Here is a 57,671-nt window from a genome sequence, read left to right as displayed (position 1 = left end):
ACTTATACTAAAACAGAAAATATAGCCGTACACCACGGCGCATCAGCCAACATTAGCACCTATGAGCAGGCAGTGACCACTATACGGCAGTACTACCTGCTGCACCGTAACACAAACGGCTGGGGAGACATTGGCTATAATTACCTCATTGGCCCAGAAGGCTCTATCTTTCAAGGTAGAGAAGTAAAGCCTGGCACATCTTTTACCTCAGATTATATCATGGGCGCTCATTTGTGCGCTATGAACTCAAATAGCATGGGCATTTGCATCATGGGCGATTTCACAAACGTGTTACCCAGCGCCAAGGCTTTAGAATCTCTCTACAAGTTGATTAAGTGGAAGGCGAAAAAGGATAACATAGACATTAACGGCACAGATTTGCACCCAAACACTCCCACTGCCACAAAACCACAAAATCGTATTCCAACCATTATAGGCCACCGTGAAGGTCCTTGTGCCACCGCTTGCCCTGGCAATGCCCTCTATAACTACCTATTCACCAGCCCCACAAATCCTAACCGACTCATTAGAACAGAGGTAGGCAACATTTGTGAGGCACCGCTGGGCCTGACTGAGGAAGAAATGGATTACATCGTAATTGTATACCCTAACCCCACCAACGGCAACGAGCTTAAAGCTAATTTTGAATACAGAACCGTAGCGGTGCACGCTCTAGATGGAAAAGTAATTCGCCCTGCTGCTAAAAAAGCAGGTGAATCTATTTCTACCACTGGTTTAGCCCCAGGTATTTACTTCTTCCATTTCGAAACTCCTGACTACGGTAAGGTAGTACGCCGCGTAGTAGTTAACTAAGCTGCAATAACTCGTTTTAGGCTTCTTTTTCAAAAATATGCCTAAAACCAGAACAGCCCCAAAACGGAATCCGTTTTGGGGCTGTTTTATGAAAAGCAGTGCTAAAACGCTGTTTCTGTACCGGCCTAGTCTTGCTGCAAGAACGGGTAGCGGTAATCTACCGGCGGCACGAAGGTTTCTTTAATGGTACGGGCGGTAGTCCAACGGAGCAGGTTCAGCATAGACCCGGCTTTGTCATTGGTACCTGATGCACGGGAGCCGCCAAACGGCTGCTGCCCTACCACAGCTCCGGTAGGCTTGTCATTGATATAGAAGTTACCGGCTGCGTGAGAAAGCTTTTTAGTGGCTACCTCAATGGCGTAACGGTCATTAGAGAAAATAGCTCCGGTAAGTCCGTATGGCGAAGTTTCATCTACCATTTCCAGTGTCTCCTCAAATTTATCGGCGTCATACACATGCAGCGTTAGCACCGGTCCGAAAAGCTCTTCGCACATGGTCACATACTGCGGGTCCTGCGCCACAATAATGGTAGGCTCAATGAAATAACCCTTACTCTTGTCATAGTTGCCGCCGGCAATAATCTCTACTGAGTCATCCTTCTTGGCGGCATCAATGTAGCGGGCTAATTTATCAAATGATTTCTCGTCAATGACAGCGTTCACGAAGTTGCTGAAATCCTCTGGGTCACCCATTTTGAACGATTTCAAATCTTCCACCACGTAACCTTTCACCTCTTCCCAGATGTTGCTTGGAATGTAGGCTCTTGAGGCGGCAGAGCACTTCTGTCCCTGGTACTCAAAGGCACCACGGCTAATGGCTACGGCCACTTCTTTGGCATTTGCTGATTTATGCGCGACAATAAAGTCTTTACCACCGGTTTCGCCGACAATGCGTGGGTAGTTCCGGTAGGTGTTCAGGTGCTCGCCAATGGTTTTCCAGATGTGGTTGAACACGCCAGTGCTGCCGGTAAAATGAATGCCCGCAAAATGGCGGTTTTTGAAAACCACGTCTCCGGCAGTAGGGCCGTCTACATACACCAGATTGATGACACCATCAGGTAAACCAGCGGCTTTGAACAGCTCCATGATCACCTTGGCAGAATAGATCTGGGTGTTGGCTGGCTTCCAAACAACCACGTTACCCATTAAAGCTGGGGCGGCAGGCAGGTTAGCAGCAATAGATGTAAAGTTGAAAGGAGTAAGCGCAAACACAAACCCTTCCAGAGGGCGGTGCTCCAGGCGGTTCCACATTCCGGGCAATGACTCAGGCTGCATTTTGTAGATCTCGGTCATGTACTTCACATTGAACCGGAAAAAATCTATCATCTCACAGGCAGCGTCAATCTCAGCTTGAAAAGCGTTTTTAGACTGGCCCAGCATGGTGGCAGCATTCATTCTGGCTCTGAAAGGGCCAGCTAATAAATCGGCGGCTTTCAGGAAAATGGCGGCACGACTCTCCCATGGCATTGCTGCCCATTGTTCTCTTGCTGCCAAGGCCGCATCAATGGCTTGTTCCACGTGGGAGGCATCGCCGTAGTGGTAATGGGCAATTACACGCTGGTGATCATGTGGCGGAGTAAAAGGTTGTTTGTTATTGGTGCGCACCTCCTCGCTGCCAATGTACATGGGTATATCCAACTGCTGCTCGCGCAGTTCATGGTATGTTTTCTTCAGTTCTTCTCTCTCTTTGCTACCCGGAGCGTAGCTCTTCACGGGCTCGTTCACCGGAAGGGGAACATTAAAAAATGCGTTGGCCATATTTCTTTGGTAGGTTTAGATTCAAAAAGGCAATAGAACAAAGGTAGGGCTTTCAAATAAAAAAGCTAACAAGCGGTAGCCTGCATCTAAGCTAACGGAGAAGGTGTTTTGCACCTGTTTTCGGAAAAACAAGCCAAAAACGCTCCTTCTATTTCAACCTCTTAGGTTGCATTATTAGCCAACACAGGTTTATCAGCAGAGAATCTATAACTGGCTCAAGCAGAATTCTACGCTAGCGCAACTACCGCAATACAACACCAAACTGCCCCTCTCTTTTGAAACATTACACCTCAAAAATAAAAAACGGCAAGGCTAGGCCTGCCTTCTGCAGAATGGGTTTGGCTACATTGAAAACTTTAACTCCTTTAGAGGTAGCACCTTCCAGTGTTCCCACATGCGCATGACCATGAAAACAGGCCAGTACATTTTGTCTGTTCAACGGCTCCGCCAACCTTGAACAGCCCAAGAACGGATATATAGCCTCAGGCTCTCCCTCTACGGTGGCTTTCACGGGAGCATAGTGCATTATGGCGATTTTTTTTACCTCCGGGTGCTCGGTGTCTAAACGAGAAAGGGCGCTTTCTAACTTGAGAGCCTCGTCTACGGCGGTTTGTACAAAGGCTTTGTTTTCGGCCTCGCCAAACATAGAGAGCATGTGCTGGTCGAATCCTCCGCCATAACCTTTTACTCCGGCAAAACCCACGTTGCCAATCACCAGAGAATCGCCATCCAGAAAATGCACGTTGTCACTGACTAACGCTTTTCTGATGGCTTGATGCTCGTTTTTATCATGGTCATGGTTGCCCAACACACAAATCACCGGAATGGTACATGCTTTCATCTCCTCGCAGAGCACTTCGGCTTCTACTGCGTAACCATGGTCAGTGAGGTCTCCGCAAAGCAATAAAACATCTGCCTGCTGTGAGGCGGCCTTGAAAAACTCAACCCACTTGCCTTTGTCCGTTTCGCGTACGTGAATGTCACCCACAGCGGCAATTCTGAAGGGTTTTGCTGGCTCCTGTGGTTTTACCGGCTGATCAGAAAGCTGCTGTTGCTGTTGCGCAACCGGCTGTAAAGACGACAAAGGCTGCGGGTTGGCATAGGGCTGTTGTTGTTCCATTTTATAGTGTTAATTATTGATTGTTGATTATTTAGACGCCGTTTTCTTTACAAAAACGAGCAACTAATAACGACCAACTAATAACTAAATAGTCACGCTGGTTATAGCTTTGAACCCCCACTCGGTCACGGCTGGGGCATATTGGGTTTGGTCAAACAGCAAGCCGCGGCACACTTTCTCAGTAGGAGGTGGCATGTCGAACTGTTCTTTGGCACGTAGTAAGAGTTCATCAAAAATGTCTCTGGGAATAATGTTGCGTTCAGAAGGGTATACAAACTGGAACAGCAGGAACTGGGCTAGCAGCAGGTGCCAGTGGTGCTGCAAGGTCTCAAATACCCGTCGCCAGTTCATCTTGTCGCCGTAGCGTAAAATCAGGTGGTTCAGATCTGAGCCGTCATAGCGTTCACGGTTCTGCACATAGATTTTGCACTTAAACAGATCCTCGGCGGAAATATATTTAACCGGCACTCCAAACTCTACGCCCTCGGTGGCATGACGGTACCATTTTTCGTTTACAGGGGTAAAACTGCCGGGGTTGTTGAAGATAAAGTCTACATACTTGCCTTCTTTATAGGCTTTAGCCAGCCAGCGGGCATCTACTAATTCAGTCTCAAACCCTTCATCGGCAAACAATTTGAGCAGACGCGGGCAGTCTCCGGCGGTGCAGAATACATCCATATCTTTCATGGCACGTTGCATGCCGGTGTATTGGCGTAGCGCAAAGCCGCCGCCCATCATAAAGGGCAATCCGCTGTCATGCAGCATTCTCAGTGCCTGCGGATAAAATTCCTGGGCCACCTCAGGGGCCATATCGTCCAGTTCCATAGTAATTCTTGTTCGAAAATTTAAGAGAAAAGCCAATCAAAAGAATAGCCCCTACCCTCTCCCTTTTAAAAGATACCGCAGGGTCACCTAAAATGAAGAGACTGTAGGTATAGCATTTACTGAATCCTTAGAAAAATGTTATCTGCAGCAGTAAGGTTGTAAAAGAAGTGCAGGCAAAATATTGTTTCTGCCCTATTTTCAGGAAAACAAGCGTAAAATGCCCCAATCTTTACTACTGCGCTTTACCGCTACTTGTGTAAGTTTGGGGCTGCTAACAATTGACGACTTGATTATGTCTGGAAAAAAAATAAAATATGTGCTGGCGGCAGCTTTTGCCGGACTGGTTATCTGGTTTATCTCTGACTCACTCACCCAACCTGGCGTGCAAGATCTAACAGGAGACTTTGAGGAAGTGGCCATGTACCGCAACGAAAACAACACTGGCCCTATCAAGCGCATATACGCCGTTACTGTGGCAGACACGCTCTGGGACCAGATGCAGGCTTACGGTGATTACATGCCCCACACCAAGTATGGCAACACCAAGGTGTACTTTTTCCTGAAAGGAAAACCGGTGCCGGAAGAGGTGTATCCGGGAGAGCAGAATTTTGAACCCAAATTTCAGCAGCATGCGCTGGCGGTGTATGAGAAAGACGCCATGGGGCAGGTGAGTCTGGTAAAATGGCCGTTTAGGTAAGCAGGTCTTAAACCCTATTTTTACTACTTTTAAAAATGGCTCCCTATTATTACGTGAAAAATTTAATCCTGACACTTTTATTTTTCTATTCTGCAGGCACTTTCTGCTCAGCCCAATCAGAGCCGAACACGTTTCAAATTGGAGTGGTAGCAGGCCCAAGCCATGTTTTCATTCGGGATGATAGAAAGGGGAATGACATAAAAAGTGATTTTAGAGGAGCAGCCGGTATTTCACTGCGCTACAACTTCGGTCTGCTGTTTCTGAAGTCTGATTTGCTCTATGAAAACAAAGGGTACTCATTTGAGCCAAACGGCCTGGTGATCAATGACCCAGCCGTAGTTTCATCTCCGATTTACCACTTCCATTTCCATTACCTCACGCTTCCGGTACTGTTAGGTGTAGATATTCCCGAAACAGGATTTTTTCTAAACGCGGGTTCGTATGGTGGCTTGCTTCTGAACGAAACGGCTACTTCAGACGCCGGCAATTCAGATGGAGCTTCTAACAAGCATAAACACGATTTTGGCCTCTCCGGAGGCGTAGGCTATAGCAAAGCGTTAGCTCCTAAACTGGATGTTAGCGCAGAAGTGCGGCATAATTATGGGTTAAACAACATTCATCCGAGCGACTATCTTCACAAAAACAACTCCACTAGCTTGCTGCTTGGGGTGCATTATACCATCGGCAACTAATTACGTTTTCCTGTTTTGGGCCTGTTTTTGGAAAAACAGGCCCAAAACTCCACCGTCATTGCACAAATCAAAGAACCTTCAGGCAGCTCCTTTTTTCCGTTGCACATTCGAATCAGAATAGATTAACTTTGTAGAGCGATGGAGAATTTTGTTGTATCGGCCCGTAAATACCGCCCGACCACCTTTGACAGTGTGGTGGGGCAGCACCATATTACCACTACCTTAAAAAACGCAATCAGCAGCAACCATTTGGCGCAGGCCTTCTTGTTCTGCGGCCCTAGAGGGGTAGGTAAAACAACCTGCGCCCGTATTCTGGCCAAGACCATCAACTGCCAGAACATTACCCCTGAGGTAGAGGCCTGCAACGTGTGCGACAGCTGCAAGAGCTTCAACAACAACAGCTCATTCAACGTGCACGAGCTAGATGCGGCGTCTAACAACTCAGTGGAAGACATCCGGAATCTGGTGGAGCAGGTGCGTTATGCGCCGCAGACGGGCAAGTACAAAATCTACATCATAGATGAGGTGCACATGCTCTCCAACTCGGCCTTCAATGCCTTTCTAAAGACTCTGGAGGAGCCGCCGGCCTATGCCATTTTCATTCTGGCTACTACGGAGCGCCACAAGATCATCCCTACCATTCTATCGCGCTGCCAGATTTTCGACTTCAACCGTATCCGCATTGAAGACATGGTGCAGCACCTGGACCGCATTGCTACCAAAGAGGAAATTAAAGCCGATGCCGATGCCCTGCACCTGATTGCCCAGAAAGCCGACGGCGCCTTGCGTGATGCTTTGTCGATCTTTGATCAGATGGTGACCTTCTCCGGAAACCACCTCACCTACAAAGCCACGGTGCAGAACCTGCACATCCTGGACTATGACTATTACTTCCGCCTCACTGATTTTCTGCTCACCCAGAACCTGAGCGGCGCGTTGCTTTTATATGATGAAATCCTGAAAAACGGATTTGACTCCCATAACTTCATACTGGGCATTGGCGAACACTTCCGTAGCCTACTGGTGTGCAAAGACACTGTTACGGTGCAACTGCTACAGGTATCTGAGAATATCAAGGCGCAGTACGCGAAGCAGTCGCAGGAGGCAAGCCTTAGTTTTCTTTTGTCTGGTCTGAACCTGGTAGGCACCTGTGACCAGAACTTTAAGTCAGCGAAAAACCAGCGGCTCCATGTAGAACTTCTGCTCATGAAGCTGGCGCATCTGCCCCACGCTCTGCAACTGGCCTCAGACGTCTCTTTAAACGGAGACGTCAAAAAAAAAATTAATGGAAGTTCCGGCGTAGCCCATCAGGCATCAGCTGGTTCGACTCCTGCCCTGGGCACATCATCGGCTCCTGTTTCTGCACCAGAACCTGCCTCTTCGGGGCAGCCAGTTTCAGGTAGCTTTCAGAAAAACGGCGCAGAAACGCACCACAACACTGCCCCCGCCGACATGGATGCGGGCCAAGAGCCGGTATTTGACACCTATCCTGCTGAGGCACCATCTCCGGTTCCTTCCGTGGCGAAACAAGCCCCGGCACCAGCGGCGGCAACAGCTCCGGCTGCTCCTTCAAGGGCAGCAGCCTCTCCCCTGTCTGGTCGGAAGCTTTCAAAACTGCCTAGCCTGAAAAACATTGAAGAGCAAGTGGCGGCCAAGGCAGCACCGGCGGTGGAAGTACTGGAAGAGGAAACTGAAAATTACGTACCGGGCTCCTTGCCCACTATCAACGAGCAGCGGTTGCGGCAGCTGTGGCAAGCCTACGTAAATCAGGTAAGGAACACTGATCGCACATTGGAATACACAATCCTGAACCGCGAATGGACCTTTGACGCTGAAAAAGCAGAAGTTCACCTACACGTGGAAAACGACGTACAGGTGGCTGAGTTCAATAGCTTCAAACCAGAGTTTCTGATGTATCTGCGGCAAGGCTTAGGCCATAACCGTCTGCAAGTGCATATTGACGTGGTACAGCAGGAAAATGGCCGTAAGCTGTACACCACCCAAGATAAATACAATTACCTGTCGGAGATGTACCCTGTGTTGAAAGACTTGAAAACTAGGTTAGGCCTGGACACTGACTTTTAAACCGAAGCCCCTCAAAACCTGTACGCCCTATCTTCCCGTACAGGTTTTTTCATTTATACCACCCCATCATGAGCCACCTCTTCAACCGCAAAACCGATGCTTTTTTTGGCAGCCTCCGTTTCTTAGGCTACGTGCTTTTACCGGCAGGCATCATTCTGGGGGCCTCCCCTTTGTGGTCTGGGGCAGACAAAGTTCAAATGATCTCGGTTGGAGCGGTATTGTTCTTGCTGGGCATTCTCTTCCAAAGTACCTACCATGGTTTCCAGATTGACTTCAAGCGCCGCCGCGTGCGCGAGTACCTGAGTATGTTCGGAATAAAAACAGGCGAATGGGCTCCTTTGCCTGCCTTTGAGCGCGTGGTACTCACCTCCAACCTCGGTTCCGCCCATAACCATGACCATGGCCATGATCATGCACATCAACACGACCATAAGCCCGCCCCACTGGTAACCTGGTACACCATCAGCCTTTTCTCAGATTCAGAACACGCCGATTACGAGCTAAGAACCGACAACTCTGAAGATGCCCTATCTACCCTAAAGCTGCTAGCTGAGCGACTAGGAATTTCAGCAGTAGATAAAACTCGCCCATTGGATCCATTCTCTTAGTAAAACGCTACTGCCGCAGACACCTGCAGGTCTTGAAGACACTTCGAGATTATTGAGCGGGCCTCTTATAAATTCTGAGTCCTGAGTTCTGAGTCGCGAGTCTTGAGTCAAAAAGAAGTAACCTAAGACCAAACCCTCCTTAGCGTTTCCTGCGGGAGCGGGCAACGCAGTGCCAAGGGCACGTAGGCGCTTAGCGGGAGCACGAGGCACAGGTTCAACTCAGCAGTAGCCGCCGGTGCTATGAAACAGTGCACGCTGGCCAGGTGGTAAATTTAATGAAGCCCCTTTTGTCTGAGCGGCAGCGAGTCTGGGGCTTCTTGATTCTTTTGGTTACTTTTCTCATCAAGGAGAAAAGTGACAAACCCTAGCAAGGAGAGATGCAGCTTGAGATGAGGCAGAAGCGATTGTGGGTGCAAAAGCTTTTTAGGTTGTTGGTGAGAACACGCAACAACGGCGGGTGATAAGGTGGCGGTGGGTGCAAAAGTCTTCGTTAGATCCTTCGGCTAGCGCTCAGGACGACCGCGAAAGAGGGATGACCGCAAAAGAGAGGGATCAGGAATACGACAGTTTGAAAGTGTAAACATCCCCCTTCGCCCCCTTCAAAGGGGGAGTTCCTACAAAAATAGGTTGAAAGCATTGATACGTTTTAAAGCAGATTATTGAAAAACAGGCCGAAAACGCTTATTACTTCTAACACCACCACCTTTCACACAACAGTTAGAAAATCAACATCAAATACAATCATTCGCTATATTTGAATAGAACCCACAACCCAACAAAGCAGTGAAGAAAAGAATCCTTCTACTTTCCCTGATAGGCTCGGTGCTGTTTGCCCAGTGCAAAACCAGCACGCCATCCCAAACCGCGGCACCCACTGAGACAACGGCTACCGCACCTACTGCCAAAAAAGAATTCACCTACACCACCGTACCTAACGATCCGCTCAAAACCCGCATTTACACTCTAGATAACGGCCTGAAGGTATATCTTTCCCAGTATAAAACAGCTCCTAGAATTCAGACCTACATTGCGGTTCGCGCCGGCAGCAAGAATGACCCCGCCGATGCCACTGGTTTGGCACATTACCTGGAGCACATGGCTTTTAAAGGCTCTACCCGTTTGGGCACCACCAACTGGGAGAAAGAGCAGCAGGAATTAGCCAAGATTGAGGCGCTGTATGAGCTGTACCGCACCCAAAAAGACCCAGAACTGCGCAAGAAAACCTATCACCAGATAGATTCTATTTCGGGCGTGGCGGCCACTTATGCCGTACCGAATGAGTATGACAAACTAGTGGCAGCCATGGGCATGAAGGGCTCCAACGCCAGCACCTGGGTTGAGCAAACCATCTACTACGGCGATATCCCCAGCAACCAACTAGAGAAGTGGGCTATGTTAGAGGCCGAGCGCTTGGGCGTCATGATTCCGCGCTTGTTCCATACTGAGCTGGAGGCCGTGTATGAAGAGAAGAACCGGTCACTGGACTCTGACAACAACAAGGCCTTTGAGGCGGCTTTCGCGGCGCTGTGGCCTACGCACCAGTACGGTACCCAAACCACTATTGGCACCGTGGAGCATCTTAAAAACCCGTCTATCACAGAAATTAAGAAGTACTTTGAGAAGTACTACGTGCCCAACAACATGGCCATTGCCATGAGCGGCGACTTGGAATTTGACGAGACCATTCGATTGATTGATGAGCACTTCGGACGTTGGGAGAAAGGCCCGGAGCCGGAGTACAATGCCCCGCAGGAGAAACCTATCACCTCTCCGGTGGTGCGGGAAGTGTACGGGCCAGAGGCTGAAATGCTGTTGATGGCATACCGCTTTCCGGGGGTAAAATCAAAAGACGCGTTGGTACTGCGCATGATCAATGAAATTCTGAGCAACGGCCAGGCTGGATTAATTGACCTGAACATTAACCAGAAGCAGGCGGCGCTGGGAGCCGGTTCCTTCGCCGAAATCTACAACGACTACAGCGCACACTTCCTGAGTGGCAGTCCGCGCGAAGGTCAGACCCTGGACCAGGTAAAAAACCTACTGTTGCAGCAAATTGAGTTGGTGAAGAAGGGCAAGTTTGAAGATTGGTTGATTCCGGCTATCGTCAATAAGAATAAGATTGCCAAAATGCAGAGCTACGAAAGCAACGCCGCCCGCGCCACCGCATTTGTAGACGCTTTTATTGCCCAAATGGATTGGGCCGAGTACCTGAAACGCGAAGAAGCATTTGAGCAAATCACTAAGCAAGATGTGGTGGAAGTGGCGAACCGCTACTACGGCAACAATTACGCAATTGTATACAAACGTACTGGTCAAGACCCCACTGCCCAGAAAGTAGAAAAACCGACTATCACGCCGGTACCCGCCAACCGCGATGCCCAATCTGACTACTACAAATTAGTGGCTAGCGTACCGTCTACCGATCTGGAACCGCAGTTTGTTGATTACAAGAAAGACCTGCAGGAAGGCAGACTGAAATCTGGCATTCCAGTTTACTACACCCGCAACCAAGAGAATGGCCTGTTCAACCTGTACTACGTGGTGGAAATGGGCACGAACCATGACCCAAAAATTGGCTTGGCCGTTGACTACCTACAGTACCTGGGCACCGACAAGTACACCGCTGAAGAACTGCAAAAAGAGTTTTTTAAGATTGGCTGCAACTTTGGCGTGAGTTCAGGTCAGGAGCAAGTATATGTGTACCTCAGCGGACTTGATACCAACCTAGAACAAGGCTTACAGCTGTTTGAAAGCCTGCTGCAAAACCCTAAAGCAGACAAAAAGGCGCTGGAAGATTTAGTAGACGGCATTTTAAAAGACCGCGAAAATGCGAAGCAAGACAAGAACATTATTCATGGGGTGGCCATGGTCAATTACGCCAAGTACGGACCTAAGAACCCTTTCACGAATATTCTATCGGCGAAGGAGCTCAAGAAAGTAAAGCCACAGGAACTGCTGACTATCATCAAAGACATACCATCTTACCAGCACCATGTGCTGTACTATGGGCCAAGACCGCTACAGGCTATTACCACTACCCTGAACACGGGTCATCAAGTACCAGCCTTGTTAAAACCAGTGCCTGATCAAAAAGCGTTTAATGAGCTCTCCATCAAGAAGCCAATGGTGTACTGGACCGACTATGACATGGTACAGGCGGAGCTGATTTTCCTGTCTAAATCTGTCAATTATGACCCCAAGCTGGTGCCGGTTGCCCGCTTGTACAATGAGTATTTTGACGGCGGTATGGGCGCTATCGTTTTCCAGGAGCTACGCGAATCAAGGGCGCTGGCTTACTCCGCCAGTTCGCGCTACAGCATTGCCAATAAGCAAGGCCGTGCAAATTATGTGGTTTCCTATATTGGCACACAAGCCGACAAACTACCCGAGGCAATGGCCGGCATGCAAGGTCTTCTGAATGATTTACCAACTGCCCAAGCCAACTTTGAAAATGCCAAAGCATCAGTCCGCAACAGCATTGCTACGGAACGCATTAACAAGTCAGGTATACTAATGAGCTATGAGAGCGCCCGCAAACTGGGCATTGACCACGACATCCGCCGTGATATCTATGAAAGTTTAGGCGCCCTTACCTTTGAGCAGATTCAAGCTTTCCATAAACAGCATATAAAAGAGCAGAATCAGGCAATTCTGGTGATAGGCTCAAAAGATAGGCTCAACTTCAAAGAATTAGCCAATTACGGCACTGTAAAAAAGCTGACGTTGAAGGAGCTGTTTGGGTATTGATATAGTTGTTTGTGATTAGTAATCAGAGTTTAGGGAAAGGAGCAGCTGTAACGTTGCTCCTTTTTTGTTTTTAAGCTGTTTTGTTAAAAAGAAGCCAAAAACAGAATCTGTGAAATAATAAATAATTGAGTAAATGCTTGAGACGGTTAAACGAATGTTTTCTACCACAGCATTGATCTTGCCACTTCATTGACTAGAACTTAAATTAATGCAATACCTTTTCCATATTCAATAACAAATAACCGCACTTATTATGTTTGATAAACTATAGCCATCCACTTGCAGGCGCCACCAAATTATTAGCTGACCATTTTTATAGTGCTCGAGCAAACTATTTAACTATCGCTATTACCTTCTAAAAAAGATTTATCTACCTTACAAAATAAAAAATAGACAAAACCAGTAGACCTCGTCAGAATAATTAGTACTTTAGAAAATAATCTATCTGTAAAGTACAAGAACACTTCGATTGAAAGAACTAGGGAGGTTTCTTGTTATGACTAGGAAACAAAAATGGAACGTCGTGAATTTGTAAAGCTGTCAGCAGGGTTGGCGGTTACGTCTGTGGTAGGCCCCTCTTTTATTTTCCGGCCAGAAGAATATGCCGAAGCTTCTGTTTTGGTGCACCCTAAGCGGGAAATTGGTCGGGTGGACAAAAAAGTGTACGGCCATTTTCTGGAACACGTGGAGAATGTGGTGTACAAAGGCATCTTTGACCCTAAATCTCCTTTGTCAGATGACCTGGGCTTGCGGTTAGATGTGATACAGGCTATCAAAGACATGGGCGGCGCCCACACCTTGCGGTGGCCCGGGGGCAACTTTGTGAGTTATTACCACTGGAAAGACGGCATTGGGCCCAGAGAGAAAAGGCCCGAGAAGTTCAGCGTGGTGTGGTCTGAGATGGAAAGCAACCAGTTCGGCACCGATGAATACATGGCCCTGTGCAAAAAGCTGGACTGCGAGCCGTTCATAACCGCTAACATGGGCAACGGCACCATTGAAGAAGCCTGCGAGTGGGTGGCCTATTGCAAAAATAAAAAAGACATGCCACCGGTGAAAATTTGGGGCCTGGGCAACGAGCACTTCGGGCCGTGGCAGGTGGGCCATTATACCGCCGAACAATATGGTCGCATGGCCCAACAATACGGGCTTTTTATGCGGAACGTAGACCCTTCCATTAAATATGTGGGCGTGGGCTTTACCGAGCCTGAGTGGAACGAGACGGTGCTGAAACACAGCGGCGAGTACATGGACTGGATGACTATTCACCTCTACGGCCACCGAAACTTCCTGGAAGGGAAAGACGATTTTGACCAGTTGGTAGCTACCCCCTTTTTCTTTGAAAAGGAGATAAAAGAAATAGAAGGGACGCTGGAAGCCTATGAGAAAACCAGTAACCGCAAAGAACCCATCCAGATCTGTCTGGAAGAGTGGAATGACCGCCACCTAAACAAAGACAAACTGCTACGCAACAGCCCCCGCAACATAGTAGACGCCCTTTTTGTTGCCGGGATCTTCAACGCCTGCCTTCGCAACGCCTCCCGCGTAACCATGACCAATTACGTGTTCCTGCTCAATGCCCACGCCCCTATTATGGTGCTGGATAATGGGGTTTTAAAGTCGGCCACGTTTGATGTGTACAGGCTTTTCTCTACTGTTATGGAGCAGGTGGCGGTGAAAGCAGATGTTAAATGCAACACGTTTACCACTACCCTCTCCCAGTCGCCCGGGTATAGAATTGAGCCGCCCACGGTAACGGCACCCAGACTAGACGTGTCTGCTACAGTAAGCCCAGATGGTAAGAAACTGGTGCTGTCTCTCCTGAACCTGGAAAAAAATAAACCGGTACGGGTGAAACTAGACGTAGCCGGACAAAAGCTTGCCAAAAGCGGCACCCTACACACCCTCTATACCAAAGACATGACGGCTATTAACACCGTGCAAAACCCCAATACTGTCAGGAGCGTGAGCAAAGCTTTGAAGGGCGCAGTTACTTCAGTAGAACTGCTACCCCACTCAGTTAACTTCCTGGAATTATCTTTAGAAGCCTAAAGTACTTCATTAGCAGACTGCGCAGAAGAACAGGCAATTTCTACTATTACCGGTAAGAAAACGTCAGCATCAAGAAGTTCTCAAATGCACGCCTAAAAAAAAGGCTACATCAAAGATGGTGTATAGATAAGTTGCCGAAGTAAAATGTAAATTAAAAGGAACAGCCTGCAGTTGTTCCTTCTTTTATTTCAATATATCTTTAGAAAACTATATTTTAATTCTCAATACCCTTTATTATGAAAAGAACCTTATCGGCAGCTATTCTAGTCATGCTGTTGACTTTTACCGCATTTGCCCAAAGCTTTGAGGGTAAGATTACTTATCAGGTAACGTATAAAAGCAAAACTCCCAACCTGACTAGTGAGCAACTCTCTGAAATGATGGGCAATACTCAGGAGTACTTTATGAAGGGCGGGAATTATAAATCTTTGCTGAACGGATCATTGGTTCAATGGCAATTGTACCCTAGTCAAGACACGGTGGTATACAGCAAAATGTCCAATACTTCTTCAGTGTATTACACAGATGCTACAAAGGCGCAGGAAGAAGTGGTAAAGGCTGAGATAAAGAAAGGAGCTACTACCATTTCTGGCTACTCCTGCGATGAGCTAACCCTCACCCTTGCCTCTGGCTATGTAGAAAAATATTATTTCAGCCAAAAATTACCAGTAGATGCCAAGCTGTTTTTGAACCATAATTATGGCAATTGGTACGCCTTCTTAGAAAAGGCCAATGCTGTGCCTTTAAAAATGGTGGTGGATAGTGAGCTTTTTGTGATTGAATCTGTGGCTACAGAGGTTAAGCCCATGAAATTGGCAGACTCCCTCTTCAAATTGCCTGCAGGAGCAACACTAGAAAAAAGCCCTTTCTAAGCACAGCATTCATGTAGTGGTGTTTTGGGCCTACTTTACCGAAATCAGGTCCAAAACGCCGCAGAAAGCCAATAACTATAACTCTAAGGTTCTGTTCAGGTGCAAAAAGTCCTAGCCAGAGTTCTGTAGTTTATCTGCAGTATTTAGCTTCTAATTTCCTATTCCAACCACCTCCTTCACAACCAAATCAATGCCCTGCATCATAGAGACTGACAGATTGATACTGAGGGAATTTACTCTCCAAGACACTGGTTTCATCATAAATTTATTGAACAGCCCTGGCTGGCTGCAGTTTATTGGTGACAGAAATATTAAAACAGAGGAACAGGCAGAGAGTTACCTTGCCAACGGGCCAATAAAAAGTTACGGACAAAACGGCTACGGCCTTTGGTTGGTACAGCTGAAAGACAACTCCCGTTCTATTGGCATGTGTGGAATTGTCCGTAGAGATACCTTAGAACATCCAGACTTGGGGTTTGCCTTTCTGCAAGAATACACGGGTCAAGGCTTCGCCTTTGAAGCAGCCAAGGCCACCATGGTGTATGCAAAGTCTGATTTGGCCATACCGACTCTTTCTGCTATTACTTTGCCGGAGAACCAAAGGTCCATAAAGCTTTTAGAAAAGCTAGGGTTCCGCTACCAAAGCCCTATTACCTTTCCGGGGACTACGACAGAGTTGCTGTTGTATATACACTAAACCCTTATTCAACCTGCCTAAATAGTTCTCACACCATTATTAAGGGTATTTACTAGGCCCAGCCGATGACTTTTTGTTTCACCACAACGGCCATAGACAGCAATTTTCATAAAACTACACATCAAACTAACTTCTGTTACAGGAGCTGTTTGCCTTTTGGTGGCTAAATACCATTTACTATTTTTTGAGATGGGCAGCTGATTGGCTGCCCATTTCTGTTTTACAGCTGCTTTTTGGAAAACTAACCAAAACGTTAAACCCGCTTTCTCTCCTATATTGTTCAAACAACTTTCTTTCACCTACTTTTCTCGCCTCACCAATTCATTACAATTTATTTATGCTGTACGGGTCACTGCAGCTGGTGGTATAGTGAACCATACCAGTTGATTAACTCTTATTAAAACCATATTATCTACCTTTGCACCAGCACAAACATATCATTCTATCTATTTCTTCTCCTATTCCTCTCTAAAGGATAGACACAAACGGACCTACTTACGCAACAGGTCCTTATTTCAACGCTTACATGAAAAGTACAAATAATACCTCTTTTATAAAATTAAGCTTGATCTCCCTTTTACTGGGTGGTTTCAGTATTGGCATGACAGAGTTCCTGATGATGGGAATTCTGGCTGATATGTCTCATGCATTGGGCATATCCATTCCCGAGGCGGGGCATTTGATCTCTATCTATGCCTTGGGGGTGGTTATTGGGGCCCCGCTTATGGTTGGCCTGACGGCTAACCTTCCTCCCAAGAAGGTGTTAATCGGATTAATGCTAATGGTAGCGGTTTTCAACGGGCTGTTTGGCTTGGTGAGCAGTTACCCGCTACTCATGGCCACCCGTTTTCTGGCGGGGCTACCGCACGGAGCTTTTTTTGGCATTGGTGCCGTGGTAGCCAGCAAATTGGCCCAATCAGGCAGAGAGGCCAGGGCCGTCTCTGTTATGTTTGCCGGCTTAACGCTAGCCAATATATTGGGGGTGCCTTTAGGGACATTCATTGGCCACCATTATACCTGGCGCTATTCATTTGCGCTCATTGCTTTAGTAGCTGTGGCAGCCGCTCTGGCCGTGAAATTTTGGATGCCCCACGTGAAATCAGAATCAGAAACTAGTTTCCTGAAAAGTCTGAATATTTTCAAGCACAAGGAATTGTGGTTTATCATTGGTATTTCTGCCATTGGCACGGGCGGCATGTTTGCCTGGATCAGCTACATTTCCCCTTTAATGACGGAGGTGGCTGGCTTTAGCCCCAACAGCATGACCATTATTATGGTGGTGGCCGGTTTGGGAATGGTAGTGGGCAATATTATAGGAGGCCGTTTGGCAGACCGTTTTTCACCCTTACTTACCACTACCACTTTGCTTTTGTGCATGGTGGCCGCACTTTTGCTTACGGTGGTGCTGGCACAGTACAAACCCACCGCGCTAATAATGACCTTTTTAACAGGCGCCATTGGGTTTGGCGTGATAGCACCCATGCAAATGCTGATTGTACAGCAGGCCAAAGGGGCAGAAATGCTGGCTTCCTCGCTTTTACAGGCCACCTCTAACATGGGCAACGCGTTAGGGGCCTTTTTAGGCGGCTTGCCCATTGCCGCTGGTTTCGGGTATGCATCACCTGAGTACGTTGGTGCGGCCCTGGCATTTACTGGGGTTCTGTTTTGTTTGCTTCTGCTCATGGCACACAAAAAGAAGGCATCTCAGCTGGCAGTGAATTAGTAGCCAGAAAGCTTTCGTAAAAACAGAGAAGGAGCAGCCATTGGTTGCTCCTTCTCTGTTTTTGGTCTACTTTTAGAAAACATGAGTGAATCTACAAATATCTGTTTGTCTTGTGGGTCCTGTTGTGACGGCACCTTGATTGGTTTTGTACAGCTCGGTCGGGAAGAGTTGCCTGCAATGAGAGAATTAATGGATGTTGAAAATACAAATGGTGAAGGTTTTTTCCTTCAACCCTGTAACAACTACTGTGATGGTTGCACCATTTATTCTAAGAGGCCGAAACAATGCGCCAATTTTGAGTGCGGACTCTTAAAATCCGTCGAGCAAAAGGAGTTGGACTTTGATTCGGCTATTGAAATAGTCAACGTGTTGAAACAACAAAAGAGCGCCATTGAAAACAAGTTAGCGCTACTACGGGTTGAACTACGTTCCCAATCGTTTTACTTTAAAATGATGGAATTGAAAAAGCTGTTACAGAAGAATAAGTCTGAATTAGTACCATCGCAAAACCATTTAGATTTAATGTCAGACCTCAAACAACTTGATAGTCTGCTGACAAAAAGATTTGGTGTCTCAATATTTTGAGAATTATGACCATTCACGAATTAAAAAGGATTTCACATCATCACTTTTGTTCTTGATAGTTGAAAAAGCACGCTAATAAATGCCAACAAATTACTGTCCTTATATTTAATATCCAAAACAAAAAGGCCGCTCGAGATAATTCTCAAGCGGCCTTTTTGTTTCAATTCTCAGTTCCTCTTAGAACTGATCAATGTAAGAATTCAAAGTAGCACTTGGCCGCATGGCTTCAGCCACTTTCCCGAAGTCTGGGTGGAAGTAACCGCCCATATCTACGGGTTTGCCTTGGGCGGCAATTTGCTCCTGTACAATCTTTTCTTCGTTCTCGGTTAAGGCTTTAGCCAGGTCAGAGAAACGGTCTTTCAGTTCCTGGTTTTTCGTTTGCTCAGCTAAGGCCTGAGCCCAGTACAGCGCCAGGTAGAAGTGGCTTCCACGGTTGTCTATGCCACCTACTTTACGGGCCGGAGACTTGTCTTTATCCAGAAACTCGGCGTTGGCTTTGTTCAAGGCTTCTGCTAAAGCTTCAGCTTTCTCGTTTTTAGTTTTGTAGGCCAAATCTTCCAGAGAAACCGCCAAAGCTAAGAACTCGCCCAAAGAATCCCAACGTAGGTAGTTCTCTTCGGAAAACTGCTGCACGTGTTTAGGCGCAGATCCGCCGGCACCGGTTTCAAACAGTCCGCCACCGTTTAGCAACGGAACAATAGAAAGCATTTTGGCGCTGGTACCCAGTTCCAGAATCGGGAACAAGTCAGTTAAGTAGTCACGCAGTACGTTACCAGTTACCGAGATAGTGTCTTTACCGGCTTTGGCACGCTCGCAAGAGTACCGCATGGCTTCTACCGGAGACATGATTTTTACTTCCAGGCCGTTGGTGTCGTGGTCTTGCAGGTACTTTTCTACTTTCTTGATTAGGTTGGCATCATGCGCGCGCTGCGGGTCTAACCAGAAAATTGCCGGAGCACCGGTAATGCGGGCGCGGGTTACGGCCAGCTTCACCCAGTCCTGAATAGGCAGGTCTTTGGTCTGGCACATTCTGAAGATATCGCCTTCCTCTACTTTCTGCTCCATTAAGGCGTTGCCGTTAGCGTCAACCACGCGCACAGTACCCGCCTCTGTCATCTGGAAAGTTTTGTCATGCGAACCATATTCTTCGGCTTTTTGGGCCATCAGACCTATGTTTGGCACGGTACCCATGGTTTTAGGATCAAACGCACCGTTCTCTTTGCAGAAGTTAATCACTTCTTTATAAATACCGGCATAAGAGCGATCCGGAATCATAAACTTGGTATCGTGCGGCTTGCCATCAGCGCCCCACATCTTACCGGAGGTTCTGATAGCGGCTGGCATAGACGCGTCAATGATCACGTCGTTCGGGAAGTGCAGGTTGGTAATGCCTTTGTCTGAATCAACCATGGCCAGAGCCGGACCATCTTGCAACGCAGCTTTCAAATCAGCCTCAATGGCTTCGCGCTTGTCAGCAGACAGCTTCTGGATTTTGTTGTACACGTCGCCCAGACCGTTGTTCGGGTCAACACCGGCTTCTTTCAGCGCCTCGGCATGCTTCTCAAACACGTCTTTGAAGAATACGGTTACGGCATGACCGAACATGATAGGGTCAGACACCTTCATCATGGTGGCTTTCAGGTGCAACGACAACAGAATTCCAGACGCTTTGGCCTCGGCAATCTCTTTCTCAAAGAACGCACGCAGGGCTTTCTTGCTCATTACCGAAGAATCAATCACCTCCCCTGCTTTCAGCGCAATGTTTTCTTTCAAAGTTTTGGTAGAACCATCGGCTCCTACAAACTCAATTTTTACACTGGTGGCTTCGTCAACCACTACAGACTGCTCAGAACCGTAAAAATCGCCGCCATCCATGTGCGCCACGTGTGATTTAGAGTCTGAAGACCAGGCACCCATAGAGTGCGGGTTCTTCTTGGCGTACTGCTTCACGGCATCAGCCACGCGACGGTCAGAGTTACCTTCGCGCAACACCGGGTTCACGGCGCTACCCAATACTTTACCGTAACGGGCTTTGATTTCCTGCTCAGCTTCATTCTGCGGCGAAGCCGGATAATCAGGGATGTCATACCCCTGTCCCTGCAACTCTTTAATAGCCGCGGTCAGCTGCGGAATAGAAGCCGAGATGTTAGGTAATTTTATGATATTGGCTTCTGGGGTTTTGGCTAACTCGCCTAGCTCCGCCAGGTCATCGGCTTGCTTTTGCGCTTCGGTGAGGTTCTCTGGGAAGGTCGCCAAAATACGGCCTGCCAACGAGATGTCTCTGGTTTCTACCTCAATGCCAGCCGCCTTGGTGAAAGCCTTTACAATGGGCAGGAACGATTGGGTAGCCAAGGCCGGGGCCTCGTCAGTGATGGTATAAATGATTTTGTTCGCTTTTGTCATTTGGTTCATTTGGTTTAAGGTGAGCGCCAGAACAGCTCCTTTACAAACGGTTCAGGCCAAAGGTGGTCTGTAACCACAGGCTTATACGGCAAATATAAGGCTCTTTTTCATACAGGCTAGCCCCTAAAGCCTCTTATCTGTTCATGAAATCATTGCTGCTACTCACAATAGAAAACACAGAAGCTGTTTTTGGCCTGTTTTCACAAAAACAGCTTTAAAAGACAGTTGTTTATATACACCTTATTCCTTACAATATACTGATCACTATATATTATGACGTTATTCAGGCAACAGCCAAAGCAGGCATCTTAATTAGAAGTTTCACGTATACAGGAGCCCTCTTTCGCTACTCTTTCATTTATGGTTACTAATCCTGACGCTGCCCTTGATCATTCTACTTTGAATGACACGTTGCCGTACCACAAGATATTTGAATCACAATCTGGCTTGGTTCTGGTTTTGTCATCAAAACTAACTATTCTGGCAGCCACAGATGCCTACTTACGTGAAACACTAACGGTACGCAAAGAAATCATTGGCAGGCACGTTTTCGATGTATTTCCAGATAACCCAGAGTTGCAGGAAAAGTCTCCCTCTTGGAAGTTGAAAGCTTCTTTTGATCAGGTGCTTTCCACTGGCCAGCCCCATCAGATAGATATCTTTCAATATGACATCCCCGACCCTGCCCACCCGGGCCAGTTTTTGGAGCGCTACTGGGAAACCATTAATACACCAGTGCACGACGCCCAGGGGAATTTAAGCCATATCATACATGAAACTAAAAATGTAACCGAAAGCGAGAAAGCCAAACAACAATTAAACAAAAGCATTGAACGGGAAAAAGCAGCCTTAACCGAAGCTGAATTGCAGCGCTACCGGTTAGAGCGGCTATTTGAACAGGCACCAGCTGCCATGGCCATGCTGGAAGGCCCTGAGCTTGTATTCAAAGTTCTGAACAGTTCATACCAGCAGCTGTTCCCCGGTCGTAAACTAAAGGGGCTCCCATTATTTGAGGCGCTCCCTGAACTAAGGGAGCAGGTGGTGTATGATATCATGCAAAATGTGTACACTACCGGAGAAACGTTTGAAGGAAAAGAGATTCTGATTCCGGTGGCACGTTACCAAGACCAACCCGTTGAAGACATCTACTGGAACTTTATCTACCAGGCTCTTTATGATGCCAATGGCCAGGTAAACGGTATCTTGATCTTTGCCTTGGATGTAACGGAGTTTGTAAACAACCGCCAGCAGGTTGAGAAAAGTGCTGAAACTCTGCAAGCACTCAACCGCAGTCTGGAGGAAAGGGTAGCAGTACGCACCAAAGAATTGGAATCGGCTAAGGCTTCCGCTGAAATGCAATGGAACCGGCTGAAGGACATGTTCATGCAGGCGCCCACCGCTATTTGCATACTAGACGGCCCAGAACTTACCTACCAACTCATTAACCCGGTGTACCAAAAGATCTTCCCGGGCAGAGAGTTGCTCAATAAGCCGCTAATGGTGGCCTTACCTGAACTTGAGGGCACTCCCATTCCCGATCTTTTGCAAAACGTGTACCGCACTGGAGAAACCTACGTAGCCAGCGAACTGCCGGTAATGCTGGCTCGCCACCAGGGAGGCTCACTGGAAGAAATATATTGGAACTTCACCTATCAAGCCCGGTATAACAGCCAGGGAGAGATAGATGGTGTAATGGTGTTTGCCTATGAAGTGACCGACCAGGTGCAAGCACGTAAAGCCGTAGAAGACAGCGCCAGGCAGCTGCGGCTTATCACTGATTCTTTGCCGGTACTTATTTCTTATTTAGACAAAGAAGAAAGGTACCAGTTTACGAACAAAGCCTATGAAACATGGTTCCCGATGAAAACTACAGACTTGATTGGCAAAAGAGCTAAAGATGTGTTGGGCGAAAAAGCTTATGATACTGTAAAAGGGTACATGACAAGGACACTGGCAGGAGAAAAAGTAGATTATGAAGCTACTATGCCCTACCGCGATGGCTTTACCCGGCACACCAAAACCAGCTTTGTACCAGATGTGCAGAACGGCAAAGTAGAAGGATTCTATGCCATGGTCATGGATGTAACCGACCAGGTAGAATCACGCAAAAAAGCGGAAAGAAGCGCCCAAGAAGCTAAAGCCATGGCTTTAGAGGCAGCAAAGGCAAACGAGGAACTAAGAAGAGTAAACAAAGACCTGGGCATTGCAAACAAACGCCTTACCCATACTAACATAGACCTGGATAATTTTATCTATGCCGCTTCGCATGATTTGAAAGCCCCCATTACTAATATTGAGATGCTCTTAGACGAACTGTTGAGGGAACTTCCGCAGGAAACCCTTCAGCAAAAAGAGGTTGACAGCCTTGCCAAAATGATGCAGGGCTCTATTGAGCGCTTCAAGAAGACTATTTCCAGCCTTACTGAAATAACAAAGCTACAGAAAGAAAACAGCCAGCAGAAAATACTAGTAGATTTGGCTCAAATGGTAGAAGAGGTAAAGCTGGACCTGCACAAAACCATTGTAAAGTCTGGTGCCCAAATAGAAGTAGACGTAGAAACAGCTTTGTCCATTTCTTTCTCTGAGAAAAACCTGCGGAGCATTGTGTACAATCTGCTTTCCAATGCCATTAAATATCGCCACCCTGACCGGATACCCAGGATAGCGATCCGTTGCCACACCGAAGAAGAAAACCTGGTGCTCACGGTACAAGATAACGGTTTAGGATTAAGCACAGCACAGCAGGAAAAGTTGTTCTCTATGTTCAGGCGTTTCCATGACCATGTAGAAGGCACTGGCGTTGGGCTTTACATGGTAAAGAGGATAGTGGACAATGCGGGAGGGAAAATCAAAGTAGAAAGCACACTGGGTGAAGGCAGCACCTTCAGTGTTTCCTTTAAAAAAGAAGCCTCGCCAGTTCCAGTACCTACTCTATAATTTCTACAGTTTCTCTACCCTTATTTCTTTATTAAACATTGTGCGTGTAGAAGGGGTAAAGAAACTGTAGACACTTTCCTTTTTCGGAAAGCTGATGTAATATAGCAATATGAAGAAATCTCTTTCCCTCTTAAGCCTTAGCATGCTGCTAATGTTGGGTTGCCAGCCCCAGACCAACACCCAGGGCAACACAACCGCCTCAGATACCGTCTCCACCGTTAGCCAGCCCGCTACCAGCACCACCCCTTCCAGGCAGGAGCAGCAACGGCAGGCCGAAGTAATGGCCAAAGACACGCTCAATGCTGTGCAGGAGGAAGTGGTAAAGAAAACCAGCAACGCCAGCTTCGAGACTTTCTTCCAGAATTTCATGAACATTATTCAGCGCCAGGATGCTGCGGGCTTTAACCAATTGATAGACGCCCAGCGCGGGCTCTACACCATTGAAACCACGGGCACTATGCCTAACTTTTACCACATCAAAGACATTTCTAAGCACAGGCTTTCTAATTTCAACAAACCGTTTTTCAGCATTAGAGAGGAAATAAAAAGCTGCAACCTGAAAGAGGTTAAAACATTACCCAAAGTAAACTGCCAAGGAGACAGTGATATGTATACCCAAAAGGGCTGTTTTGTGGCAGATGGCTCAGAATTTCAAGAGGCCCGTATTCACCAATTCGCTAGCCTGCCTGAAGCCGAGAACGAACGCATAGACAAAACCTTACCTTTAATTTCTAAGTCGGTACTGCATACCGGCAGCGGCTATAAATTCTATTTTGGTCAGGTAAATGGCCAGTGGAAAGTACTTTTCATTAACCTCATGGCTCCGTGTAGTGCTTGATCAGGACACAGGACATAAGATGTAAGATATAAGACCTAAAGGTTTTTATTTGAATGGACTTTATAAACAAAAGCCGCTTCTTTACAGGAGCGGCTTTTGTTTGCAACTTTCCCTTGTACGGACAAGGCTCGACCTGCCCCTGCGCTAGCCCAAAAAGGAATTCTCAAAGTCCTTCTACCACCATTTTAGTAATAGTGGAAAAGAATATAATATTCGATCACCGCCGTAAAGCATCTCAACTCAAGCATCCTCCGTACAAACACAAACTGTTTTAAGCCTGTTTTTAAGAAAACAGGCTTAAAACACCCAAACTCGCGACTCAAGACTCAAGACTCCAAAAATGGCCTGGCCCCAGCACCTTCCTCCACCAGACCCGCAGATTGTGAGGGTACTCACCCATCAGCAGGAGAGCATGCGCCAACAGGTCAAGATTCAAGAACCCGACTTTGAATTAAAGCTATTGGCCGGCTGTGATTCTTCCTTTATTGGCGAGAATATTCTTTCTGTATTTGTGGTGCTGAAATACCCTGAACTTGAGTTAGTAGAGAGTGTGTGGCATTACGGGCCAGTGGAACTTCCTTATATCCCAGGGTTTCTGGCGTTTCGGGAAGCGCCCAATTTAGTACAGGCCTACGGAAAGCTACAACATACACCCGACCTGATCATGGTGGATGGGCACGGAATTTCGCACCCGCGCCGCCTGGGCATTGCCTCTCATTTAGGCGTGTTGCTAAATAAACCCACCATGGGCGTGGCCAAAAAGGTACTCACAGGAAAGTTTGAAGAACCAGCAATCACTAAGGGCAGCCTCACGCCTCTCACCCACAAAAATGAACTCATTGGCAACGTCGTTCGCACGAAAGACAAGGTAAAACCAGTGTTTGTGTCACCCGGCCACCTGATTGATTTAGAGACAGCCACTAATATAGCATTGCAAACTGCTCTCAAACACAAGCTCCCTGAGCCTACCCGCTTAGCCGACCACTACGCCGAAGTGTACAAAGCAGAAGTTCAGAAATAATGGCGCAAGCTCCTCAATAAGCCTCTGTTGCACAATAAGTTTCCCATCATACTACTTGATCGTGCTTATACAAGCCTTAACCTAACACCGCCACCATGCGTTCAGGTAAAAGCAGCCTTAAGGGCTTTGCTTTTACTTGCACATTGTATTCTTTATTCTCACTCATGGAATCTATAAAAACTTTTACCGGCGCTACAGAAGACGAAGTTTGGCAAAAGATTGCCTTTGACATGGCCAGTCAGAAAGAGCTACTTAGCTATTCGGCCTTAATAAAACTACCAGATGCCCAGATTTACTTCGATACTGATCTTGATTTAGGCGGCGGCTTTGAAGGAGGCATTTCCACTACCACCTTTATGGCCCCAGTTCCTGAGAACGTGACACTTCGTTTTGCTTTGCATGAGCAAGGGTTTATAGATGAACTCGGCAAGTTCTTCGGTATGGAAGACGTGGAGCTGGGTGTTAAAGACATTGACGATGCCTTCATCATCAAAACAAACCAGCCTGAAGAGATGAAGCGCCTCCTCTCCGACCCTGCTATTCACCCTACCCTGCTCAAGCATAAGAATTGCGAGTTGAAACTACACGAAGACGCCGACGAAGAAGGCCCAGAAACCGTTCTTACCTTCTCCAAAGACGAAGCCATTCTTGATATTGCCGAACTGCGGGAGATCTTTTCAATGCTACATAGTTTGATGCAGAAGCTGAGATAGGCGGCAGAGACACTTGCCGGACGAGGAATAAATTCTTCATAAAAGAGCAACAAGAACAGAAAAACTATTCACTATGGCGTAGAAATTACTTCCACGCCATAGAGATGAACTGATTGATGGTCACTTCAAAATCACACCAGAAGGCCGCAGGTAGGCACTTTACTCCTCCCTTAACTTTACCATCTATACTTAGTACTAAATGCGTGGTTCCTACATTACCTCCGTCACACTTGCAATAGCAGCCACATTGTCACATCATGTTAAATAACATCAATCCTGTTTCTGACATAATTTCCGAAAAATAGGGTAAAAACGCATCGGTACCTCATTTGCTCTATGCCCGTAGAAAAATAGGGAACTTCAAAAGAACGATATAGAGCCATGAACTTTAATAATTATACCATCAAATCGCAGGAAGCCGTACAGAAGGCAACCGAGATTGCCGGCGGCAACCAGCAGCAGGCCATCGAGACGGGGCACTTGCTGAAGGGAATTCTGCAGACGGACGAGAACGTGACCAGTTTCTACCTGAAGAAACTGGGGGTGAACGTGAATCAATTTAACACCCGCTTGGACGAGATTGTGAAAGCTTATCCAGTGGTAACGGGTGGGAGCCCCTACTTGGGCAATGACGCAGCGGCGGCATTACAAAAAGCCAACTCTTACCTGAAAGAGTTCGGCGATGAGTACGTGGCCATTGAACATTTGCTTCTGGGCTTACTGGCAGGCCGTGATAAAGTGGCGACGCTCATGAAGGATTCCGGTATCACCGAGAAAGGTCTGAAAGCGGCTATTAAAGAATTGCGCGGCGACTCTAAAGTAACCGACCAGAACGCTGAGGCGAAATACAATTCGCTTAAGCGCTATGCCATTGACTTAAACGAGCAGGCTCGCTTAGGTAAGATTGACCCAGTGATTGGCCGTGACGAGGAAATCCGCCGTGTGCTGCAGATTCTGAGCCGGCGTACCAAAAATAACCCTATTCTGTTAGGTGAGCCGGGTGTGGGTAAAACCGCCATTGTGGAAGGTTTGGCCCAACGCATTGTGTCTGGTGACGTGCCCGAAAACCTGAAGTCCAAGACCATCATGAGTCTGGACATGGGTCTGTTGGTAGCAGGTGCCAAATACAAAGGCGAATTTGAGGAACGCTTGAAAGCGGTTATTAAAGAAGTGGTAGACTCTGAAGGAGATATTGTGCTCTTCATTGACGAGATCCACACCTTGATTGGTGCCGGTGCCGGTGGCGATAGCGCTATGGACGCTGCGAACTTGCTCAAACCAGCCTTAGCCCGTGGTGAGTTGCATGCCATTGGTGCTACTACGCTCAAAGAATATCAGAAGTACTTTGAGAAAGACAAGGCCATGGAGCGCCGGTTCCAGGCGGTAACGGTTGACGAACCGAGCATTCCGGATGCTATTTCCATCTTGCGCGGTATCAAAGAGAAGTACGAGTTGCACCACGGGGTACGCATTAAAGATGATGCGATCATTGCTTCTGTGGAACTGTCCAGCCGCTACATCTCTGACCGTTTCTTGCCCGACAAAGCCATCGACTTAATTGACGAGGCAGCTTCCAAACTGCGCATTGAGATTGATTCTCTGCCGGTTGAGTTGGACGAGGTACAGCGCAAAATCATGCAGCTGGAGATTGAGCGCGAAGCCATCCGCCGGGAGAATGACAAAGAGAAAGAGAACCTGCTTTCCAAAGAGATCGCTGATTTGAGCGAAATCCGTGACGCCTTGCGTGCTAAGTGGCAGAGCGAGAAACTGGTCATTGAAGGCATCCAGAAGCAGAAAGAAGCCATTGAGCAATATCGTTTGGAAGCCGAGCAAGCTGAGCGGGCTGGTGATTACGGTAGAGTAGCTGAGCTGCGCTACGGTAAAATCCAGGAAGCCGAAGCCAAGCTGAAAGAATTACAGCAGCAAGTGCAGGAGCAGCAAGACGGCGACCACATGTTGCAGGAGGAAGTTACCTCTGAGGACATTGCCGAAGTAGTAGCTAAATGGACTGGGGTACCTGTAAACAAAATGCTGCAAAGCGACCGCGAAAAGCTGTTGCATCTGGAAGCCGAGCTAGGCCGCCGCGTAGCCGGTCAGGAGGAAGCCATTGCCGCTATTTCTGATGCCGTGCGCCGCAGCCGGGCCGGGTTGCAAGACCCTAAACGCCCAATCGGTTCGTTTATCTTCCTGGGTACTACTGGGGTGGGTAAAACCGAGCTTGCCAAGGCCCTGGCCGACTTCCTGTTCAACGACGAGAACGCCATGGTACGGATTGATATGAGTGAGTACCAAGAACGCCATGCCGTGAGCCGTCTGGTGGGAGCTCCTCCAGGATACGTGGGCTACGACGAAGGTGGTCAGCTGACCGAAGCCGTCCGAAGGAAGCCGTACTCTGTGGTACTGCTGGACGAGATTGAGAAAGCACACCCAGATGTATTCAACATCTTGCTGCAAGTGCTGGATGATGGCCGTTTGACCGATAACAAAGGTCGGGTAGCAAACTTCAAGAACACCATCATCATCATGACGTCTAACATTGGGGCGCATATCATTCAGGAAAACTTCCAGCACCTAGATGAGCTGAACCCGGAGCCAACCATTGACCGGACCCGTGACGAGGTATTTGAGGTGCTGAAGAAAACCCTGCGGCCTGAGTTCCTGAACCGGATTGATGAGCTGATTATGTTCCGTCCGTTGAGTTCCAGAGAGATCCGGAAGATTGTGGATATTCAGTTCCGTCACATCCAGGAGCGTCTGGAAGACACCGGCATCCGTCTGGAAGCCACCGACGAAGTACTGGACTTCCTGGGCAACGAAGGCTACGATCCACAGTTCGGTGCCCGTCCGTTGAAGCGTGTGCTGCAACGCCGCGTCCTGAACGAACTGTCCAAGGCTATCTTGTCTGGTGACATCCGCAAAGACGCGGTAGTGGAAGCAGTACTGGAGGACGGCAACATCAAGTTTATCAACGTGGACATTGATCTGCCTATTGACAGATAAGTTTTTGAGTGATTAAAAGTTGTGAAGCCGCCGGAGAATTCTTCGGCGGTTTTTTTTGTGGGCTTACCTATAGAAATGCGTATCCTACCATTCCTGTTTTCGGCCTCATTTTCTGAAAACAGCTCCAAAATGCATCAGCGGAGTCCCTTCTCCCCTAAGGAGAAGGTTAGGATGAGGGGGGAATACGGTTCAAGCAATAAAAGCGGCTATTCTGGGAGTTGAGGCTGGTGTCTATGATATTCAAAGGCTTTTGCTCTGTAGCCGCCGTTTGCCCCTCACCCTAGCCCTCTCCCCAAGGAGAGGAAATGAAGTCAAGGCGTTTTGAGCCTGCTTTTCTGAAAACAGGATGAAAACAGAAACCTGTCTTCCTTTACTTGCAGGAGCAACAGCATTTCCTAAATTTGTCAACTATTCCATCTATACAACTACAACCCTGTGTCCTCTGTTTTCTTTAATTACCTGCAGATAGGCTTTCACCACATTTTCAATCTGGAAGCCTACGATCACATGCTGTTTGTCTTGGCTATGTGCGCCGTTTACTCAGCCAGTGAGTGGCGCCGTGTCATTGCCCTGGTCACCAGCTTCACCATTGGGCACTCTATCACGCTGGCATTAGCTGTGTTTGAGGTGGTAAAGTTTAAGACATCGCTGATTGAATTTCTTATTCCGGTCACTATCTTACTTACCTGCTTGTTTAACTTCACCCAGGCTAATAAAGGAAAGCAAAAGGGCATGGGCTTCTGGTCTATGAATAACTTTTTTGCCCTGGCCTTTGGTTTGATCCATGGCATGGGCTTCTCTAACTATTTAAAGTCTTTGCTGGGCCCAGGAAAAAACATTGTGCTAGAGCTTTTTGCTTTCAACGTGGGTATTGAGCTAGGGCAACTCCTTATTGTGTTGATTGTACTATTAGTGAACCTGCTATTCACTGGCATTCTCCCTATCAAAAAACGTGACTGGGTTATAAGCGTGAGCAGTGCGGCCGGTGCCATTGCCCTGCTGATGATTTTTGAGCAGGGTTTTTCGGCTGTTTTTTAGAAAACGTGCCTAAAACAAGAACGTACATCAACTGTTACGTTTCTTTTACCTTACTCCCATGTTGGCAGAATCTTACCAAGTACTCCAAGTGCCTTTTGGTGCCGACATGGCTCAGATACGGCAGGCGTACCGTAAACTGGTTCTCCAGTATCACCCAGACCGGAACCAGCAGCCTGGCGCTCATGACATGTTCCTTCGTGTTCAGGCGGCCTATGAATACCTGCAGAAATACCAGACCCTAGGCACCGCTCCTCCGGTTGCATACACCGCCGCCACCCCCACTAAAACACAGGAAGAGCTGGACTGGGAGAAATATCAATATGTGTATCACCCTCCTACTAACCCAAAAGATTATGAAGCTTGGGCAAGGGTGGCCATCAAACGCGCCCGGTTGCAAGCAGAGAAAGACCATGCTGCCTATATCAAGCGTACGCTGGCTTTTCAACAGAAGTGGTGGTACAACCTTGCCCGTGCTGCCAGTTACCTGACACTCCTTTTCGGGGTAAGTGTAGGCATCGGGTTTCTGCTTCTTCCAATCTATTTCTGGTGGGCCGGATATTATCGGCTAATTCTACTTGGGCTCGTTCTTTCCCCTATTGGCCTACGCATTTTGAGTATGATGCGCGACATGCGCAAAGACATTAGAGAAACGTTCGGCGAAGACCTTGAAAGAGTACAAAAGTAAAGCAGCCTTACTGCTTGCTTTGTACTTTCGGCATTATTAGCGAAATTGCATTTTCACCCAAACTACAACTTTTACCTTTCTATAATGAAGAAATCCTTTTTTGCCCTGGGGCTGCTGCTATCATTGGCAGGGTCATCTATGGCGCAGGAAAACACCGATAAATCTAAATTCCGGCAATTGGGGCAGGAACTTCCTACACCCAATGTGTACCGCACAGCCTCGGGAGCCCCTGGTCATGAGTACTGGCAACAACGCGCCGATTACAACATCAAAGTGGAGCTGAATGATAATAATCAGTCTGTTACTGGTTCAGAAACAATTACTTACACCAACCTCTCGCCAGACGTACTTACCTACCTTTGGGTGCAGCTTGACCAGAACATCTACGACAAAAAGTCGATGACGAATCTGACTCAGACCAACCGCATTCCGCAGAACCCTACCTTTGAGGCTGCCGAGGCGTTGGCTGAGCAAACCTTTGACGGTGGCTACAAGATTAAAGCCGTGAAAGACGCCAATGGTAAACCACTCCATCACGTGATCAACTACACTATGATGCGCATTGACCTGCCCCAGCCTCTAAAGCCAAAGCAGAGCGTGAAGTTCAGCATTGACTGGTTCAACAACATCAACGACCAACGCAAAACCGGCGGCCGCGGCGGTTATGAGTACTTCCCTGAAGACGGTAACTATGAATACCAGATGGCGCAGTGGTTCCCTCGCATGGCGGTGTATGATGATGTAAACGGCTGGCAACACAAGCAGTTCTTAGGCACCGGCGAGTTCGCACTTCCTTTCGGGGATTACAACGTGAGCATTACCGTTCCGTCTGACCATATAGTGGCTTCAACTGGTGAACTTCAGAACGCAAATCAGGTCATGACCAGCACCCAGCGCAACCGCATGGCCCAAGCCATGAAGTCAAACAAACCGGTGCTAATTGTAACCCAAGCCGAGGCTGAGCAAGCCGAGAAAAACAAAGCAAAAGGCAAGAAAACCTGGGTATATTCCGCTAAAAATGTGCGTGACTTCGCTTGGGCCAGCTCCCGTAAATTTATCTGGGATGCCATGAACGTGAATGTGGCTGGCAAAAACACGTTGGCTATGAGCTACTACCCTAAAGAAGGAAACCCGCTTTGGGGACAGTATTCTACTGAAGTAGTGGCACACACTCTAAAAGTGTACTCAAGGTTCACCATTGACTACCCATACCCAGTAGCCATTTCCGTACACGGTGCAGTAGGTGGCATGGAATACCCTATGATCTCGTTCAACGGTGGCCGCCCTGAGGCTGATGGCACTTACACCGAGCGCACCAAATACGGCATGATCTCGGTTATCATCCACGAAGTGGGGCACAACTTCTTCCCGATGATCATTAACTCAGATGAGCGCCAGTGGACCTGGATGGATGAAGGCTTGAATACCTTTGTGCAGTACCTGGCTGAGCAGGAATGGCAGCGTGATTATCCGTCGCGCCGTGGTGAGCCCCGCAACATGGTAGAGTACATGAAAATGGACAAAAGCATGCAGCAGCCTATCATGACCAATTCAGAGTCTATCACGCAACTTGGTAACAATGCCTACGGAAAGCCTGCTACTGCCTTGAACATCCTTCGCGAGACGGTGCTGGGTCGTGAGTTGTTTGACTATGCTTTTAAAGAATATGCCCGCCGCTGGGCGTTTAAACACCCTATGCCCGCAGATTTCTTCCGCACTATGGAAGATGCCTCAGGCACTGATTTAGATTGGTTCTGGCGCGGCTGGTTCTACACCACCGATCACGTAGACCAAGCCATTAGCAGCGTACGCTGGTACTCCATTGACAGCCAAAACCCTGACGTAGAAAACGCCCGCCGCCGTTCTGAAATCAATGCCGAGCCTAAGAGCTTGTCTCAGCAGCGCAACCTGCAGAGTATTGAGAAAACGCTGGTAGACGTAAAGCCGGAGCTCAATGACTTCTACAACACCTATGATCCGTTGGCGGTGACAGAACAGAGCCGTGCTAAGTATCAGAAGTACCTGCAAAGTTTAACCCCTGAAGAGCGCGCTTTTCTGGAAAAAGGACTGAACTTTTATGAGGTAGGCATCCGGAACCATGGTGGATTAGTCATGCCGGTAGTCATGCAAATGACTTTTGAAGACGGCAGCACTGAGATTGTTCGCATTCCGGCCGAGATCTGGCGTTACAATGAGCAGGAAGTTACCAAGGTGTTTGTGACAGAGAAGCCAGTGGTGAGTTTTATGCTTGACCCTTTCCAGGAAACTGCCGACATCCAAATGGATAATAATGCCTACCCGCAACGCGCGCAGCCCAGCCGTTTTGAGCTGTTCAAACAGCGGCAAAGGGGAATAACTCCTAACCCAATGCAGCCGCAACGTCAATAAAACTCCCATAATGTTTTAGGTCTGCTTTTAGGAAAACAAGCCGAAAACAGAATCTAAAGATAAAGCCCTCAAGGTTTGGCAACCTTGAGGGCTTTATTATGCATGACTTGGCTGAAGCGTCTGCGCAAAAGACCTAGCAGCGTCTCCAGACCTGCTAGTGTCTGCGCCAGCGGCAGTTGATGAATGCAACTTACCTAAAGGAATAAAAGCTAACAGTGTTTTCTTTTCATGCATGGTTTTGCTACAGCGCTTTATGAACACAGGCAAAGCCTCTAGTTGTAGATTATCAACCACAACCAAAGCAAGAGCTACTGCCACAGACACTAGCAGGTCTTGGAGACGCTGCTAGGTCTTTTGAGCTAGCGCCAAGGCTATTCAGAGCGGATTCAATTTTACTCCGTTTTCTGAAAAACACCCTTAAAACGCTGCAACAAGAGAAAGGCCGGTCTATAAACAGACCGGCCTTTCTCTTGTTGCAGCGGCTATACAGTAGCATCACTCTTTCTTCTTTAAATCTCCACGCTTGATTGACTGAATTACCTGATACCAGGCAAATGGATTGAGCAGTGGGTTATTAGCCTGCGGGTTATACCCACCCCGGCGCATCATTTGGTTATTCTGCAGGTTCATGTACTGCCTGTGGTTTGCATTGGCATCCATAGGCGTATTTTCAAACATCTGCTTTATAATCTGCTCGCTCATAGCCCTTTGTCGGTCTATGCCATCATCTGGCATTTTCATGGCCAGCACGGCTTGGGTAAAATCACGGAACGTAGCGTATGGGAATACTCTTATCTCGGGCAGCATGGTTGGGTCTTCTAACATTTCTATGATTACAGAGTAACTGTCCCGCTCAAAGTTCTGCGGAATAACCAGCGACTGCTTGGCGAAACCAATGGAGCTGAATACCACGCTGTCACCGGCCAACACAGGCAAAGAGAAAAATCCGTATTCATTAGTACTGGTGCCTCGTCCAGCTTTGGGAATATACACACTGGCTCCCGCCAAGCCTAGCAAGCTATCACCGGCCGTCACCACCCCCGTTAATTGTATCACCTTACGCCCCCCCTGCCCGTAAGCCGTGGAAAAGCCAAGCCCTATCAACAGGACAACAACTAAGCTCAGCCGCAGAAAAGCATTCTTGAAACCATCTGCCAAATGCGAAGAATTAAAATATAGCGTTCTCATAAGTAAGTTCGTTTACAAGTATAGGCTTTTTATGGTACTTTGTGCCGCAGTAAGCCATAAATTAATTACGAAGGTATACCGCATGAGGCTTAAAAATTTCAACGTCAGTTTTGGGGAGCAAGTATTCAAAGCCCTGGGCGACGGCTCCAGAATCAGAATACTGCATTTACTGCTGCGCAACAAGGAGCTTTGCATTGCAGACCTGGAGCTGGTGCTTGACTTTACCCAAACCAAAACCTCCCGCCACCTCATCTATTTGAAAAACGCCGGACTTGTCTCATTTCGTAAACACGATCAGTGGGCATTTTATTATATCAAAGATGAAATGATGGACTTCTTACAGCAAATGATAGGCTACTTGGAAAAAGACCCCCAGCTCTACCGTGACCAAGAAGTGTACCAAACTCTTTATTCTAACCGTGAGCTCGCCATTAACCGCCTGCAACACCGCCATTTTACCGGAATAAATCAATAAAGTCGCTTCTCTTTTTTTTCCAAACTCAAGGAAAAACAGGCTTTATTATCAGCGTTTTCCACTCTTCATAAATGTTAAATAATTTCAAGTAGAAAACATCTTAAAAAACATATTGCTTTGTTTCATTACAAGTTTAAATCTGCACTTTTCAATATACTTTTAATTAGGTTCTATTTACTCCATTATCAAACTTATTAGATTAATTACCTGTCTATTATCAACTTATACTCAAATATCTACCGCCTAAGTAAAAGGTTTTGAGCAAGGTTATTTCCAGTGAGCAGATGGCTCTGTGCACCAGACGGAGATAAGATACAACAGAAGAAAGAGTCTTGAACTGCACATAAAAGAGCAGAGCGTAAACCTAAATTTACAATACTTGCCAAGCTGTTTGGTTTTAGAGTAGCAATTGAAACCTTTACTGTGCTCCAGAACATGCCGGCAGTTGATCAGCGGAAAGAGAAGATTAAATTTCCAATATTGTCCAGATTTTTGCCTAAGGGAATTTACATCTCTACTAACATTTCACCACCTTTGATGACACCTGTATAACTCTAACAAATACGTATGGCTACAGCAAGGGCGTTATTACCACTTGTATCTGCGCTTTAAGAAAACTTTTAAACTAATTTTAGTACCTGAAAACACCTATAATAACTTTAAAGCAGCAGTGCTCTCTATTTTGGTGACAATGCTAACCTAAAAGAGCAAATTGCATCGAGTAAGCCAACCAATAAGCACAAAACCGAAATTGTTGAGCTCTCGGCAGAAACTGCACAGCACAAAGACATAAAATAGCTGCCTGAAAACAAGGTATACATGATTGGTTTATCGACAACTAATAGAATACAGTATTTCCCGGCTCTGACAGGGTTTAGAGCCTTGGCAGCTTATATGGTATTTCTGCACCATGCCATGCCAGAAACACCATATATCGGAGGTTTTTTCAGGTTGTTTTTTGTGTTAAGTGGCTTTCTGATAGCGCATAAATACATCAACAATTATATAGGTGAAGGTAAGACAGATTGGTTACCTTTCTTTCTGCAGCGTCTATTTAGACTATACCCCTTGTACTTGCTGTGCACAATAGTAGCCCTTGTTTTCAGGCAAGACTTTAGATTAGAGTCTTGGGGTATTAACTTTTTAATTGCGCAGGGTCTGTTTCCTCAATATACGTTTAGCGGCATTGGCGTAGGTTGGTCTTTGACTTCTATTGTAGTATTCTATGCTGTAGCCCCTTTTGCTCTAGCTAATTGGACAAGGCTAGGACTCCTTAGGATATGGGCAATTACCTTTTTATTTGGCTTTGCCATTCTAGCCGTAGGACAACTCCCTTGGCCTATCCAGCTGGTTCCTACCCTCGACTTTCTTTTATACATAACTTTCTTTGGCAGATGCTTTGAGTTTTATGTAGGCATCTGGATTGCCCAGCAACTGCAGCCATGGCATAGAGCATCTCCGCACCTACTTACTAAAAGAATTATTTTTTGCACTTATATAGGTATCGCTGGCTTTTTGGCTTGTATGTTTCTGCTACCGTTTCTATGGGCTTTGGAGGAGAGGTTCTCTTGGATATTTTTCTTTGCCTATGGAGTAAACCATTTCTTAATCCCGATTTTTATAGGTGGATTAATTTTGGGGCTAGCTAAAGAAAAGACTCTGCTCTCTAAAATATTAAGCACTAAAATAAGCCAAGAGCTAGGGAAGAGTTCATACTTCTTTTACCTTGTTCATTATACATTTGGTTTTGATCTTCTGTATTTCCATGTTTGGCAAAACAAGCTTGGAGTGCTGCTACTTTTGGCTCTTTTTTCAGTAGCAGGTTATCGCTTTCTGGAATTACCTTTGCATAAATGGGTGATAAGACTTACCGCCAGAGTCGTCAAACAATCGCCAAACCCACAGTTGTAGTATAGACACAAGAACTCGCCTGTGCTAATTGCCGTTCTACTGTTGCAGTACGCGTACTTTATGAATAAAACTAAAACTTACCGCCACCTCTTTTTCGACTTGGATCATACCTTGTGGGACTTTGAGAAGAATTCAGAGGAAACTCTCTATCACTTGTATGACCATTTCAAGTTGCAGGAATTAGGCGGCTTTACCCGTGAGTCTTTCTACAAAAAATATAGCTTCGTGAACCAACGCCTATGGGATCTTTACCACCAAGGCAAAATCACTCAACACGAACTCCGTGAAAACCGCTTTGTCAAGTGCCTTACCGGGTTAGGTGTAGCCGAGGCTGATGTACCAGAGGGTTTAGGAAAGGCCTTTACAGATATTTGCCCCACTAAATCGGCAGTATTCCCCTTTACCTATGAGGTGCTGGATTACCTGAAAGAAAAGTACGTGCTGCACATTATCACCAATGGGTTCAAAGACGTGCAGTACATTAAAATGAAGTCTTCAGGCCTTGACGCGTATTTCTCTGAGGTCATTACCTCTGAATGTATTAATTGCACCAAGCCAGACAAGCGTATTTTCCAGCACGCCTTAGAGCGCGCTGGTGTTACTGCCCAAGAGAGCCTCATGATTGGCGACAGCCTTGAGGCTGACATTTTAGGAGCCATGAATGCAGGCATTGATGCAGTATTTTTCAATCCAGAGCGTAAGAAGCCTCGTATGCGCCCTACTTACGTAGTTAACTGCCTAAGTGAGTTAAAATCATTTCTATAATCCTGTTTTAGGGCTGTTTTGGCTAAAACAGCCCTAAAACAGGAAACTTTCTTTCACTGGTTTTTGTCTATAATTTGGTTACTTTTGTAGGCCTCGGCCGTAAAAGGCCGCAGGAGTTCTTTCACAATTGGGGATGACCGGAATTGACAGCTTGTGCAAGCTGGGTGTAAGCATGTCGGGAGTTGGCAGTATTTCCCGTTAATCAGAACTGACCGAACAATTATCTGGCGAGTCTAACTACGCCATGGCTGCCTAGTCTAGGTACTAAGCAATTGCCATTGTCCTGCAGCCCCTCGGAACGGTAGGAGCTGGTTACAGGGCATCGTAATGCCGTTCTAGTGTAGGCCAAGGTGCGGGGCCTGCATGAAACTAAAGCATCTAAGGTGTCTTCTTAGGCGAGTTTTGGGCCTGAAGCCACCCAACAATCTAATCAAAACTAAACATGTAGAAAGCGCCTGAGTTTCCTTGTCTGGACCAGGGTTCGAATCCCTGCATCTCCACAAACAGAAGCCCCCTGTTGCCAAAAAGCGACAGGGGCTTTTTTATTTTAAAAGGAATAACAAGAACCAAGTTTGCTTTTACTTCTTCTTTAGGTAATAAAAGCTTTTCAGGTCTAATTTCAGCTTAGTTGACTTTTTTTCACTTTCAGGTTTGGCAAAGCTAGCTTTTACTATAGCTGTCATTCTGGGACCCACTGCTGTAGTAGATTGGTGGGTGTGGAAGACATAGAAGAGTTGACTGTTTTTCCCTTTAAAAAGATCTCCATGCCCAGTTCCGTTCGGGCCAAGATTATTCTTGCTCAGAATTGGATTTTCCTTCACTTTCACCCAAGGTCCTAACGGGCTTTTGCTAACAGCGTAGCCTACTGCATAATCAGGGTTTCTGAAATCGTTTGCGGAGTATGTCAAGTAGTAGAAGTTTTTGTGCTTTAAAACTGTGGGGCCTTCGGCTACAGGCCAATTCGCATTGGCTGTATTCTCCCATTGTTCGTTTGCTACTATACACTCCTGCAGGGTCTCGTCCTTTATGCCAGAAAAATCATCATTTAACTCTGCCACAAATATTCTGTTCCCTTTGTCAAGACGCACATGGTACAAGTATTTTTTGCCATTTTCATCAATAAAAACATGAGAATCAATTTGCCTGACGGGTGCCTCCAAAGGTTTCTTCACGCCCTGTACAAACGGCCCTAATGGGCTTTCACTCTCTGCTAAAGCAATCTGTTCATTTGCCGTGTAGGACATGTAGAACCTGTTGTTGTAGAAAAAAACTTGTGGCGCCCAAAAGCCCTTATCGCCAAATACATCTTCTTTCACCAAGGCAAAACCATCTTTTACTCCTAATGGTCCTTCCCATTCTTTTAAGTCCTTTGAAGAATACACCTCAAACCCCTCATTCACGTTGCCTTCTACCGTTCCATATAAGTAATATACCCCTTCATGGAAAAAGATAGTCGGGTCAGCCAATGTGATTCTGTTTCCCTCACTCTTAGATTGAACTTGAGCAAATCCCTCCAACAAATAAATTGGTGAAAAGTGCAGAACTACTAAGGCTACTACAGTAAACAGGTGTTTGAATCTATTGCGGCAGCCTATACTCTTCATCTAATTATTGCGCATATCATTTTAGCACCCGAGCTGTTTCTGGCTCATAGGGCTTACTATTAAAACTATGTATTATTCAGCTATTGAGGCGGCTACTAATTACCCCATAGCTTACTGTCTCCACCTTTGTTTTTCCTCCACTCATGCCGCCATTTGTGCATCTCTACAGGTCCAATAAAAGGCATGAACTTTCGCTCATCTTTGCCTGGAATGGCAGGGATTCTAGCGGCTTCACTCTGGTACCAGTACGCTACGCTAGCTAAATCAAGCGTAAGGGCGTTGTCATGACCATGCTCAATGGTAAACTTCATAGACTTATTGAAATACAGAGGATCTGCTATGTGAAACCGATACACATGCGTACGCCCTAACCAGCCAATATCATTATTTACCCGGGCATAGCCGTAATAAGGATGGGCATAAACATCTTTAGGGCACCAAGCAGTGTTAAAGTAGTCTTCAGTACCCGTACCATTCAAGGTAGGTTCAGCCGCCCCGTCAATAAATATCATGTCATCTCCTTCACCATACCACATTGGCGTTGGTGAGTGCACGTAATAGTTTACCCCCACAAAGTGACCCTTCCCCTTTATATCAGCAATGAGATAGTTATTTTTACCTGATTTGTTCTCGCCTTGGGGGCCTAAGGTTCCCCATTCATTTTCGCCGTTTGGCAGTGCCTCTGTCAGTTCTCTGTTGTACCATGCGTGGAACCTACCGGTGCCCTTTGGCAAACTGGGCATTTCTACATAGTCTACATAATAATAAAAGGCATCAATTTTTCTACCAGTCTGATTTTCAATTTCTATTCTGGCTCCTTTAGCAAATGGCATAGCAAAATAGCTTACCAAGCCACTTCCATCTACTGGTCCTGCGGCTAAAGGCAATGAAGCATAGTTATATGATTCATTCCAGCCTTGCCCGAAGAAAGGGCCAATAGGAGACTCTACTGACGGATATTGGTTGCCATCCCAATACATTCTGATGATAATGTCATTCCTATTCAGATGATCTGGCCCTGGAGCAATGGTGATCCAAATATGGTTGATGATTCCAGCTCCCTTCACGTCAAAAACTGTTCTTTTTTCTCCGTCAGGAATGTTTTCAAAGCGGTCGTTATTGCCCCCGCTTCTATCATAACTACTGACCCTTTTTGATTTTACATTATCTCTCATTTGGGTAAGGCCCATGAGTTCCTGAGCCTGCAACTGAGAAATAGAAAGCACTATAAGTAGAATGGCTGTAAAAAGCTTCTGTAACATACTCTGAATGTTTTTTAATTTAAATATGGTTGTAAGAGTCTCTTTTTTGAAGAAAACCAAAGTACTAGCAGCACCCCTCGGGGCCGCAGTCTTGTTGCTTTACTTTTTGAATCAGTTGCCCTACTTCCAGCTCCTCTGCTGTGGCCAGACGCATATCTACTACATCTACATCTAAGACAAATGCATCATCTACCCCCACAAATCCCTGTTCTTCTGAAACAGAAACAGATTTTTTATCACCAACTCGTAACCCTACTAAATTAGCCTCTAACTCGGGCAAAATGCTGCCGGTCCCGTGGATGTACTCCACTGGATCTCCAGCCGTGGTGTCTTCTAGTACCTCGCCTTTGCTGTTCTGCATTTTGTACCTGATGGAAACCACTAGTCCGTTAGCCACCTGCATTTAGAAAATAGTAAGAAATGAAAAAGAACTGAACACTAAAAATACCTGATCTACAATGGCATTAACCTACCATAGTAGATTCATAACGATGGGTTGGAACTGGGTAACCAGGCTGAAAGGAAGATTTCTTTTTAACTAGTACTTGAATGCCAGTTTCAACTTGAAGCTTTCTTATGGCATCATTTACCAATGCCTCCAATTGATCAGGCCCTGTCTGCAATCGTGCATTGATTAAAACATAAATCTTTTTTGTTTTAGTATGATGACCAGCACGTGCAAAATCTGGCTCTGTTACAGCGGTAAAACTAATTTTTTCAGGCTGCACTCCATCATCCAGCAAAAACTTAAGGTGCCCCACTGGCAAAGCCTGCTCCTTTATTTCTTTATAGATACCATTGATCAGAGTATAAGCTACGCTGGTAGCATCATTATTAGAATCAATGATCTCCAACTCTTGGTCAAGCCATGCCAATAAAGCTTCACCTGCCCCATATGTGTCATAATCTAATTCAAGTGTAGTTCTATTTTTCTCTGGCTCTATATCCATTAGAATATTAACCCACGACTGCACACTATCACTGTCTAATGAATTTTGATACAATACTATCTTATCAGGATATCGACTTGCCACTAATTGCTTTAGCTCCAGCAGCTGTTTTTCACTTATCAGATCAACTTTGCTCAGCACCAGCACATCGGCTTCCTCTAATTGCTTTTTGTAGATATATGAAACGCTATCAGCAAAAAGCCTTGAGAGCTGTGTTAACGTTGGCAACACTCGGGCATCAGCAAAAACAGTAACTAAGGTCTCAATTTCTGGATAAAAGTGAGCTAAGGGTTTTACAATGGTAGCAATTAAATCTGTGCATGACCCCACAGACTCAGCGAAAATATAATCTGCCTGATGCAAGGCTTTAACGGTTTGAACATGGTTTTCAAACTGCTCATAATTACAACAGAAGCAACCGTTGGTAACTTCTAAAGTTGGAACATTTGAACCTCTTAAGAACGCACTGTCTACCAACTGCTCCCCTTGGTCATTGGTTATCACTCCTACTTTTTGGCCCTTACGTATCATTTGCATACATGCTTGCTGTATAGCAGTTGTTTTGCCGCTACCTAAAAAACCACCTATCAAAAACAGTTTCATCTTTTAAGAGTTAATTGTAAAAGAAGTGCATTAAAGCTTTTTCATCAGCTTTAATGCACTTTCAATTTAGAATGGCTGTGCTTCTTAATGCTTAGCCATTTTAGGCTTATTTTTTGAAAACGAGGCTCAAAACGCACCTCCTCACAAAAAAGTTGTTACAGAATTGGACTACCAACCAGGGTTTTGCACGAGTTCAAAATTTTTGTTGATCTCTGAAATTTGCAACGGCCACAGATAGTGTTTAGGAGCCTGGAATACTCTGTTTTCAATAACTACTCTGTTATAGAATGCAGGGTCTTTCAAACTAGTGCCTGCTAGAATGTTCATGCCGTGAATAGGCTCATTATCTATGTTTTCAGCAATTTTCCATCTGCGGGTATCAAAATACCTGTGCGTCTCAAAAGAAAGCTCTATCCTTCTTTCTAATCGTATTTTTTCGCGCATTTGATCTTTGGATAATCCTGCAGGAAGGTTAGGCAAGCCAGCACGTTCTCTAATTCTGTTTACATACTCATACACATCAGCCACTGGCCCTTGTGCCTCGTTCAACGCCTCTGCATAATTTAGGTATAGTTCGCCTACTCTAAAGAAGATCCAGGTGCGCAGAGCAAATCTGTTTTGAAACGTAATAGAATTCGGATCTATATTCTTTCTCATGAGGTAACCTGAAATAGAATAGTCAGAACCTCCTCTTGATCTACCGTCTATGCCGGTGTTCCAGAACTCTAATCTTCTGCCTTTCCACATAGAGCCGCTGTAGCTGATGTAAGCATAGAATCTAGGCTCTCTGTTTACATACATCATGCTAATGTCAGATGGATGGTACCCCTTAGGGTGTGCTGAGCTTGTAAAGCCTTGTTCAGTATAACCTGATGAAGCATTGATGATAGGGGATCCGTTAAAATTATACCCCAAAATTGGCGATTCTCCATTAGCCATTTGGTAAGCATCTACATGCTCTTGAGTAGGGCTTAGAATAGAGAACCCACCGTGGCTTAGTGCATTACCTTGTCTCTCAAAATGGCCATAGAAGCCTAGGTTACGCGCAAAAAGAACTTCTTCGTTCCAGTTCCTTAAGAAGAGCTCCGTATGACTTTTTACTGGATCATTATCTGCAGAGCGATATAGTCTAAAGCCTGCTCCTTCTACTGCATCAATGGCTTCTTTTGCCGCCTGTGCTGCTAATGTCCACTTCTGCGGATCGTATGATTGTGGAAAGAGGGCGGTGCCGTCACTGTTCTGAAGGCTTTTAAACTCTTGAGGCACTTCTTGATTGTACAAAGGGCTTGCTGCATAAAGAAGAACGCGGGCTTTAAGAGCTAATGCTGCCGCCTTTGTGGCTCTTCCAAGCTTTGCCGGAGAGTAATTACCATCAGTACCTACTGGTCTCATTGGTAAAAGCTGAGCCGCTTTATCACATTCCTTCACTATGAAGTCTACTACCTCTGAGAGAGGGCGCCGTCTAATAGCGTCAAAGTCTGCATCTACTTCCAAAGAATGATCCATGATAGGAATAGGACCATGCACGCGCATAATTAGAAAATGATAGAAAGCTCTTAAAAAAGTAGCTTCCCCAATCCATATTTGCCTTTCTTTTTCTTCAAAAACTCTTGCTTCTACAGGTACCTTGTGCACGTTTTCTAGGAAGATATTTAGCTTTCTAATGCCTTCATAGTTAAAGCCCCAGAAATCAGGCATTCCATAATCAGAGTTCCAAGCACCTGAATTCAATTGATGAGAAATCGCTCCCTGGAATGTTATTTCCATTTCATCAGAGGCACCTGTAAATGGGTTCCTGGCGTGCGCATCTGCTGGGTTCAACATCTCAGGCAGATTAAAATATGCTGATGTTAAAAAGTTCTCTGCATAAGCCCTTTCAGCAAACACCTTATCTATTGTTAAATCTTCTTCAGGCCCTTTATCTAAAAAGTCTTGCTCGCATGACATGCTTATAAGCAACAATGCAGACAGCGCCAGTGATATTAACTTATTTTTCATAACCACAAATGTTTTTCTTTCTCACTAAAATGTTACCTGCACACCAAAATTCAGAGCTCGCTGTAAAGGATAACCACCCGTACCGTAGTTAGACTCCGGATCTATCACCTTGATCTTGTCCCAGGTGTATAGATTGGTTCCGTTTACAAAAATTCTGGTTTGATCTATCCTGAATCTGTCTAATAACACCTTAGGCACGTTATAGGCTATCTCAGCATTTTTAAATCTTAAGTAGCTGGCATCTTGCAGATAGTGGGTGCTTGTCCGGTAGTTATTTCTGTTTTCTGAAGTGATGACACCCGGATACCTTGCATTAGGATTTTCCGGAGTCCAGCGGTTATCATAGTATTCTCTTAAGACATTATAGCTACCCATGCCTAATTGAAAAGCATACATAGATGGGCCATCTATAAAAAGGCTGGTGTTCGCTACTCCTGTGAAGAATGCACTTATCTCAAATGCTTTGTATCCTACAGTTCCTCCAAATCCATACATAATTTCAGGAGTTCTCGGGTCACCAATGGCAACTTGATCATACGTATCTATTATACCATCTCCATTCACATCTTTATACTTGATATCACCGGGCCTTACAATCTCCATAAAAGTTTGCTTTGGGCTATTGGCTATATCTTCTAAATCTCTGAACAACCCAAGGGAGATCAAACCAAAAGGCTGGTCAATACGCTGTCCTTCTCTAGCCATATAAGGATACAAAGGAGTAGGCTCATCATTTTTAATGATTTTATTCCGGGCAAAAGTAAAGTTGCTATTGAAGGAGTAGTAGAACCCGCTCTGAGTGGAGTTTCTAACAATGAGTTGACCGTCTATCCCTTTGTTATCTACTTTGCCAAGATTGGCGAAAGGTATTATCCAAGGGTATATTCCAGAAACACGTGGCACATCACCTCTTTGAATAAGAATATTCTCCCTCTTTTCTTTGAAGGCATCAACCTGTAATGTGATTTTCCCATTGAAAAACTCCAGGTCCATGCCTACGTTTGTTTTAGTAGAGACCTCCCAGGTAACATTGGGGTTTCCTATCAGAGCCTCATCATACCCCTGGAAAAAAGCCATGTTCTCTCCAAATAAGTAGCTTTGCCCCTGGCGGTTTACAGTTGTGTTGAAGATAAACCTTGGACCTATTTGATCATTCCCCACTTGCCCATGCGATGCACGGAATTTTAAATGGTTCACAAAATCAACATTCCAGAATTTTTCTCCTGATACAATCCAGCCTGCTGATATTGATGGGAAGAAACCATACCGCTTCCCTTTGGGGAAATTTTCAGAACCATTATAACCTGCATTGAATTCTAGCAGATATCTTTCATCAAAACCGTAAGTTAAGCGGCCTGCTAAACCCTCACGTCTAAAAGGCAAATTAGCAGTGGAGTTAGGGGCAGTCAGATCAATTCCTTCTCTACGGTTAAATAAAGCTAAAGCTGTGACGGCATGTTTTCCAAAATTTCTCTCATAGTTTATGGCAGCTTCAGTATATACTGCTCTGTTGGCACCGCTGGAGTTAATGTACCCTAAAGGAGACTCTTCTCTAATGGTATTATACAAGTCATTGCCTTGGGCGTCTTTTCCTGTGTATTGCCTTAACTCATAGTTCTTTCTGCGCTCGGTGGTGTTTGCGTAAAAGTGATCATATGCAAATCTACCTTGAACAGATAGCCCTGGCGTAACAAGTTTAGACAAATCCCATCTTGAGCCGAAAGTACCTTGTATGGTGTTCTGGTCATGTAAGGTATAGCCAGACTGCGTTGCTTGCCCATAGGGATTTTCACCTAACCATGCTGCCCCTCCTCCAAGTGAACCATCAGGATTGTAGACAGGGTATTGAATGGGGGAAATAATTCTCAAAGCATTGAATATTCCAGCTGCTGAGGTACCCGGGAAATTATTATGGCGGATAATCCCCCCTACACCCAGCTCCATTGTTAAACTTTTTGACAGGGTAAGATCTATATTTGATCTGAAGTTGTAGCGCTTACTTTGGGCATTTGTTCTATAAGAATAGTCTTCATCTTCTTTATAAATACCATTCTGCACCGTATACCCTACATTGACATAATACCTTGCAATATCACCTCCGCCGGTAACACTTAAGTTGTTAATTGTCTGAAAGGTGTTCTTTTTTAGCACTTCATCTACCCAGTCTACATTAGGGTACAAATATGGATCAGATCCCGTTCTAAATTTTTCTATCTCAGCCTCGGTAAAACGTGGTGCTTTCCCTTCATTGATGAGTGACTCATTTATCAAATTAGCGTATTCTGGCCCATTTATATAGTCTGGCAGACGCATTGCTGTAAGCATGGCAGATTCTGTTCTAAAGATTACCTTTGGTTTTCCTTTTACACCTCTTTTGGTTGTAATTAGAATAACCCCATTGGCACCCCTTACGCCATAAACTGCTGTAGCAGAAGCATCTTTTAGCATGGAGAAGCTTTCAATTTCCTGCGTGTTAATACTGTTTAGGTCCCTTTCAACTCCATCTACCAGAACCAATGGCCCGCGGGCACCAGTCCAAGTACCAAGACCCCGAATAAATACCTGAGCAGCATCAAAACCCGGCTCTCCAGATGTTTGCCTTGTTACAATACCCGGCAAACGGCCGCCTATTGCATTAGACAAAGAAGGGTTTGCCGTCATTAATAATTCCTTGGTAGAAACGGTTGAAATTGATCCGGTTACTGAGACTTTTTTCTGTGTTCCAAACCCCACTACCACTACTTCTTCCAAGGCTTTCTGATCTGGGCGCAGGCTTATGTTCATAACTGCTTGGTTTCTCACAGCGTTTGCACCTATGCGAACCTCTTGCGCCTCATATCCTATCATAGAAACGACTAAAACTGCATCCTTATCTTCTACTGAAAGAGTAAAGCTACCGTCTACATCTGTAGCAGTTGCATTAGTAGTGCCCTTTATCAGCACCGTAACACCTGGCATAGGTGCCCCTTTTTCATCAGTGACCTGTCCTGTTACTTTGACAGGATCTAAGGTGCCCTCACCGGTAGCATGCCACTCAGATTCAACTTCCACCTTGCCCTCTAGTGAAATTTCTGTAGCGTAAGCACCAGCTACCCCCAAAGGGGATAGCATTAAGAAGGCTAATAGCCTCCTACTTATTCGGGCAATAAGTTTATTGTACATGTGTTTCATAAATAAAAGACAGTATAGGGTTAGTATTTAGGACAGAAACAAATCAATATGTATAGGGAAAAATATTAAAGACTAAGCTGACTCATTGCTTGTGTTATCTATTCAATCCATCCCACATTTGGCCTTCAATCTTGAATCTGACTTACAGTCCATATTCTCAAATGTAGAGGGAACGCCTTCATATAACCTCCATCAGAATATCAAAATACCTTTATTTTGATACACAGACATCTACAATATAAAACACTGCAAACCAACACTTTAACCACCGCACACCATGTACTTCATCTAACACTATGTAACATTTCTTTCGAAAATGATACATCCAACTAACTTAGAACCAACACTTAGTCACACTAGAAATTTAGACAGTAGTTAAGCAGTAGAACTCTGCTTGATCAACACAATACATGGAATTTAATACTTCTATATCTTTTCAGCCAACTGCCGACAACCCTTCACCTCACAACTGTTAGTTAAACGATTAATCTTATTGGGTAAAAAAATATCACTGAGTGATATACTGTCGAATTAACGGTTCGCAATAGATAATTTTAAAACCTATAAACTACCAACTCTATACTTGTAATTATTTATAAAACTGAGAACAGTTGATTCTTTAAATGTAATCATCTTTAAAATAATCACAAAATAATTGCCATTATTTTTTAAGACGAATAATTCAAGTTAATGACTAAAGCAAATAATTTGAAAATTAATTATATGTTTTATTGCTGCTAAGAGAACATGAACTAACCTGAGCATAAAAACTCCTAAAAAGTTATACCTTAATTGTTATTTAACCGACAAGAGTCCAATACGTGGCAGCAAGATCCCGCTATACCAAGATCAAACAACTTTTCAAGCCTTTCACTTATGCAACTATCACTCAAAATTTAATATAATTTTTATAACAAAATTGATACCTATAAACAGCTGCTATATTAGTTTATCCGGCACTTTAAAAGGGAGAGTGTTTTTATAAAAGAAGCAGGGAAATGCACCAAAGTAATAGGTGCAATTCCTCCTCTTTTGTATGTCTATGACAGCTTTGTTTTCTTACCTGACACTAACACTTTTTTAACAGGAATTTTCCCATGAGCTACAGATAAAGTAGGTTTTCCATCTTTTAAGGTTACCGTACCAAATCCGTTTTCTGTTGACACAAATGAAGTAAAATCACCAACCTTAGAATCTATGTAAAGCGTCTGGTCTACGGCATCATACCTGACACCTGTCAAACCCTGTAACATGCCGTAGCTAGACATTGCTCTGGCATACCAGCTTCCGCACTCATATTCATTGAAAGGATTCCGGATGCGACCGTCATAGCGATCACGGCAAGCTTGCACAATATCTAAGCCTTCCTTTACTTGACCGTGCAACATTAAATGAGACGCCACCTGATACTCAATTCCAGTCCACACCTCATTGCTGTAAACAAATGGTAGTGAGAGCATTCCGCCTTTTGGCCAAGAGCACAGAAGCAGTCCTCCTTCATTACCCATTGCATAGGTAGGGCGCTGAGGGTTTACGTGATCACTAAGGTCATCTTTCAGGTTGTATTTATGCACTGCCATAAGATGGCTTTTGGTTTTCTGAGCATTTACTGGTTCCTCTAGTCCGCTCATTCTCGCCATCCAACTTCCTAAAACCCCGTCAGAAAGACACCCAGTACCATATTGGTATTTAGGACCTTCTTTCTTTAATACCTCTTTCGCTTCCTCTGTGTATTGCGTATGGAATGATTGCGCTTGTACTGGATCTGGCGCGTTTAGTCCAGTCCATTGTATGTCTTGAATAAAGTACTCCCCATTATATAGTTTGTCTTCCATATACCCTTTACCTTTTTCGTAAAGCTTGGAATATTTCTTAACGTCTTGCTTCAGGAACTTCCCCATTTCTGCGGTGGCGTTTAAAGCTCCCAGATAGAAGCTCGTGATCATGCCGTTAGGTCCCCAGAATTCAATATCATAGGTGTTGTGATGTGGCTCTTCCACAACACCCTTTTCTTTCGGGTCCCAGGTACGGATGCTATAATCCATACTGGTTTTCACCATTGGATACATTTTCTTAAGCCAATTAGAATCCCCACTGATGCGCCAATCTCTGTACACCTTCATGATACCACCCAATTGCCCATCGGCAGCGGCATGGAAATCATGTTTAAGAGGAGAAATAGGCAAGTTTGCCCTAAAAGCCTGATGACCGTCGCCGTTCTGGTTTTCGCAAAACTCTGTATGCCGAAGGCTTCTTTCCATTCGAGGAAAAAGGTGGGGAACCGCTTGGGCATAATTCCACACGTGCGTACACGAACCATGGCAGCAGCCCCAGTCATCACTACACCCTTCCCATGCCCAAAGCCTTCCATCGTACTGCCGCATTACCGTAGAAGATTTAAGAATAGTTAAGTTAGCGGCGACGGCCTCCGTAACTTCAGCAGGCAATGTGCTGGCATAAAAAGCGTCTTTGAAGGCAGTAGATTTTTTATGGAGTTCACTATAATTGCTACGCCAGAAATTGGCAACTTCATGCACATTATTAAACTTACTGGAATACCAAGGCTTGTAGGTAGGAGAATTGCTGCTTTTGGTATTGTCTATTCCCAAATCAGCAGCTGTCATGCAAGAGCCAGCCCCTTCAAACCTGTCTCCGAAACGCAAATCAGAATCTGGCACATACCAAGACATCATCACCTTTACTGTCTTTTCCTGTCCGGGATTCAAGGAAAAAGGCACAAATAAGGAAGCACCTGGAGCGTCTCTATCCACTGGTTCAGTTGATTTTACATTCCCCTCTTTGATGGTGTTCCAGACCATTGTTAACGGATCAAACCAGCCTCCCCTAAACCAGCAATGATCTACAACTGTTTCTGCGTCATCAGTGAAAATAGCAAAGTCAGCTTTACCTTGCGGTCGCTCTTTATTTCCTGCCTGAGAAAGAACAAATCCGTTTTGAATTTTCCCGATAGAGGCCTTTCCATTGTCATGCTGAACAACAAAATTTCTTGTATTGTAGGAAAAGACTGCTTCTACCGCCTTGCTACCTTTATTTTTGAAAGTATACTCAAAGCCAGCCACAGGAAGACTTGAATTATCCTCGTCTCCGGGAGTAAAAGGGCTCCATCCTGTCATTTGCACCTCCAAAGGCATATCACTGTCTTTGAAGGAAAGACTAGCAAACGGGAAACGTGCCACAAACTCCACATTGCTGAAACGAGGAAGTCCGTAAGTAGCTCCGTGGCCGCCGTTACCACTGCCCCGCTGCCCAAAAATCTTCCATTCAGGAACTGGACCCTCAATAACCTTAGCCCCTTTTTCAACTCCTTTAACCGCAATGGCAGCAAAAGCGTTTGGCTCATGAAAAAGTTCAGGTTTATGCCGGATGGACATATTAGAAATAGCCCCCGTTCCCTCCAAACAGAACATACCGGCTCCCATACCTCCTATAGGAAAGGCCACTCTATTTAAGTATTCATTAGTGTAGGGAGCATTGTATTGCCGGCTCCGCTTTTTCACCGTTGAAGCATTGCTCTTCTTATCTTCCTCTCTCTTAGCATTAGAAGCTTCAGCAACAGCTGGAGTGGAGAGTAAGGAACCAGGCAAGGCAACAGCTGCCAAACCACCTACACCCAAGTTTTTTAAAAAGGAACGGCGGTTGTTTTCTTCTTTCATTAGAATGGGGTAATGATTATTTTTATTAGTTAACACTGATTATTTTTGGGTAAACATGACTATAGCCCTTTCCTACATTGGCAACCATTGTAGTAGGATCAGCCAGCAAACTCTGCTCTCCACAAGCCATTAGAAGGCTTGCCAGATAAACAATTACTGCATAGTTAGCTATAAGCAACAGGGTTAAGTCAATAGGTGTTTTGACACATTCCAAAGCCACTTTTAGAGTATAATCTGACAAAATATTAGCAAAAAAACTCCTCCAGCTTTCATTCAGAAGTCATGCCCATTGTAATCTCTACTATGACTCTTGAAGCCAACGTGCCTGTAAATAACTTAATCGATTAGCTAAAACCTCTCCAGCAAATCGCCTAAACTACATATTTAAAACTATTGATACCCTTCTAAAGTAGCATCACATTGTAAATATATAGTTAATCGATTAATTATTGCAATAATTTTAACAATTATTTTCTGCCTAGGGTCTATTTTACACTTTCAATAAAATTATTGGCAATTCAATAGCAACTAAGGCTATGGCGTGAAGTCCTATAGAACTCAATAAACACAGGGCAACTGATACAATTCTGCTATTTAGGCTGTTGATCTTCTGATAAGTTATACAAAGTTAGCTTCTTCACTTTGGCTGTTCCACCGTTGGCAAACACCGCTATCGCATTAGACTCTTTGTCTGGGAAAATCAAAGTACTTATCACTACCTCACCATTATTAGCAAAAACTTCCAGTGTTGAATTATCAACTAAGATCTGAAGCTTAATTTTACCATTCACAGGCTGCAAACTTGCCGTTTGGATTACTTTATTTTCAGCAATTTTCCCGCTACCAGATTTACTCCTGTCCACGTACAACTGCCCCTTGTCCAAATCATATCCAACCACTGTTTCCTGAACGACTTGCCCCTGTTCCCCTTTCTGCTGCGCAATTTTAAAACCAACTATATCAGCAGAGCCAAGGTCAATTTCTGCCTCAATCCAATTAGAGTTGTTTCGGAAGGTGCTTTCTTCATTGATGACCACTTCTCCGTTGTTCAAGGTCTTTATTCCTGAAAACTTTGTCTTTTTAGGAAAAGTCTTCAAAGTAGTAGCGCTAATAATTGACGCTGGTTCCTGGTATACCCGCACACCATCTTTAGTAGTTTTCAAACTTAAGTCTCTGGGAATAGACATGTTACCTCTCCATGGGTATGTTTGTTGATCTTGAGGAACCATCCACCCTATGTAGGTTGATTTCTGGTTGGGCACATCATTCCACGGAATGGCGGCGTAAAAAGAATCACCATGGTCTAGGGTCAGGAGTTTGTTACTAGGATTGTCATTTTTAAATTCTTTTCCATCAAAATCACCTATGTAATATTGCATAAAAGGACTTCCCGTAGGTCCACCAGAAGAAACAAACAAGACCCACTTCTTTTTGTTCTTATTCCCATCCACAGGTAATTGAACCAAGAATGGACACTCCCAAACATGTGTCGCATATCCTTCTGGACCGAAGTCACTAAGCATCTGCCAATCTTTTAAATCACTGGAACTATAAAACCTTACTTTAAACGAAGCTGGCAAAGCTACCGCCATCACCCACTTTTGGGTGGACTCATGCCAAAAGACATTCGGATCCCTGAAATCATGCCGGTTCAGGTCTATCACTGGGTTACCTTTATAATTAGTAAAAGACAACCCTCCGTCGTTGCTGTAAGCTATGAACTGTGATTCTTTCTTCTGGTTTGGCTGATCAGCGGTATACACTGCTACCAGACAGTTGTCATCTTCACAAAAACCGCTTGTATTGTCTTTATCCCGCACCATACTACCCGAAAATATCCAGGTAGTAGTATCGCCGTTGATCACCTCTGGTATGGCAACGGGCAAGTTTTGCCAATGTATAAGGTCTTTGCTGGTGGCATGACCCCAACTCATGTGGCCCCATTTATTCTCAAAGGGGTTGTGCTGAAAATACAGATGATACACGCCATTCACATATATCAGGCCATTGGGGTCATTGATCCAATTTGTAGGGGCTGAAAAATGGTAGGAGGGCCGCCACTGAGGAGTAGGCTCCGTTTTATTCTGACTGTAAGCTGAAACCGTTAAACAGAAAACAAAAGCAGATAAAAGTATTCGTTTCATTGTAGCAGACGAATTATTGTTTCTAAAATGGAGCTATTTCTAAAAGGAATCTCTCCCTTAATTTTGCTTCCAAACTGATTTAAGCGTGTAAATCTTTCCCTTTTTGATTTCTGTAGTGCCGGTAGAAATCACTTCTGTTTTGGTGAAGTCTTCGTTAGGGAAGAATATCTCTGTCATAGCTGTTTTCCCTCCATTTGCAAAAACCTCTATGGAAGAGACATCCAATAAAATTTGCAACTTCAGTTCTCCGTTCTCTACTTTAAGGGGAGCGCTGTGCCTACCAGGGAAGCTATCGCTAAAACCAATTTTGCCAGCATTGCTCCTATCTATATATAATTCTTGATTTTCAATGGAATAACCAACACTTAAATACTCTCCTTTTGTGTTTGCAAACTTCAGCTCAAACCTTTGTGCCTGGCTTACATTCAGGTGCAGATCCAGTTCTAGTAATGGGGTGCCCAAACCGTAGAGCTGACTCAAATCTATTGTACCATTGACTGTTTCTTGCTTTATGGTAATGGAGCGGCTCCGTAGCTTTTGCAGCTCTTTTACAGGGAGGTTCACTAGCCTTATCCCCTCCTGTGTTTGTTGCAAAGAAAGCTCACGCGGCACCGTCATGGCACTACGCCAAATGGTGGTTGGAACATTGTTAGCGTACAGCCAATTGCTCATCCACCCTAAAAAAAGCCTGCGCCCATCAGAATCCGGCACATTGGCCCATGTAACACCCGCGTAATTATCTGGTCCGTAGTCTAGCCAGAAAGCTTCCTTTCTTTCCTTCGCAGGTTCTGCCGATAGAATGATCTGGTCCACCAAAATGTGTCCCCAACCGCCTGTCACATTATCAAAAACTTCTATTCTTGCCTTTTTCCCTTTCAATTCTTTAGTGTTCCAAGACAACCAATTTAAAGACTCTGTGTTGTTACCGGTAGCCTTACGCACTACCTCACCACCTACCAACAGCCGTACACCTGTTCCTTCAGGGTGTCTTCCCCCGCCCACCAGCATATTTATATAATCAGAGTCAATTTCGAATTCAGGGGAAGTCAACTTACCTGTTGCCTGATCACCTTGATGGTAACTATTCACCAGCCCTTGGCCGAAATACCCCATAACCTTATGCTGATTAGGCAGTGTTCCTGCTACTGGGGCATTTCCGAAGGCACTACCCTCGGTTCTCCACCCTCCAAACTCCTTACCGTCAAAGCTGGCAAACACCTTCCCGGAAGGAACATGCGTAGTGATGGAAAGCTGCTGCTGAAACTGCTCATCTAACACAAGCTCCTTCCCATTGAAATCACCAACAAAATATTGTGTGGCAGACCCTCCGTTTGGACCGCCTGGGTTTATGCTTACCAGCAGCACCCATTTATCCTGCTTTGTTCCCGCCACAGGCATTTTAAAAAGGTCAGGACATTCCCAAACGCCACCATGCCCCCCAATATCAGCACCGAAATCGCTTTCATGGCGCCACTCTTTTAGATTGGGAGAAGAGTAAAAGCTGATATGGTCTGCTACTGCCAAGGTCATGATCCATTTCTTTTCCTTTTCCAGCCACATCACCTTTGGGTCTCTAAAATCATCTATTCCCTGATTCTCCAAAACAGGATTACCTTCATATTTACTCCAGGTGCGACCTCTGTCTATACTGAAGGCAATGCTTTGTTGCTGCTTTTTGCCGGCGCTCGTGAAGATGGCTACCATGGCAGGGTTTTCTTTTGTGCCTAGGCCAGATGTATTTCCATGGTCTACCACCGCACTTCCAGAAAAAATCATCCCTAAGCTGTCAGGATAAAGCGCTATGGGTAAATGCTCCCAATGCACTAAGTCTTTGGTAACCGCATGCCCCCAGTGCATAGGTCCCCAAGTATTACCTTTAGGGTGATACTGGTAAAACAAATGGTACTCGCCTTGGTAGTACACCATTCCATTGGGGTCGTTCATCCAATTAGATGGAGGAGAGAAATGAAACTGTGGCCGGTGTTGCTCAGTGTTAATTGTTTGTTCCGAAGATTTGGTAGAAGCACATCCGCTAACAAAAAAACAGACTGCCATTAAGCTTATTAAAACTCTTATACTCATAAAGTTATAGCAACGTCTGTTTTAGGCGCATTTTCTGAAAAACAGGTCCAAAACAAACTTCAGCTTTTGAATGTAAAAAACTAGAAATAAAAATTTTATTTAGAGAGAAAGAGACGTTATCTTCTCAGGCGCATAAGTAGGGGTTGCTCCTTTTTGGGTGGCCACGTAGGCACCAATCAGACAAGCTCTTTCTAGTGTGAGGTTAGTTGGCTTTTGCCGCAGGTAGTTTGTAAGATAAGTAGCCAAAAAAGCATCGCCACTTCCAATGGTATCTTCTACTTCCACTTTATACCCTTCATGTTCAAAGAATCCTTCATTTGACAAAGCCGCAGCTCCATTTTCGCCCCTAGTTACTATTACCAACTCCATCCCAAACTTGTCCTTGATCGCCTCCATCTGATCGGCCATACTTCCGCCCATACCCAGCCAATTGGAAATCTCCAGCAATTCCTGGTGGTTCATCTTTACAATATCTGCAAACCTTAATAATATTTTTATCAACTCAGGTGAATAGAAAGGAGCCCTGAAATTGACGTCAAAAACTTTACGGCTAGCCAGGGGGAGGAAGCGGAATAGGGTATTGCGTGAAATAGAACTTCGGGCAGCCAGACTGCCGTAAATAAACAATTCACTTAGAGATACTGTGCGTTCCGCCTCCTTTTCATACTCTATAAAATCCCAAGCAACGGGCTCTACAATCTCATAAGTGACTTCATTACGATCTGATACATTTGCATTGACAACACCGGTTCTATAACTATTGTCTTTTTGCACATAGTGAGTAGTAATATTATGCGCCTCCACAAAAGCAGTTAGCTCGCTCCCCATGTCATCTTGCCCAATACGGCTTATAACCAAGGGTTCAAAACCATTATGATGCAGATGAATGGCTACGTTCATGGGTGCCCCACCAGGTAACTTCCCGGTGGGCAGCACATCCCACAACATTTCCCCAAAACATATTATTTTCTGATCCATCTTTTACTCTATTAATGGTAAACTACCTTTTGCTCTATGTTTTCCAGCGAAGATCCCTTTGTCTCAGGCATAAGGCGCCATACAAAGAGAAGTTGCAGTACCATCATTCCAGTGAAAATCATAAAAGTATTGCCCCCTCCTAACGTCTCAGATATGTAAGGGAAACTAAAAGCTATAGCCGCCGCCATGATCCAGTGGGTAAAACTGCCTAGCGCTTGTCCGCTTGCGCGTACTTGGTTTGGAAAAATTTCAGATATGAACACCCAAATAACAGCACCCTGTGAAAAGGCGAAGAACGCGATGTACACAAACAGATAAATAGGCACGGTCATACTGTTGAACTCCTGAAGGTAAAATGCTTTAGCTACCAAGCCCAACGTCAATATTAGTCCTATGCTGCCAATGAGCATAAGCGTCCGTCTTCCAAAACGATCAATGACATTCATGGCAAGTAATGTGAAAAGGAAATTGACCAATCCTATTCCGGCAGAAGAGAGCAAAGCTGAATCTTGCCCCAGCCCTACCATTTCAAAAATGCGTGGCGCATAGTAAATGATGGCATTGATACCTGACACTTGATTGAAAAAGGCAAATAAGACTGCCAGCGTAATGGGTAAGGAATATTTCTTAGAAAAAAGAGAGGCTCTTTTGCCATCTGTTTCCGCGTTATGGGCTGACACTAGAATATCAGTAACCATTTCGCCTGCGTCTGCCCCCGGGTTGGCTATTTCTAATGTTTTTTTAGCCTCCTCTTCCTTACCGGTACAATAGAGAAGCAACCACCTAGGACTTTCCGGCACAAACAGAATGGCAACTAAGAAAACAAGTGAAGGGAAAGCCTGAACCCCCAGCATCCAGCGCCAATCATGCTCTCCAGTTCCAGCAAATAGGTAATTAGACAGATAAGCTATCAAAATACCAAACACAATATTGAACTGAAACAAAGCCACCAACTTACCTCTTGATTTAGCCGGAGATATCTCAGAAATATATAATGGCGCAGCCACAGAAGAAACCCCTACACCAACACCGCCTAAGAAACGGAAAATGAGAAAAGTTATCCAGTCTGGGGCAAGAGCAGTACCTATTGCAGATAATAAATAAAGAACTGCTATTCCGAAAAGAGTGTTTTTGCGACCAAACTTATCTGAGGGAATACCACCTGTCAACGAGCCAACTACCGTACCAATTAAGGCAATGGCCACGGTCAACCCGTGCTCAAACACATTTAGTTGCCACAACTCCTGCACAGCCCTCTCGGCTCCGGATATTACTGCGGTATCAAACCCAAACAAGAACCCGCCCAATGCTACCACAATGGACCAGAAGAAAACTTTTTTACTTACCATGTATTAAAGATTTTCTCAAAACTAGAGGTTCTGCCCAGTTTGCAACTTTAGTTGGGTCTCAAATAAACTCTAAATTGATACATAGACTAAATTCCTCCGTAAGCAGCTGTTAATCAACTATAAATTAAGAAACACCACTACCAGATCATTTAATATTGTATCCTGATTTTTAATATTGATACATGCACGGTTCAGTACCACTCACAGATGGTCTTCTTGTA

Annotated in this window: 39 protein-coding genes and 1 other RNA gene (1 of these 40 cut by a window edge); 23 read left to right on the top strand and 17 right to left on the bottom strand. The window is 45.3% G+C overall.

Translation table 11 applies throughout. The features are described 5' to 3' along the window. Positions 1-813: the 3' portion of an N-acetylmuramoyl-L-alanine amidase gene (locus A8O23_RS00915; RefSeq protein ID WP_161486672.1), read on the top strand. 459 nt of this gene lie to the left of the window's left edge; 813 of the gene's 1,272 nt are visible here — the last part of the coding sequence; the start codon falls outside the window, past its left edge; it ends in the stop codon at positions 811-813. A 125-nt stretch (positions 814-938) separates the two neighbouring features. On the opposite strand, the gene pruA is transcribed toward A8O23_RS00915, so the two are convergent. The 3 genes from pruA to A8O23_RS00900 all read right to left on the bottom strand — a co-directional run bounded on the left by pruA (position 939) and on the right by A8O23_RS00900 (position 4,515). Next, the gene (gene pruA, locus A8O23_RS00910; protein ID WP_066615403.1) at positions 939-2,570 is read right to left on the bottom strand and encodes an L-glutamate gamma-semialdehyde dehydrogenase; all 1,632 of its coding nucleotides are present in this window, start codon (positions 2,568-2,570) and stop codon (positions 939-941) included. 283 nt (positions 2,571-2,853) lie between these two features. After that, entirely contained in the window at positions 2,854-3,690 is an 837-nt protein-coding gene (locus tag A8O23_RS00905; protein WP_082882825.1) for a metallophosphoesterase family protein, read from the bottom strand. Between the two features lie 84 nt (positions 3,691-3,774). Beyond that, a complete protein-coding gene (locus A8O23_RS00900) occupies positions 3,775-4,515 on the bottom strand; it encodes a nucleotidyltransferase (RefSeq protein WP_066615402.1) in 741 nt (246 codons plus the stop codon). A 217-nt stretch (positions 4,516-4,732) separates the two neighbouring features. Between A8O23_RS00900 and A8O23_RS00895 the strand changes: the two genes are divergently transcribed. From A8O23_RS00895 to A8O23_RS00860, 8 genes are all read left to right on the top strand, one after another. After that, positions 4,733-5,212, top strand: a complete 480-nt coding sequence (locus A8O23_RS00895) for a hypothetical protein (protein WP_317039501.1) — start codon at positions 4,733-4,735, stop codon at positions 5,210-5,212. A gap of 35 nt (positions 5,213-5,247) precedes the next feature. Next, a complete protein-coding gene (locus tag A8O23_RS00890; RefSeq protein ID WP_066615401.1) occupies positions 5,248-5,904 on the top strand; it encodes a porin family protein in 657 nt (218 codons plus the stop codon). A gap of 138 nt (positions 5,905-6,042) precedes the next feature. Next, entirely contained in the window at positions 6,043-7,989 is a 1,947-nt protein-coding gene (locus tag A8O23_RS00885; protein ID WP_066615399.1) for a DNA polymerase III subunit gamma/tau, read from the top strand. A 68-nt stretch (positions 7,990-8,057) separates the two neighbouring features. Next, entirely contained in the window at positions 8,058-8,597 is a 540-nt protein-coding gene (locus tag A8O23_RS00880; protein WP_066615398.1) for a hypothetical protein, read from the top strand. 783 nt (positions 8,598-9,380) lie between these two features. After that, complete coding sequence (locus A8O23_RS00875; RefSeq protein WP_066615396.1) at positions 9,381-12,344, top strand: M16 family metallopeptidase; 2,964 nt, start codon at positions 9,381-9,383, stop codon at positions 12,342-12,344. Between the two features lie 513 nt (positions 12,345-12,857). Continuing rightward, positions 12,858-14,396: an alpha-L-arabinofuranosidase C-terminal domain-containing protein gene (locus tag A8O23_RS00870; RefSeq protein WP_066615395.1), complete on the top strand. Its 1,539-nt coding sequence runs from the start codon at positions 12,858-12,860 to the stop codon at positions 14,394-14,396. Between the two features lie 236 nt (positions 14,397-14,632). Next, on the top strand, positions 14,633-15,268 hold the full coding sequence (locus A8O23_RS00865; RefSeq protein ID WP_239693295.1) for a DUF4412 domain-containing protein: 636 nt from the start codon (positions 14,633-14,635) through the stop codon (positions 15,266-15,268). Between the two features lie 190 nt (positions 15,269-15,458). Further along, positions 15,459-15,965: a GNAT family N-acetyltransferase gene (locus A8O23_RS00860; protein ID WP_066615389.1), complete on the top strand. Its 507-nt coding sequence runs from the start codon at positions 15,459-15,461 to the stop codon at positions 15,963-15,965. Between the two features lie 17 nt (positions 15,966-15,982). Here A8O23_RS00860 and A8O23_RS21365 read toward each other — a convergent pair whose 3' ends face one another. After that, the gene (locus tag A8O23_RS21365) at positions 15,983-16,249 is read right to left on the bottom strand and encodes a hypothetical protein (RefSeq protein WP_153042027.1); all 267 of its coding nucleotides are present in this window, start codon (positions 16,247-16,249) and stop codon (positions 15,983-15,985) included. Between the two features lie 242 nt (positions 16,250-16,491). On the opposite strand from A8O23_RS21365, the gene A8O23_RS00850 reads away from it, so the two are divergent. Further along, positions 16,492-17,688, top strand: a complete 1,197-nt coding sequence (locus A8O23_RS00850) for an MFS transporter (protein ID WP_239693294.1) — start codon at positions 16,492-16,494, stop codon at positions 17,686-17,688. An 81-nt stretch (positions 17,689-17,769) separates the two neighbouring features. Continuing rightward, entirely contained in the window at positions 17,770-18,273 is a 504-nt protein-coding gene (locus A8O23_RS00845) for a YkgJ family cysteine cluster protein (protein WP_153042026.1), read from the top strand. Between the two features lie 177 nt (positions 18,274-18,450). On the opposite strand, the gene A8O23_RS00840 is transcribed toward A8O23_RS00845, so the two are convergent. Beyond that, entirely contained in the window at positions 18,451-20,676 is a 2,226-nt protein-coding gene (locus tag A8O23_RS00840) for an NADP-dependent isocitrate dehydrogenase (RefSeq protein WP_066615856.1), read from the bottom strand. Between the two features lie 360 nt (positions 20,677-21,036). On the opposite strand from A8O23_RS00840, the gene A8O23_RS00835 reads away from it, so the two are divergent. The 8 genes from A8O23_RS00835 (at position 21,037) to A8O23_RS00800 (ending at position 33,296) form a co-directional block, all read left to right on the top strand. Further along, positions 21,037-23,613, top strand: coding sequence for a PAS domain-containing protein (locus A8O23_RS00835; RefSeq protein WP_082882824.1), 2,577 nt, complete (start codon positions 21,037-21,039; stop codon positions 23,611-23,613). Positions 23,614-23,722: 109 nt separating this feature from the next. Then, positions 23,723-24,451 carry a hypothetical protein gene (locus A8O23_RS00830; protein WP_066615382.1) on the top strand — a complete coding sequence of 243 codons (729 nt, stop codon included), beginning with the start codon at positions 23,723-23,725 and terminating at the stop codon, positions 24,449-24,451. A 340-nt stretch (positions 24,452-24,791) separates the two neighbouring features. After that, the gene (gene nfi, locus A8O23_RS00825) at positions 24,792-25,472 is read left to right on the top strand and encodes a deoxyribonuclease V (protein WP_082882823.1); all 681 of its coding nucleotides are present in this window, start codon (positions 24,792-24,794) and stop codon (positions 25,470-25,472) included. A gap of 164 nt (positions 25,473-25,636) precedes the next feature. Continuing rightward, positions 25,637-26,185 (top strand): hypothetical protein, encoded by a 549-nt coding sequence (locus A8O23_RS00820; protein WP_066615380.1) that lies wholly within the window; start codon positions 25,637-25,639, stop codon positions 26,183-26,185. 381 nt (positions 26,186-26,566) lie between these two features. Beyond that, complete coding sequence (gene clpB / locus A8O23_RS00815; RefSeq protein ID WP_066615378.1) at positions 26,567-29,185, top strand: ATP-dependent chaperone ClpB; 2,619 nt, start codon at positions 26,567-26,569, stop codon at positions 29,183-29,185. A 435-nt stretch (positions 29,186-29,620) separates the two neighbouring features. Next, complete coding sequence (locus A8O23_RS00810; protein WP_066615376.1) at positions 29,621-30,223, top strand: HupE/UreJ family protein; 603 nt, start codon at positions 29,621-29,623, stop codon at positions 30,221-30,223. 58 nt (positions 30,224-30,281) lie between these two features. Further along, on the top strand, positions 30,282-30,908 hold the full coding sequence (locus A8O23_RS00805; protein ID WP_066615374.1) for a J domain-containing protein: 627 nt from the start codon (positions 30,282-30,284) through the stop codon (positions 30,906-30,908). 84 nt (positions 30,909-30,992) lie between these two features. Next, positions 30,993-33,296, top strand: coding sequence for a M1 family metallopeptidase (locus A8O23_RS00800; protein WP_066615373.1), 2,304 nt, complete (start codon positions 30,993-30,995; stop codon positions 33,294-33,296). 495 nt (positions 33,297-33,791) lie between these two features. Here A8O23_RS00800 and A8O23_RS00790 read toward each other — a convergent pair whose 3' ends face one another. Beyond that, complete coding sequence (locus A8O23_RS00790) at positions 33,792-34,484, bottom strand: carboxypeptidase-like regulatory domain-containing protein (protein WP_082882822.1); 693 nt, start codon at positions 34,482-34,484, stop codon at positions 33,792-33,794. An 82-nt stretch (positions 34,485-34,566) separates the two neighbouring features. Between A8O23_RS00790 and A8O23_RS00785 the strand changes: the two genes are divergently transcribed. The 4 genes from A8O23_RS00785 (at position 34,567) to ssrA (ending at position 38,138) form a co-directional block, all read left to right on the top strand. Beyond that, positions 34,567-34,959, top strand: a complete 393-nt coding sequence (locus A8O23_RS00785) for an ArsR/SmtB family transcription factor (RefSeq protein WP_066615845.1) — start codon at positions 34,567-34,569, stop codon at positions 34,957-34,959. A gap of 819 nt (positions 34,960-35,778) precedes the next feature. Beyond that, complete coding sequence (locus A8O23_RS00780) at positions 35,779-36,870, top strand: acyltransferase family protein (protein WP_066615370.1); 1,092 nt, start codon at positions 35,779-35,781, stop codon at positions 36,868-36,870. 60 nt (positions 36,871-36,930) lie between these two features. Further along, the gene (locus tag A8O23_RS00775; protein WP_066615369.1) at positions 36,931-37,635 is read left to right on the top strand and encodes a YjjG family noncanonical pyrimidine nucleotidase; all 705 of its coding nucleotides are present in this window, start codon (positions 36,931-36,933) and stop codon (positions 37,633-37,635) included. A 129-nt stretch (positions 37,636-37,764) separates the two neighbouring features. Further along, positions 37,765-38,138, top strand: a transfer-messenger RNA (tmRNA) gene (ssrA, locus tag A8O23_RS00770). Between the two features lie 75 nt (positions 38,139-38,213). Here ssrA and A8O23_RS00765 read toward each other — a convergent pair. The 11 genes from A8O23_RS00765 to A8O23_RS00710 form a co-directional block, all read right to left on the bottom strand. Then, positions 38,214-39,239 carry a glycoside hydrolase family 43 protein gene (locus A8O23_RS00765; RefSeq protein WP_082882821.1) on the bottom strand — a complete coding sequence of 342 codons (1,026 nt, stop codon included), beginning with the start codon at positions 39,237-39,239 and terminating at the stop codon, positions 38,214-38,216. Positions 39,240-39,334: 95 nt separating this feature from the next. Beyond that, on the bottom strand, positions 39,335-40,501 hold the full coding sequence (locus A8O23_RS00760; protein WP_066615841.1) for a glycoside hydrolase family 172 protein: 1,167 nt from the start codon (positions 40,499-40,501) through the stop codon (positions 39,335-39,337). Between the two features lie 64 nt (positions 40,502-40,565). Next, positions 40,566-40,898, bottom strand: a complete 333-nt coding sequence (locus A8O23_RS00755) for an FKBP-type peptidyl-prolyl cis-trans isomerase (RefSeq protein ID WP_161486671.1) — start codon at positions 40,896-40,898, stop codon at positions 40,566-40,568. Between the two features lie 67 nt (positions 40,899-40,965). Then, the gene (locus A8O23_RS00750) at positions 40,966-42,054 is read right to left on the bottom strand and encodes a GTP-binding protein (RefSeq protein ID WP_066615364.1); all 1,089 of its coding nucleotides are present in this window, start codon (positions 42,052-42,054) and stop codon (positions 40,966-40,968) included. Positions 42,055-42,222: 168 nt separating this feature from the next. Continuing rightward, positions 42,223-44,052 carry a RagB/SusD family nutrient uptake outer membrane protein gene (locus tag A8O23_RS00745; RefSeq protein ID WP_066615362.1) on the bottom strand — a complete coding sequence of 610 codons (1,830 nt, stop codon included), beginning with the start codon at positions 44,050-44,052 and terminating at the stop codon, positions 42,223-42,225. Positions 44,053-44,076: 24 nt separating this feature from the next. Beyond that, entirely contained in the window at positions 44,077-47,214 is a 3,138-nt protein-coding gene (locus A8O23_RS00740; RefSeq protein WP_204377660.1) for a SusC/RagA family TonB-linked outer membrane protein, read from the bottom strand. 1,049 nt (positions 47,215-48,263) lie between these two features. After that, positions 48,264-50,897 carry a GH116 family glycosyl hydrolase gene (locus A8O23_RS00735; RefSeq protein WP_066615361.1) on the bottom strand — a complete coding sequence of 878 codons (2,634 nt, stop codon included), beginning with the start codon at positions 50,895-50,897 and terminating at the stop codon, positions 48,264-48,266. Between the two features lie 590 nt (positions 50,898-51,487). Next, positions 51,488-53,041 carry a glycoside hydrolase family 32 protein gene (locus tag A8O23_RS00725; protein ID WP_066615358.1) on the bottom strand — a complete coding sequence of 518 codons (1,554 nt, stop codon included), beginning with the start codon at positions 53,039-53,041 and terminating at the stop codon, positions 51,488-51,490. A 57-nt stretch (positions 53,042-53,098) separates the two neighbouring features. Then, positions 53,099-55,096, bottom strand: coding sequence for a glycoside hydrolase family 32 protein (locus A8O23_RS22075; RefSeq protein ID WP_377130608.1), 1,998 nt, complete (start codon positions 55,094-55,096; stop codon positions 53,099-53,101). A 126-nt stretch (positions 55,097-55,222) separates the two neighbouring features. Beyond that, complete coding sequence (locus tag A8O23_RS00715; protein WP_066615357.1) at positions 55,223-56,101, bottom strand: carbohydrate kinase family protein; 879 nt, start codon at positions 56,099-56,101, stop codon at positions 55,223-55,225. An 11-nt stretch (positions 56,102-56,112) separates the two neighbouring features. Next, on the bottom strand, positions 56,113-57,450 hold the full coding sequence (locus A8O23_RS00710; protein ID WP_066615355.1) for a sugar porter family MFS transporter: 1,338 nt from the start codon (positions 57,448-57,450) through the stop codon (positions 56,113-56,115). Positions 57,451-57,671 lie beyond the last annotated feature (221 nt).

Origin of the sequence: Rufibacter roseus (assembly GCF_001647285.1) — a bacterium.
In the GTDB taxonomy this organism is placed as follows: Bacteria; Bacteroidota; Bacteroidia; order Cytophagales; family Hymenobacteraceae; genus Nibribacter; species Nibribacter roseus.
The sequence above is the reverse complement of the archived record's forward strand: the minus strand, read 5'-3'. Positions and strand labels throughout refer to the sequence as shown.

Bases quoted from the DNA above. Each gene is read 5' to 3' on its own strand.
- pruA (WP_066615403.1), bottom strand. From the start codon at position 2,570: ATGGCCAACGCATTTTTTAATGTTCCCCTTCCGGTGAACGAGCCCGTG.
- A8O23_RS00905 (WP_082882825.1), bottom strand. From the start codon at position 3,690: ATGGAACAACAACAGCCCTATGCCAACCCGCAGCCTTTGTCGTCTTTA.
- A8O23_RS00900 (WP_066615402.1), bottom strand. From the start codon at position 4,515: ATGGAACTGGACGATATGGCCCCTGAGGTGGCCCAGGAATTTTATCCG.
- A8O23_RS00895 (WP_317039501.1), top strand. From the start codon at position 4,733: ATGCCCCAATCTTTACTACTGCGCTTTACCGCTACTTGTGTAAGTTTG.
- A8O23_RS00890 (WP_066615401.1), top strand. From the start codon at position 5,248: ATGGCTCCCTATTATTACGTGAAAAATTTAATCCTGACACTTTTATTT.
- A8O23_RS00885 (WP_066615399.1), top strand. From the start codon at position 6,043: ATGGAGAATTTTGTTGTATCGGCCCGTAAATACCGCCCGACCACCTTT.
- A8O23_RS00880 (WP_066615398.1), top strand. From the start codon at position 8,058: ATGAGCCACCTCTTCAACCGCAAAACCGATGCTTTTTTTGGCAGCCTC.
- A8O23_RS00870 (WP_066615395.1), top strand. From the start codon at position 12,858: ATGGAACGTCGTGAATTTGTAAAGCTGTCAGCAGGGTTGGCGGTTACG.
- A8O23_RS00865 (WP_239693295.1), top strand. From the start codon at position 14,633: ATGAAAAGAACCTTATCGGCAGCTATTCTAGTCATGCTGTTGACTTTT.
- A8O23_RS00860 (WP_066615389.1), top strand. From the start codon at position 15,459: ATGCCCTGCATCATAGAGACTGACAGATTGATACTGAGGGAATTTACT.
- A8O23_RS00850 (WP_239693294.1), top strand. From the start codon at position 16,492: ATGAAAAGTACAAATAATACCTCTTTTATAAAATTAAGCTTGATCTCC.
- A8O23_RS00845 (WP_153042026.1), top strand. From the start codon at position 17,770: ATGAGTGAATCTACAAATATCTGTTTGTCTTGTGGGTCCTGTTGTGAC.
- A8O23_RS00840 (WP_066615856.1), bottom strand. From the start codon at position 20,676: ATGACAAAAGCGAACAAAATCATTTATACCATCACTGACGAGGCCCCG.
- A8O23_RS00835 (WP_082882824.1), top strand. From the start codon at position 21,037: ATGGTTACTAATCCTGACGCTGCCCTTGATCATTCTACTTTGAATGAC.
- A8O23_RS00830 (WP_066615382.1), top strand. From the start codon at position 23,723: ATGAAGAAATCTCTTTCCCTCTTAAGCCTTAGCATGCTGCTAATGTTG.
- nfi (WP_082882823.1), top strand. From the start codon at position 24,792: ATGGCCTGGCCCCAGCACCTTCCTCCACCAGACCCGCAGATTGTGAGG.
- A8O23_RS00820 (WP_066615380.1), top strand. From the start codon at position 25,637: ATGGAATCTATAAAAACTTTTACCGGCGCTACAGAAGACGAAGTTTGG.
- clpB (WP_066615378.1), top strand. From the start codon at position 26,567: ATGAACTTTAATAATTATACCATCAAATCGCAGGAAGCCGTACAGAAG.
- A8O23_RS00805 (WP_066615374.1), top strand. From the start codon at position 30,282: ATGTTGGCAGAATCTTACCAAGTACTCCAAGTGCCTTTTGGTGCCGAC.
- A8O23_RS00800 (WP_066615373.1), top strand. From the start codon at position 30,993: ATGAAGAAATCCTTTTTTGCCCTGGGGCTGCTGCTATCATTGGCAGGG.
- A8O23_RS00790 (WP_082882822.1), bottom strand. From the start codon at position 34,484: ATGAGAACGCTATATTTTAATTCTTCGCATTTGGCAGATGGTTTCAAG.
- A8O23_RS00785 (WP_066615845.1), top strand. From the start codon at position 34,567: ATGAGGCTTAAAAATTTCAACGTCAGTTTTGGGGAGCAAGTATTCAAA.
- A8O23_RS00780 (WP_066615370.1), top strand. From the start codon at position 35,779: ATGATTGGTTTATCGACAACTAATAGAATACAGTATTTCCCGGCTCTG.
- A8O23_RS00775 (WP_066615369.1), top strand. From the start codon at position 36,931: ATGAATAAAACTAAAACTTACCGCCACCTCTTTTTCGACTTGGATCAT.
- A8O23_RS00765 (WP_082882821.1), bottom strand. From the start codon at position 39,239: ATGAAGAGTATAGGCTGCCGCAATAGATTCAAACACCTGTTTACTGTA.
- A8O23_RS00760 (WP_066615841.1), bottom strand. From the start codon at position 40,501: ATGTTACAGAAGCTTTTTACAGCCATTCTACTTATAGTGCTTTCTATT.
- A8O23_RS00750 (WP_066615364.1), bottom strand. From the start codon at position 42,054: ATGAAACTGTTTTTGATAGGTGGTTTTTTAGGTAGCGGCAAAACAACT.
- A8O23_RS00745 (WP_066615362.1), bottom strand. From the start codon at position 44,052: ATGAAAAATAAGTTAATATCACTGGCGCTGTCTGCATTGTTGCTTATA.
- A8O23_RS00740 (WP_204377660.1), bottom strand. From the start codon at position 47,214: ATGTACAATAAACTTATTGCCCGAATAAGTAGGAGGCTATTAGCCTTC.
- A8O23_RS00735 (WP_066615361.1), bottom strand. From the start codon at position 50,897: ATGAAAGAAGAAAACAACCGCCGTTCCTTTTTAAAAAACTTGGGTGTA.
- A8O23_RS00725 (WP_066615358.1), bottom strand. From the start codon at position 53,041: ATGAAACGAATACTTTTATCTGCTTTTGTTTTCTGTTTAACGGTTTCA.
- A8O23_RS22075 (WP_377130608.1), bottom strand. From the start codon at position 55,096: ATGGCAGTCTGTTTTTTTGTTAGCGGATGTGCTTCTACCAAATCTTCG.
- A8O23_RS00715 (WP_066615357.1), bottom strand. From the start codon at position 56,101: ATGGATCAGAAAATAATATGTTTTGGGGAAATGTTGTGGGATGTGCTG.
- A8O23_RS00710 (WP_066615355.1), bottom strand. From the start codon at position 57,450: ATGGTAAGTAAAAAAGTTTTCTTCTGGTCCATTGTGGTAGCATTGGGC.